This is a genomic window from Ectopseudomonas khazarica (assembly GCF_004521985.1).
GTDB classification, from domain to species: domain Bacteria; phylum Pseudomonadota; class Gammaproteobacteria; order Pseudomonadales; family Pseudomonadaceae; genus Aquipseudomonas; species Aquipseudomonas khazarica.
On sequence record NZ_SBHZ01000017.1, the window covers coordinates 1 to 57,671 of the forward strand.

Here is a 57,671-nt window from a genome sequence, read left to right on the forward strand (position 1 = left end):
GCAGGGGAGTGGGCTCTTGGTAGGGGGGCGAAGATATTGCCCGCCGAGGGCGGGCGCCTACAGCTGCTGTGGCAAGCCCATTAGGTATTTTGACTCTGTTGGCATGTGGCTTTCATTGCCTGCCTGGATCCACTCTCTCTTTCTTTACTCTTGCGGCGCTCTTATCAGTTCCCGGCCCAAGCCGTGCTACCCGTTATCCTCGCTGGTGGCGACGGGCTCCATGTGTGCGCATCTGTCATTTCTCTCAATGCTCTGCTCTGCGATAGGAAGCGTTAGGCTCTGTCCACTGGTTGTTAGGTGGAGGGTGCTTCGGTGAAATGTGTCCAGTATTCCGTTGCAATCGGTTGCAATGTGAAAATGACAGGGAGCGCTATGAGATTTGGCCGTAGCTGCATACCATAGGCGGCTATTCTGCGCATGCAGGGAAAAAGTCCTGTTGGCGTTGTCTCTTGGGTGGCGCGCCGGTCGTCAGAGGTCTATGCCGTTGACTGAGGGGCTGATGTCAGGCGGTAATTTGCAAGGGCGCTGAAACGGTGCGATATCGCTTCCGGCAGCGCCCTAAAACTAGTAGTTCCGTGAGTTTTGGATGGGGTGTGATGGTGAAGACTGATTCACTGCAGGTATGTATCGATAAATTTAAGAACCGGAAAGCCTTGATCGGTATTGTCGGCCTCGGGTATGTCGGCTTGCCGTTGATGCTGCGTTACAACGCCATTGGTTTTCGCGTGCTTGGTATTGATATTGATGCGGCCAAGATTGAAAAGCTAAATGCTGGTCAGAGTTATATTGAGCATATTGCCAGCGAGCATATATCGAAAGCGCGTGCGAGTGGCTTTGAGGCGACCTGTGATTTTGAGCGGGCCAGTGAATGCGACGCATTGATTCTGTGCGTGCCTACCCCCCTCAACAAGTATCGCGAGCCGGATATGAGCTTCGTGATCAATACCACGGATGCAATCACCCCCTACCTGCGCGAAGGTCAGGTGGTATCGCTGGAAAGCACTACTTATCCAGGAACGACTGAAGAAGAATTGCTGCCCCGTGTGGAGTCGACGGGTCTGAAGGTTGGTGAGAACATTTTTCTGGTTTACTCGCCGGAGCGCGAAGATCCGGGCAATCCCAACTTCGAAACTCGCACTATTCCCAAGGTTATTGGTGGGCATACGCCGCGGTGCCTGGAGTTGGGCATTGCTCTTTACGAGCAGGCAATCGACCAAGTGGTGCCTGTCAGCTCAACCAAGGCCGCTGAATTGACCAAACTGCTGGAAAACATTCACCGGGCAGTAAATATCGGCCTGGTCAATGAAATGAAAGTGGTCGCCGATCGAATGGGGATCGATATCTTTGAAGTAGTCGACGCCGCAGCGACCAAGCCGTTTGGCTTCACGGCCTACTACCCGGGGCCTGGTCTAGGCGGTCACTGCATCCCAATCGACCCGTTCTATTTGACTTGGAAAGCACGGGAATATGGGCTCCATACGCGTTTTATCGAGCTCTCTGGTGAGGTCAACCAGGCAATGCCCGAGTACGTGGTCAACAAGTTGATGGATGGCTTGAACAATAAGGGCAAAGCACTCAAGGGCAGCAAGGTGCTGGTGCTGGGAATTGCCTACAAGAAGAACGTTGATGATATGCGTGAATCACCATCGGTAGAAATCATGGAACTCCTGGAGGCCAAAGGGTGCATGGTTGCCTACAGTGATCCTCATGTGCCTGTCTTCCCAAAGATGCGCGAGCACCACTTTGAACTTTCCAGTGTATCTCTGACTGCCGAAAATCTGGCTGGTTTCGATGCGGTGGTGCTAGCCACCGACCATGACAAGTTCGACTACGAGCTAATCAGCCGGCATGCCCAGTTGGTGGTCGATAGCCGCGGCAAGTATCGTGCCCATCAAGCCCACATCATCAAAGCCTGATTGCAGGAGTATTGCATTGAAACGTTTTGCCCTGGTCGGTGCTGCCGGCTATATCGCGCCACGCCACATGCGTGCAATTAAGGATACAGGTAATGAGTTGGTGTCGGCCTACGACATCAATGACTCGGTTGGTATCATCGATAGCCTGTCGCCGCAGAGCGAGTTCTTTACCGAGTTTGAGCGTTTCATCGAGCATGCCTGGCAGCTCAAGCGCGACAGTGCCACCGCGCTTGACTATTTTTCGGTGTGCTCGCCGAATTACCTGCACCATGCCCATATCGCTGCTGGCCTGCGTCTTGGCTGTGACGTGATCTGTGAGAAGCCTCTTGTTCCTACACCGGAGATTCTCGACGAACTGGCCCAGGTAGAGCGTGAAACCGGTAAGCGTGTGTACAACATCCTGCAGCTTCGCCACCACCAGGCCATTCTGGATCTGAAGGAAAAGGTTGCTGGTGAGCAGCGCGACGGCAAGTATGACGTAGAGCTGACCTATATCACCTCACGCGGTAAGTGGTATATGGAAAGCTGGAAAGGTGAGCCGCGCAAGTCGTTTGGGGTAGCCACCAATATTGGAGTGCACTTCTACGACATGTTGCACTTCGTTTTCGGCAGGTTGCAGCGCAATGTGGTTCATTTCGCTAATGAATTCAAAGCTGCTGGTTATCTTGAGTATGAAAAGGCCCGTGTCCGCTGGTTCTTGTCGATCGATGCGAGTGACCTTCCTGATTCGGTCAAGGGCAAGAAGCCAACCTATCGCTCCATTACCGTAGAAGGTGAGGAAATCGAGTTTTCCGAAGGGTTCACCGACCTGCATACCACCAGCTACCAGGAGATCCTGGCTGGCCGTGGTTATGGAATTGAGGATGCGCGTCACTGCGTGGAAACCGTCAATACCATCCGTTCGGCGAAGATTGAAGCGCCCGAAGATCACGAGGGTCATCCGTTCATCCATGCGCTGCTGCGCTGACCTGGCTGTCATGTACGGGTGACCGGGTTTGTGGGTCACCCAGCTTCTAGCTGTCTGCTTTCAGAGCCTGAATCAACGTGTCAATCCCCCTCCCAACAAAATCGAACCTCGGCTCCTCGATGCGTTCGCCGTCTCGCATCAGGCTGGATGTCCAGGGGTTGCGTGCTGTCGCCGTCCTGGCAGTACTTGTTTATCATGCCAATGCGGCCTGGCTTAAAGCTGGCTTTGTCGGCGTTGACGTGTTTTTCGTCATATCGGGTTTCATCATCACGGCACTGCTGACTGAGCGTAGTGCCAAGATTGAACTGTTCGCATTTTATGCGAGCCGCATCAAGCGTATCCTGCCGGCCTATCTGGTCATGTTGGCTATCGTATGCACAGCGTCTGCGATCTTGTTATTGCCTGCAGATTTTTCTTTGTTTTTCAAGAGCTTGAAGTCATCGGTGCTGTTTGCTAGCAACCGCTACTTCGCCGATTTTGGCAGCTACTTTGCCCCCTCGGCGGATGAGTTGCCCTTGCTGCATACATGGTCGCTGGCCATCGAGATGCAGTTCTATCTGTTCTTTCCAGTGTTGATTGCCTGCGTACCTGGGCGTCACCGGCTTGCAGTTTTTGCTGGATTGACTGCGGTGCTGTTTGCCTGGAGCGGTTACCGAGCTTTGTTTGGCGATGTTTCTGGGGCAGTTTATTTTTCATTGTCTGCGAGGGCTCCTGAGTTTTTGGTCGGGGCTCTGGTCGCGCTTACCCTGCATCAGGAGCTCCCATTACGTTTGGCGAACCTGGTTGGCTTGCTCGGGGCAGTACTACTTGCTTGCAGTTTCTGGTTGGTACAAAAGGCGCAATTCCCTGGCATCTGGTCGCTGATGCCGTGCTTCGGTACGGCGCTGCTGATCGCGGCCCGTCGTGGTATAGCGAGCAGCCTGCTGGCTTGTGGCCCGATGGTCTGGCTCGGTGGTATCTCCTACTCCCTGTATTTATGGCATTGGCCGGTTCTGGCGTTCATCCGTTACTACACAGGTCAATATGACCTGACAGTTTCTTGGCTGCTGGTGTTTCTATTGGCGTCCTTTCTGCTTGCATGGCTCTCGTATCGTTTTGTCGAGCAGCCAGTCCGTGGTTCTGGGCGTATCTCACTGCATTGGCGCAGCTGGGGTGTTGCAGTGTCGATCCTTGTGCTGCTGGCCGTGGGGGCTCGGTTTGTCAACAAGCACCTAGTGGACCCACTGCCGTTGGAAATGACGACCTATGCGCCAGATGAAGAGATCTGTCACGGTTCATTGGTCGGGGAGTGCAAGCGTGGGGTCTTGGACGCGCCAATCTCGGCACTGGTGATTGGCGATAGCCATGCGGCTCAGCTCAATTTCTTTTTCGATGAGGTGGGGCGTGAGTTGGGGGCAGCGTACCGGCTGATCAGTGCCAGCAACTGCGTGCCGATACCGGGTTTTGATGTGGAACGGTTGGCCGACTGGGCGAGGCCTGGTTGCAAAGCGCAGATGCAGGTGGTTGCCGAGGAGTTACCTCGTATGCACAACGTGGTAATCGCCGGCATGTGGCAGATGCAGGTGCAAAGCCCTGCGTTCGTTACCGCTCTGGAGCGTTTTCTGCGCGACAGTGCTGAGCAAGGCAAGCGCGTGGTGGTGTTGGCCCAGGTACCGATGTTGGTAGCCAATCCTGTGCGTATGCACCGCTTTGCTGCGGTTGGGATTCCGGTGCAAGTAGTGGAAAACGATAGCTGGCGAGCGGCCAATATGACCATCAGACAATTGGTCGATAGCGTACCAGGAGCCAGTTTCGTCGATATGTCCGGCTCTGTGTTGTTCAATGATGCGCCCTACTACAAGGGCGAGCTGATGTATCTGGACAGCCACCACCTCAACCAGCGGGGAGCACGTGCTTATGGCCACTTGGCAATAAGCAGGTTCAGGCATGTTTTCTCACAGTTACAAGCGGACAAGGGCTATCAGCCATGAACCATTATCAGCATATCAGCGCTATCGTCGATGACGGTGCGCAAATCGGGAAGGGCACACGAATCTGGCACTTCGTGCACGTGTGTGCAGGTGCCAGGATCGGTGCTGGTGTCTCTCTGGGGCAGAACGTGTTCGTGGGGAACAAAGTGGTCATCGGCGACCACTGCAAGATCCAGAACAACGTGTCGGTCTACGACAACGTCACCCTCGAAGAGGGGGTGTTCTGTGGCCCGAGCATGGTCTTCACCAATGTCTACAACCCCCGGTCGCTGATCGAACGCAAGAGTGAGTATCGCGACACACTGGTGCGGAGGGGGGCGAGTCTTGGTGCTAACTGCACCATCGTCTGTGGTGTCACCATAGGCGAGTATGCCTTTGTCGGTGCTGGCGCTGTGATCAATAAGGATGTGCCAGCGTACGCCTTGATGGTTGGTGTTCCTGCGCGTCAAATCGGTTGGATGAGTGAGTTCGGCGAGCAGTTGCAGCTTCCCTTGCAGGGTGAAGGGCAGGCGGTGTGCGCGCACAGCGGGGTAAAATACGTGTTGAATGGCAAGGTGCTCGCCAAGGAGAGCGGACAATGATCGAGTTCATCGATCTGAAGGCCCAGCAGGCCCTCATCAAAGAGAAGATCGACGCAGGCATCCAGGCGGTACTTGCTCACGGCCAGTATATTCTGGGGCCTGAAGTGGCTGATCTGGAAGAGAAGCTGGCCGCCTTCGTGGGGGCTAAGTACTGCATAAGTGTCGCCAATGGCACCGATGCACTGCAGATTGCGCAAATGGCTCTGGGCATCGGTCCGGGCGATGAGGTCATCACCCCTGGCTTCACTTATATAGCCACTGCTGAGACAGTTGCCCTGTTAGGTGCCAAGCCTGTGTATGTGGATATTGATCCGCGTACCTACAACCTGGATCCGCAGTTACTCGAAGCAGCGATCACGCCGCGTACCAAGGCGATAATCCCGGTTTCTCTGTATGGCCAGTGCGCCGACTTCGATGCGATCAATGCCATTGCGACTCGGCACGGTATCCCGGTAATTGAGGATGCTGCGCAGAGCTTCGGTGCCACGTACAAGGGCAAGCGCTCCTGCAACCTGACCACCATTGCCTGCACCAGCTTCTTCCCAAGTAAGCCCTTGGGTTGCTATGGCGACGGTGGAGCAATCTTCACCAGCGATGACGAGTTGGCCAAGGTAATGCGCCAGATCGCCCGCCATGGTCAGGATCGTCGCTACCACCATGTCCGTGTAGGTGTGAACAGTCGCCTGGATACCCTGCAAGCGGCCATTCTGCTGCCCAAGCTGGAGATCTTCGAAGCCGAAGTGACGCAGCGTCAGCAGGTTGCCGCAGGTTACGCGCAACAGCTTGAGCAACAAGGCATTGCTGCGCCCTTTATAGCGGCAGGCAATACCAGTGCTTGGGCTCAATACACCGTACAGGTGGATGCCCGCGAGAGCGTGCAGGCTCAGCTCAAGGAGGGTGGTATTCCTACCGCCGTGCACTATCCGATTCCGCTCAATCAGCAACCGGCGGTCAAGGACGAACATGCAAGCCTGCCTGTCGGTGATGCGATCGCACGCAAGGTCATGAGTCTGCCGATGCATCCTTACCTCGGCGAAACCGAACAAAAAGCGATCTGCGCCAAACTGGCCGCCGCCATCCGCAATTAATGGAGTACCCAACATGAAAGTCCAAGGTTCCAAGATTCTCGTCATCGGCGGTGCCGGTTTCATTGGCAGCTTCGTGGTTTCCGAGCTGCTCAAGGAGGGCGCCGAACAGGTCGTCATCTACGACAACCTGGCCCGCGGCAAGCTCAGCAACATTGCCGAGCAACTCAAGGATCCGCGTTGCACCATGTACCCGCACGGTGGTGATATTCGCGAGATCGACCTGCTCAATGACGCCATGAAAGGTATGGATGGGGTGATCCACCTGGCTGCCATGTGGCTGTTGCACTGCAAGGATTTCCCGCGTACTGCGTTCCACGTGAACATCGAAGGCACCTTCAACGTGCTCGAGGCTTGCGTGAACAACAACATCAAGCGCCTTGTGTACTCCTCCTCCGCATCGGTTTACGGCGATGCGGTGCAGGTTCCGATGACCGAAGAGCACCCCTTCAACAACCGCAACTTCTACGGCGCTACCAAGATCGCTGGCGAGGCCATGTGCCATGCCTACCATGATCGTTTCGGCCTCAGCTACGTCGGCCTGCGCTATATGAACGTCTACGGCCCGCACCAGGACCAGACCGCTGCCTACACTGGCGTAATCCCGATCATGCTGAACAAGATCGACGCCAACGAAGGCCCGGTCATCAACGGCGACGGTACCCAGGCTTACGACTTCATCTATGTTGAAGACGTCGCTCGCTGCAACGTCCGCGCCCTGGAATCGGAAGTCACCGACCAGTTCTACAACGTCGGTACCGGCGTGCAGACCAGCATCAAGGAGCTGTGCGACACCATCCTCGACCTCAAGCAGTCCGAACTGAAAGTGCAATACCGTCCTTACAGTGCCGATGATGCCCGCCGCATGGTGCAGAACCGCATCGGCTGCCCGAAAAAGGCCACCAATGACCTGGGCTTCACCTACAAGTACGAACTGCGTGAAGGCCTGCAGAAACTGATCGACTGGCGCGCCGAGAATGGGGCGGAGTGAGTTCGATGGAGAAGCGTAATATCGCCATCTCGCTGCCTAGTACTGGCGAAGAAGAATGGCAGGCCACTCGCGAGCCGCTGATGAGTGGCTGGCTGACTCAAGGACCGAAGGTTGCAGCGTTCGAGAAAGCGTTCGCCGAGCGTCACCAGGTGCCCCACGCCTTGGCGGTCACCTCCTGCACCACCGGCCTGCACCTGGCGCTGGCCGGCCTGGGCATTGGCCCGGGTGACGAGGTGATTGTCCCGGCGTTCACCTGGGTCGCCACCGCCAACGTCGTGCTGTACTGTGGTGCTACCCCGGTATTCATCGACGTCGACCCGCGGACCTTCAACCTCGACCTCGAGCAGGTCAAGGCCAAGGTCACCGACAAGACCCGCGCGGTGATTGCCGTGCACCTGTTCGGCCGTTGCCTGGATATCGACACCCTGCGCGCCGCGTTGCCGCAGTCGGTGGCCATCGTCGAAGACGCCGCTTGTGCCGCTGGCGCCAGCTGGAATGGCCGCCCGGCAGGTAGCCTCGGGGATGTGGCCGCGTTTTCGTTCCATCCACGCAAGTCGGTGACCACCGGCGAGGGTGGCATGGTCACCACGGCCAACGCCGAACTGGCCGAGACCATGAACCAGCTGCGCAACCACGGTGCTTCCCTTTCCGAGGAGCAGCGCCATCACGGCCCACGGCCTTACCTGCTGCCTGAGTTCAACCTGCTTGGCTTCAACTACCGCATGACCGACCTGCAAGGAGCAGTGGGCCTGGTACAGCTGGCCAAGCTCGATGGGTTCATCGATGAGCGCGAGCAGTGGGCTCGCTACTACTGTGAGCAACTGGCCGATATCGAATGGCTGCGCCTGCCTTCCAGTCCAGAGGGTGGCCGTCACGGCTGGCAGGCTTTCGTGATGTACGTCGAACCAGGCAAGGCACCCATGCCGCGTAATCAGATGATGGAGATCCTTCAGGAAAAGGGCATTTCCACGCGTCCTGGTACTCACGCGGTGCATATGCTGGCTTACTATCGTGAGCGTTTCGGCCTCGCCCCGGACGATTTTCCGGCGGCGCGCGACTGCAACGACCACAGCATGGCGATTCCGCTGCACAACCGCATGGTCGCTGAGGATTATGCGTACGTCGTCGAGGCGATTCGCCAGCTTCGTTGAGTATCACGGCAGAACACACCTCCAGTATTCATGACTGGGGGCGCATCCGAGGTGATGGGGCGTGCGCATAGTGCTCGCGGCCCATCACCTTTCGATTTTAGGAGCAGCAAAGCGCATGTGTGGTATTACCGGCCTCATTCATCTGGACAGCAACCCGGTATCGCCTGTAGTTCTACAGCGCATGACCGATGGCATTGCCCATCGCGGCCCGGATGGCGAAGGCCACTGGATCGAAGGTAACGTCGGCCTTGGGCATCGTCGTCTGGCGATCATTGACCTTTCGCCTGCAGGTCACCAACCCATGGCGTCGGTCTCCCAGCGTTACGTAATGGTTTACAACGGCGAGGTCTACAACTTTCGTGAGCTGCGCACCGAACTGGAGGCTCTGGGCTACCAGTTTCGCTCGCGGACTGACAGTGAGGTCGTGCTCAACGCCCTGATTGCTTGGGGGCCGAAAGCGCTCGAGCGTTTCAATGGCATGTTTGGCCTGGGTCTGTGGGATCGCCAGGAGCAGACCTTGCTGCTGGCTCGTGACCGTTATGGCATCAAGCCGCTTTATTATGCACGCCAGGGTAATACCCTGGCGTTTGGCTCCGAGCAGAAGGCGATTCTGGCCCTCCCGGAGTTTAAGCGCAGTCTCGACAAGGAAGCGTTGCTGGAATACTTCACCTTCCAGAACATCTTCACCGACAAGACACTGCTCAACGACATCAAGATGTTCCCGGCTGGGCACTATGCCGTGCTGGACATGAAGCGCAAGTCGCCAGCACTGCAACTTATCGAGTACTGGGACTACGATTTCCGTGAGCCGGAGCACAAGGCCAGCGACGAAGAGTACCGGGAGGAGCTGGACCGCTTGTTTCGACAGGCCGTCAATCGCCAACTGGTGACGGATGTGGAGCTGGGCAGCTACCTGAGCGGCGGCATGGACTCAGGCTCGATCACCGCAATCGCGTCGCAGTCGTTGCCCTACATGAAGACCTTCACCTGCGGTTTCGACCTGAACTCTGCCTCAGGCATCGAGATGGGGTACGACGAGCGCAGCAAGGCCGAGTACATGTCCTACCATTTCAAGACCGAGCATTACGAAATGGTCTTGAAGGCTGGCGACATGGAGCGGGTCTTGCCCAAACTGGCCTGGCACCTAGAAGAGCCGCGGGTGGGACAGAGCTACCCGAATTACTATGCCGCACAACTGGCTTCCAAATTCGTCAAGGTGGTGATGTCGGGCGCCGGCGGCGATGAGTTGTTCGGCGGCTACCCATGGCGCTACTACCGCGCGGTGGTCAATGATGATTTTGAGCATTACATTGACAAGTATTACCAGTTCTGGCAGCGCTTGATCCCAAATAGCCAGCTCAAGAATGTTTTTGCGCCTATCTGGGATGACGTGAAGCATGTGTGGACGCGCGATATCTTCCGCGATGTGTTCAAGCACCATGCCGACAATTTGTACACGCCAGAGGATTACATCAATCACTCGTTGTACTTCGAGGCGAAGACATTTCTTCATGGCCTGTTGGTGGTAGAGGACAAACTGAGCATGGCGCATGGTCTCGAAAGCCGGGTGCCGTTTCTCGACAATGACTTGGTCGATTTCGCCATGCGCTGTCCGGTACACCTCAAGCTGAATAACCTTGCCGATGTGGTTCGTCTTAACGAGAACGAGGCCGGTGGTAAGTCTGACAAGTACTTCCAGCGCACCAAGGATGGCAAGCAAATTTTGCGTGATGTCATGGGTAAATATATTCCTCAGGATATTGCCAAGGCAGAGAAACAAGGTTTCTCTGCGCCAGATGCCAGCTGGTTCAAGGGCGAAAGTATGGACTTCGTGAAGAAGGCTGTGCAAAACGAAAACTCGCCAATGTATGCGGTTCTGGATAGGGGGTGTATTAATAGTTTGATCGGCGAACATTTGGCTGGTGCCAGTAACAAGCGTCTTCTGATCTGGTCGGTGCTGAATTTCAATACTTGGCTGGGACAGCAGAATGTCAATTGAGATAATTGCTAACGAACACGCTGATGATACATTGCAGATATTCCTGAAGCGGTGTGATCGATCGTTCGTATATGCAACACCCGCATTCATGGCGATGATCGCAGCGCATCTGCGAGGCCGGGCGTACTGGTTAGTAATGCGCCGTTCTGGGGGAGTCGTAGGCCTTCTTCCTTTTATGGTGAAGGAGGGTGCGTTGGGTGCCGTTTATAACTCGCTTGCTTATTACGGCAGCAACGGAGGTGTGATTCAACTCACCTACGATAAGGACGATAAGAGGCAGTTGATCGAGTATTTCTATGAGGCGGCAGAGAAGGGGGGGGCTGTGACGGCAACTCTTATTTCCAACCCGCTCGAGGAGTGCGTCACCTATGAGCAGTTCTCAAAATACGACCTGCGTGATGAGCGCATCGGTCAAATAACTTGTCTGCCAGACAGTGAGAGTGGTGACTCGTTGATGAAGTTGTTTGATGACCCCCGCCCGCGCAATATCAGAAAAGCCCTTCGCGAAGGCGTAATTGTTACTGCTGAGACGGATAAGGGGGTTGTTGACTTTTTGTACGACACTCATCGGAAGAACATGGCGGCAATTGGTGGTTTGCCGAAACGAGAAAGTTTCTTTAGGGATATTTCTTGTTACATGGCGAATGATCAGTGGCAGATCTATGTGGGTCGGATTGGGCCGCAAGCTGTTGCGGCTTTATTGGTTTTTTACAACAACCAGACCGTAGAGTATTTTACCCCGGTAATTGTCGAGGAATATAGAGGCACGCAAGCGCTTGCCCTCGTAGTGTATGAGGCAATGCTCGACGCCGTGAGCAAGGGCTTTAAATACTGGAACTGGGGTGGTACCTGGCTTTCTCAGGGGGGGGTGTACGATTTCAAGAAAAAATGGGGTACCACGGATCATCCCTATTATTACTACACCCGAGTCTTCGATCCTAAGGTACGCAAGGCGCCGCGTGAGCAACTGCTCTCTGAGTACGAGGGTTTCTTTGTACTGCCATTCTCAGCTTTGGAGGTTTGATGAGTAGTAACCGAGGTCTGATCATCGTTGGTACTGGGCTTTTTGCCGAAGTTGCAGGTGCCTATTTTTCAGAGTATACCGACTATCAGGTTACTGGCTACGCATGCCACCGCAAGTATATTGTCGGTAAGGAAATCTATGGATTGCCTTTGAGCGCCATCGAAGATCTCCTTGATTCGTATCCTCCAGGATGTTTCGATGTGTTTGTCGCTATTGGTTACGCGCAAATGAATCGTATGCGGCAAAAGGTGTATGAAGAAATTCGCGCGAAGGGCTATACGTGTGCGACGTTTGTTCATCCCAACGTAAAGATTTGGCCTTCAACCCTGCTGGGGGATAACGTGTTCATCTTCGAAGATAACACGATACAGCCGTTTACCAAGATAGGCTCCAATACGATGCTGTGGAGTGGGAACCACATTGGTCACCATAGCAAGGTCGGCAATCACTGTTTCATCGCTTCTCACGTTGTCATTTCGGGTTCATGCAGCGTAGGTGATCGCGTTTTCATTGGTGTGAACGCTACCTTGAGAGACAGCATAGCAGTTGCCGATGAGACGCTGGTCGGTGCAGGAGCGCTGATCATGAAAGACACGAAGCCGCAGGAAGTTTATGTAGTCGAGCGTACACGTCCGCATAAACTCAATTCGGAAGAGGTTGGTTTTTGATGAAAGTCGATACGCAGTTAAAAAAAATCGAGTCGATGTACTCTGAGAACTTAAAAAAGACAGGTGTCGACTCTCGGTCTGTGGGCTGGAATACCGAAGCTTGTCAGAAACTTAGATTTAGCAAGCTGGCCGCGGTATTAGACTGCTCTGGGCCTTTTTCGGTCAATGATTTGGGTTGTGGCTATGGGGCGCTGCTTGAATTTTTGCAGCAGGACCTCGGAGCCAAAGTTTCTAAATATTATGGCTATGACATTAGCCAGGATATGCTGACGTTGGCGCGTGCGCGGTTGGCGAGTGCAGAGTGCGATGTTGTTGAGTTGTTGCAGGCGCCCAGCCTGGTAACTCGTGCGGATTATGCATTCGTTTCCGGTACTTTTAATGTGAAGTTTGATGCTGAACCGGAGGTCTGGAAGGAATATATTTCTTCTTGTTTGAAAAATCTGGATGAGTTTAGTGATAGGGGTTTCGCCTTCAATCTACTGACGTCCTATGTGGATTGGGAAGAGCCGCACCTCTTCTACGGTAATCCTGGTTACTGGTTTGATTATTGCAAAAAGAACTTTTCCAAAAGGGTTTCCCTCCTTCACGATTATGATCTGTGGGAATGGACCATCGTGGTGAAAAAGTGATGTGGGACAAGATTTTTTTCTTCCACACGCCATCTGGGTTGCCTGCCACTGCGGTTTCCCATGCTCAACTGCCCACGGTCCTGTGCTTTCAAGACTTTGTCAGGGTTTTTTTTGCTGTACGTGATGACCGCCAGTACTCCAGCATTTATTCGATCGATCTGGGGCTGGAGGGGAGGGAGGTCAAAGTACTTAGCGAATCACCGGTCTTGTGCCTTGAGCCCGGTGCTTTGGGCGGGTTCGACGAGCATGGTGTGTTTCCAGCATCGATCATTTCGATCGAGGGTCGATACCATCTCTATTATATTGGCTGGAACAAAGGTGCGACCCCTCCGCTTTTTTATGCGGCAATTGGTTTGGCGGTCAGCGAGGACGGACTGAATTTCAAGCGTACCTCGGTAGCCCCAATCATGAGCCGTAGTGAATATGATCCCTGTCTCGTCACTTCACCTCATGTATACAAGGACGGTGAGTTGTACAGGATGACTTATGTCTCTGGGGTAAAGTGGACCCGTGAAGTACACGGGTTGCAATCCCATTATCATATCAAGCATGCGACCTCGTTGGATGGTGTGAGTTGGCAACGTGAAGGCAGAGTCGCCATTGACTTTGCACCTGGCGAAACCAATATTGCTCGCTCTGCTGTGATGAAAAACGGCGAAGGATGCTACGAAATGTGGTTCTCGTTCGTGGGGCCAGAGAGTGGAAAGTATCGCATGGGGTATGCATCCTCCACTGACGGTTGGCAGTGGGTGCGTAATGATCGTAAAGCGGGTATAGATGCGGACTGCGAAGAGTGCAGCGATATGATTTGTTATCCCTGTGTCTTCGATTTCAAGGGTGAGCGATATATGCTTTTCAATGGCGATGGATTCGGTCGCAACGGTTTTGGCTTGGCTGTTCTTGATCGGCAGAGAGTTGTTTGATGAAGACCAGAGTTTATACGTTATTTTGTTGGGCTGCCTATCCGTTATTCTTCATCATTGCAATGCTTATAGCACTCTGTGCTCGCCTGTTCTGTCGGTCTGTACTGGATAGTCCGCGTTTGGTCTGGGGCGAAGCACCGATAATTAATAACTCTTATTGGGCGCGGGCCATGCGTGCGGCGGGCTGTAAGTCGCTGACATTCACCGATGGCTATTCCTACACGATCAATAAGCGGGAGGACTATGATCGAGTGGTTCAGGATCACTATGGACCTATTCCGGTTTTCCTGAAGTACTACCTTGCTTTTTTTGAAAGCCTTTTCAGGTTCGATGTTTTTTTTATATCGTTTAATGGCTTCTTTCTTGGGAAGACTCCATTTTGGCGCATGGAAGCCCTGCTGTTGAAGTTGGCGCGGAAGAAGGTGGTAGTTCTTCCATTTGGACTGGACGCGTTTGTTTATAATAGGGTGAAGTCTACCTCTATGCTGCAGGGACTATTGATGTCGGTCCCTGTTCCGTCACGGCAACAGCGGCGTATCGCTGCGCGCGTTGACTACTGGTGTGAGCATGCTGATGTGGTACTGCTTGGCTTTTTGGGTCCAGACGGGTTTGGTAGGTGGGACGTCATCATGCCGAATTTCCTGTTCATTGATTATGACGAGTGGGCTCAGTCGACCAGAGCTAGTGATGCAGATGGTGTCAGTGATGTGGTTTATATCGCACATGCGCCAAATCATCGTGGTTTCAAAGGGAGTGAATTTGTAATTGACGCAGTTGCCCAGCTAAAACATGAGGGTTTGAAAGTAGAGCTGGTTCTGGTCGAGGGTAAGCAAAATTCGGAAGTTAAGAGGATCTTCAAGGAAGATGTCGATATCCTGGTTGAGCAGCTTATAGCGGTTGGTCATGGGCTCAACGGTTTAGAGGGAATGGCGTCTGGTTTACCGGTCATCAGTAATCTCGAAGACGAAAACTATGTCGTGCCTCTTCGTCGATGGTCATATTTTTCTGAGTGTCCCATCGTGTCGGGGTCTCCAGAGAATCTTGTGGAGATTTTACGTAAGCTCGTTACTAGGCCTGGCTTACGCAGGGAGCTGGGGGCGGCCGGTAGAGCATATGTCGAGAAATACTATGGCTACGATTCGGCGCAATATCTGTTCGGTGAGATAATTCATTATCTTTACGGTCGTCGCGAACGCTTGATTGATTTGTATCATCCGCTTTTGAGCGATTACCCCAAGCGTGCCGCCAAGGTTATTAATCCTCTGAAAAACGGGCGGTTGCCTGATTGATGCTTTTACGTAAATTGGCCCGTGATAGCGTCATTTATGGCGGCGGCGACTTCCTGCTGAAACTTCTCGCGTTCTTCACTTTTCCCTTGCTAGCTTCAGCTTTGTCGGCCGAGGGGTTTGGGGTTATGGAGCTGGGACTGACCATTGCGACGCTTGGCGCTGTTTTTGTTCGTTGTGGTTTGAATAATGCGGTACAGCGCTACTATTGGGATGCCGGTGTTTCTGAGGTTGAGCGACCGGTATTGGTCTCGACTGGTTTCTGGTTGACGTTCGGTATCGGTGTGGTATGCGGGGTATGTTCATTCTTCACCGTACCGTTGATTTTCAAAGCTAGCAGTGGCGGAGCGGAGCAGCTGGCTCCAATGGGCGTTCTGGCTATCGCCGCTCTTCTGCCGCTTCTCCAATGGAGCCAATACTTACAGGATGTCCTAAGGCTCCATTTTGCGCCTTGGAAGTTCTTGGCATACACCTTCAGTAGTCGTGCACTTGGGGCTCTGGTTGCGCTCTTCCTAGTTTTATATTTTGGTGCGGGCGTTGAGGGCGTGTTACTGGCTCAGGCATCAGTACTGCTGTTGGCATTGCCGCTTGGGATCTGGTTTGTCAAGAAGGACTTCGTTGTAAAAGTTGATAGGCCTTTGGCAGGACGGCTTTTAGCTTTCGGTGCCCCTTTCATTTTCACGGAGGTTGCCTACTGGTTGTTGGCATCAATTGATCGATGGGTGTTGGCGGCAATGGCCGGAGTCTCCGAGGTTGGTATCTACTCAGTAGCATTCAGGTTCTCTACCTTGGCAGTCTTCGTCGCCACTGCATTTGGTATGGCCTGGAGTCCTTATGCGGTAAAAATCAGGGCGGATCATCCCCAGAGCTATAAGCACGTCTATGCTGAGGTGCTCTTGATTCTCTTGGTTGTGATGTTGTGTGTGGCCGGATTCATCGCTTTGTTTGCGGGCGAATTTATTGGGCAGATCATGTCACCCGACTATGCTGCCGCAGCTATTCCATTGACAGTACTATGTTTCACTGCAGTATTGCAGGCGAGCCAGCAAGTCACAGCCATCGGTATCTCTCTGGCAAATAGAACCAAGATTTTTGCTGGTCTTGTGTGGGTGGCGGCTATTCTGAATTTGGTCTTGAATTTTTGGTTGATTCCTCAGGCCGGTGCTGCTGGGGCTGCGATAGCTACATTAATATCCTATGTGTTTCTATCGGGTGCCTTCCTTTTCTTTACCCAGCGTCTCTATCCTTTGCCAATCAGCTGGGCACGCTTACTCTGGTTGTGCTTTCTAGGTGCGGTAATTCTGTTTTCAAGTATTCACTGGTCGTCACAAGAATTTGATTTGTCTACGTCAGCAGTGAAATTGTGCATTGCCTTGGTGTGCCTAGTGTTCGCCTTGCTGTCGCTTAATTTTAAAATTTTTCGTTCGCTTTAAATTAGACTGCCTGGGGGGGAGATGAGAACGGCGTATTATTTGTTTCGTGTGGGTGTGGAGTTACTGGCGTTATTTTTTTTGCTGTTGTTTTCCTTATGCTGCAAGTCTTTCCGGCAGCGGAAATTTGATATCGGCCTGGGCCCCTTCCCGCTGATCAACAACATTTACCACAAGCGCGCCCTGGAGCTGGCCGGCTATTCGGCGGAGACCTTCGTCAGTCAGGTCTGGCATATCACCAGTAACTTTGATGTGCGCTTTGATCAGCATTGGCTGTCGAGGAACATTCTAACCCGCAAGCTGCTGCTCAACTTGTACATCTTCTGCTGGTCGGCCCGACGTTATCGTTCGGTGATCATCTATTTCGATGGCGGTGCGTTGGGGCAGGGTACGGCGTTCCTTTGGCGCCTGGAACCTTATCTCTATCGTCTGGCAGGAGTCAAAACTGTCGTCCTGCCCTACGGTTCTGATGTGCAGGTCATGAGTCGTTCACCAAACCTGCAGTTCAAGCATTCCATGGCGGTCGACTACCCTCAGCACCGCACTCGGCATCGGCATATCCAGGCCATGGTCGATGTATGGAGTTCAGCTGGCAGTCATATCGTCGGTGGTTGTGAATGGGTCGACTATATGCACCACTGGGATAGTCTGATGATCGCGCATTTCTCGATTCAGTTACCCGATGTAGCCTGTGCTGCCGTCGATCAGCCTGTTGCCCATGGGCCGTTGAAGTTGCTGCATGCCCCTAACCACCGCGAGATCAAGGGCACCCGGCATGTCGTCAAGGCTGTCGAAGAGCTTCGTCGGGAAGGGCTCGATATCGAGCTGGTCATGGTCGAGCGGGTACCTAACGAAGAAGTCAGGCGACTGATTCTCGAAGCGGACGCGGTAGTCGATCAACTGGTCATCGGCTGGTACGCGATGTTCGCCATCGAAGCGATGGCTTCGGGAAAACCGGTGATCTGCTACCTGCGCCAGGATCTGGAGTCGCTATATGTGGCGACCGATTTGCTGCAGGACTTCGACGAGATCCCGATCATCCGTGCCGACGTCTTCAGTTTTAAAGAGGTCATACGCAAACTGCACGCTGATCGTACGCTGCTATCCATTGCCGGCAACCGCGGTCGCGGCTATGTAGAGCGACATCACTCGATCGAGGCAATTTCGCTTGCGTTTTCCAAAATTTTCGCCAAATTGATCGGCCCTTCTAAGGGGTGCGGGCGAACGAGCGCAGATAAGTAATAAAAAGTGGAGTTGTAACAGTGAATATTTTGATTACTGGCGCCAATGGATTGCTTGGCATCCACGCGGCATCCCGATTTGCGCGACAGCATCAAGTACATGCCGTGGTGCATTCCAAGCCGGCCCAGCCTGTTTCGGGGGTGACCTACCATGAGGTCGATCTTTCCAGCGACTGGGCTGTCACGGCACTGCCGGCCAGTATCGATGCAGTGATTCATCTTGCTCAGTCTTCACGCTTTCGGGAGTTCCCCGAGCAGGCGATGGATGTGTTTGGTGTCAATGTGGCCTCAACAGCGAGGTTGTTGGACTACGCCCGTAAAGCAGGTGCCAGTCATTTCATTCTCGCCTCTTCCGGAGGGGTATACGGTGCTGGTGACGAGGCGTTCAGGGAAAACTCGGCAATCCCTCACCATGGGCAGCTGGGTTACTACCTCGGGAGCAAGCTGTGCGCCGAAGTCCTCGCGCAGAACTATTCCTCTTTGATGAACGTTGGCATCCTGCGATTCTTCTTCATGTACGGCAAAGGCCAGAAGCGCCAGATGCTGGTGCCGCGCTTGGTAGACAACGTGCTGGCAGGCAACGCCATCACTTTGCAGGGGGAGGATGGGATCAAGATCAACCCTATTCACGTCAGCGATGCGGTCGCGGCATTGGAGGGTTGCCTCAAGCTTGAGGGCAGCCATACCTTCAACGTGGCCGGTACTCAGACCTTGTCGTTGCGCGAAATCTCCTGCGTCATTGGCAAGGCCGTGGGGGTTGAGCCGGTGTTCAAGGTCGACGCCAGCGAGCCTCGGCACCTGATTGCCGATATCGGTGCACTCAGTGACACCCTCGTGGTACCGAAGGTCACCTTCGAACAAGGGATCTTGGAACTCATTCCTTGATGAAAAGCTACAAAGTCTTGCATGCCCCCAGTTCGGTCGGGGGTAACCCTCAAGTGCTCAGTCGCGCACTGCAGGCGCTGGGGGTGGATAGCCGCTCGCTTGTGGTGTCCCAGAACTATCTAGCCTACAAGGCGGACAAGGTGCTGCAGCGCCCTGGTGAAAGCCTGGTAATGCGTGAGTTCAAGCGCATCTGGACCATTCTGTTCTACCTGCCACGTTTCGATGTCATTCATTACAACGCTGGGACTACATTGGCCAGCGCCTATGCATTTTCGCCACGACCTGGTCGGCGCGCGCACGATCTGGTGCGCTACTGCTATGCCGCGTATCTGCGCGCGCTGCAGCGCTTCGAACTCGCGTATGTTCGGCGGTTGGGCAAGAAGATTTTCGTCACCTACCAGGGCGATGATGCGCGCCAGGGCGATTACAGTCTGGAACATTTTCCAATCAATATCGCAAGTCAGGTCGACCAGGGCTATTACTGCGCGGCATCCGACGCTTTCAAGCGCCGCAGCATTAAGATGCTGTCCTCGGTGGCCAGCCAGCTCTACTCGGTGAATCCGGACTTGATGCACGTACTTCCGGCCAGCACGCGTTTTACGCCTTACTCCCATGTCTCCCTTGACGATTGGAAGCCTCTTTACAATCAATGCGAGAGTCGCCCGTTGCGCATTGTGCACGCGCCAAGCAATCGCAAGGTCAAGGGTTCCGAGTTGATCATTCGGGCACTGAATGCCTTGCGCGAACAAGGTTTCGAGTTCGAGCTCCTGCTGGTGGAGGGCATGAGCAATGCCGAGGCGCGAAAGGTCTACGAGTCCGCCGACGTGCTGGTGGACCAACTTTTCGCTGGCTGGTACGGCGGTTTGGCTGTGGAGCTCATGGCTCTCGGAAAACCGGTGTTGGTGTATATCCGTGATTGCGATTTGGACTTTATTCCTGAGCAGATGAAAATGGATTTGCCCTTTCTACGGATCACTCCTCACACGGTGGAGCAAGCGCTACGTGACCTGTTGGTGATGCCACGCCAGGAGTTGTTGGAGCTGGGGCGACGTAGCAGGGCGTTCGTCGAACGTTGGCACGATCCGTTAGATATTGCTCGCAGTATTCAACGTGACTATGAGCGTGCAATGCAAATTGCGCGAGAGGATATGGAATAGTGTGTGGTATTAGTGGCGGTTACTGGCGCTCGCCTCCAGTCCAGCTCAAGCAGCAGATGAACGAATCGCTATTGGCTATGCGTCGACGTGGCCCGGATCATCGCAGCTTTGAACTTATTTCCCAAATCACTGGGACGGTAGTTCTTGGGCACACGCGTCTGTCGATTATCGATCTGACAGCATCTGCTCAACAGCCAATGTACTCAGCCGATCTTCGTTATGCCTTGGTTTTTAATGGTGAGATATATAACTATCTGGAGTTACGTGAAGAGCTTGTGGGCATCGGAGCTATCTTTCGTACTAATTCCGATACGGAGGTGCTTCTGCAGGCCTGGCAACGGTGGGGGCTGCAAGCACTTAACCGGCTAAAAGGCATGTTCGCCTTCGTAGTGTATGACCGTCAGGAGCAGACATTGACGTGTGTACGCGACGCCTTTGGAATCAAGCCATTTTTTTATGCTATCAAAGAGTCACACTTCTGTTTTGCCTCCGAGTTGGCTGCGATTACACCTCTAATGGCGGAACGAGCCAGCCTGAACTGGCAACGTGCGTATGACTATCTAGTGCACGGCGAATATGACTTTGGTGAGGATTGTTTCGTTGAGGGCGTACGTACGCTCATGCCGGGTCATTTGTTGACGGTCGATCTGAACTCCGGGCGTGCAAGTGAGCCAGAGGCGTGGTGGAGGCCTTCGATTGTCCAGACCGCAGATATTTCGTTCGCGGAGGCCTCAGAGAGGCTGCGTGATCTGTTTTTGGATAGTGTGCGCTTACATTTGCGCAGCGACGTCCCGCTTGGTGCCGCATTGTCAGGTGGTGTGGACTCTTCGGCAATTGTCTGTGCCATGCGCTATCTGGAACCAGATGCCAATATTCATACGTTTAGCTACATCGCGCGCGGTAGCTTGGTCAGTGAAGAAGCATGGGTAGACAAGGTCAACGGCCATGTTGGTGCGTCGCCTAACAAGATTGTGGTTTCTGCGCAGGAGCTGCTCGCCGACTTGCCGGATCTCATCGCTGCGCAGGGTGAGCCGTTCGGTAGTACCAGCATCTACGCTCAGTACCGGGTCTTTCAGGAAGCAAAGGCTAAGGGCATTACAGTCACCCTAGAAGGGCAGGGGGCGGATGAACTGCACGGCGGCTACATTGGATATCCTGGTCAACGTATGCGCTCGATGCTCGATGAAGCCAGTGTGTTGCAAGCGTGGCGTTTTCTCACCGAGTGGAGCCAATGGCCTGGCCGGAATCGGCTAGAGGGACTTAAGCGCTTAGTAGGGGAGTTCAGTCATGGACGCGTGCATGACATGCTCAGGGCAGCCAATGGTATGCAGAGCTCGCCTGACTGGATTCGCGCAGATGTGCTGCGTGAAGGTGGCGTTCGCCTCGGGTATCCTGGCATACATGGGGCTTTAAACGTACGTGGTAGGCGCTTGATGTGTGCTTTGGCTTCATCGGTTAGCCAACGCGGCCTGCTCGGTCTGCTGCGCCATGGAGACCGTAACTCTATGCGGTTTTCTGTTGAGAGCCGAGTGCCTTTTCTGACCACGGATATGGCCGACTTTATGTTCTCTTTGCCTGAGCATTATTTGGTTTCTCCTTCTGGCGAGACTAAGCACCTGTTGCGTGCGTCGTTGCGTGGCATCGTGCCAGATGAAGTACTTTACAGGCGTGACAAGGTTGGTTTTGCCACGCCTGAGCAGCAATGGTTAGTGGGCATGGCTGACGTCGTGCGACCCTGGCTTAAGACTGACTTAGGGTTGCCGTTCCTTGATCAATCAAAGTTGCTGGCACAGTTCGAGGAGGTTGTTGCGGGTAGACGTCCTTACAGTTGGCAGGTGTGGCGATGGATCAATTTCGCCCTGTGGTACAGAAACCTGCTCTAGGGTGTAGTGAATGAACGCAAAAGTTGTACGTGTGCTGTACTTACATCCGGCCGCCGCATTCGGCGGTGCCTCCAAAAGCCTTATTGAACTCTTTACTTACTTGAGACGCGAGGGGGTAAGCGGTACGGTGGTGACCCCGGCGGGTCCTGTTTGTAAGGCGTTCCGCGATGCCGGTATGACTGTCAGGCCGGTGCGCGGCCTCAGTCAGTTTGATAACACTCGCTACGGCCACTACCGCGGCCTACGTTGGATCATTTTGCTGCGTGAAGTCCTACTGTTGCCATTTAGCATCTTGGCAATATGGCGCTTGCGTAAAGAGCATTTTGATGTGCTGCATGTGAATGAAATTACCTTGTTGCCACTTGGGTTGCTGGCCAAATCGCTGTTACGCGTTCCGATGGTGGTACATGTGCGTTCCTTACAGCGCAGCCCAGGCAGTGGGCTGCGTACGCGGCTGCTCAACCGTTGGCTGAGGACATACGCCGACGCGGTGGTGGCTATCGATCACACTGTTCGGCAGACGCTAGATGCACAGCTTGATGTGCACATTGTGCATAACGGTTTGGGTATCGATAACTCTCCGCTATGCCAGGCCAGTAGCCATCGGGGTGTGGTCAAGATTGGATTTCTGGGCGTGCTGATTGCGCTCAAGGGGGTCTATGAGTTAGTTGACGCGATGCGCATTCTCAAGGAGCGAGGTGTCTCGGTTCACTGTTTGATTGCCGGAGAAAACGCTCGGCAGTTATCGGGATTTAAGGCGTGGGTGCTAGCCCGGCTGGGCTTTGCACGCGACGTGCGAGCAGATCTTGAGACGTTTATTGCTGACCATGACCTGCATTCTCATGTCAGCATGCTAGGATTCGTCGGCGATGTGCGCACTTTGTATCCGCAGCTCGATATACTCTGCTTCCCGTCCCATCTGGACGCTGCCGGCCGACCTGTATTCGAGGCAGCGTTTTATGCCATTCCAAGCGTTGTAGCAGTTCAGGAGCCGGTGCCTGATGCGATCGTCCATGAGGTAACCGGGCTTGCGATCCCTCGTCCCGATCCAGTGTTGATAGCCGATGCTCTGCAGCGTCTAGCCGAGGACCCAGCATTGCGCCGGCAATTGGGTTGCCAGGCGCAAACATGGGCTCATGAGAATTTCGCGATAAGCTCCAATGCCAGTTCGATGCATGGTGTATATCTCGCTCAGCTCGCCGACAAATAGGGAAGCCCCGCACAATGATGGATGTCGATTGCCTGGTGGTGGGCGCTGGAGTTATTGGTTTGGCGTGTGCTGCGCAAATGGCCCGGGCCGGGAGCAGCGTCATACTGGTCGAGCAGGAGTGCCGGATTGGTGAGCACACCTCAAGCCGTAATTCCGAGGTTATACATGCTGGGATCTATTACCCGCCTGACTCGCTGAAAGCACGGCTGTGCGTTGAGGGGCGCGAGTTGTTGTACCGCTGGTGTCAAATGCATGGTGTGAACCATCGGCGTATTGGCAAGCTTCTGGTGGCTGTCACAGATGCAGAGGTCCCCGCATTGGAGGCGATACAGGCTAATGCCCGTCAGTCGGGTGTGGAAAGTCTCGAAGTTGTTTCGCAGAAGCGTTTGTACGAATTGGAGCCTGCTGTTGTCGGTGTGGCGGGGCTGCTTTCCCCGCAGACCGGCATCATCGATAGCCATGCCTACATGGAGTCCTTGCTCGCCGAGGCGCAACGCTATGGTGCTGATCTGGCGCTTGATACGCGTGTTGATCATGTTTTTCTCACTGCGCAAGGTTGGCGTGTAGAAGGGCTTAGTTGTGGTGAGCGCTTCTGTATTCATGCCCGTTCTGTGATAAATGCATCAGGTTTGTTTGCTAGTCAGTTTGCTGAGAAGGTCGAGGGGCTTGATGCAGCGTATGTGCCTGCTACGTATTGGTGCCAAGGCAGGTATTTCGGGTATGCTGGGCGGCCACCCTTCAAGCATTTGGTCTATCCGATGCCGGAGGCCAACACTGCCGGGTTGGGTATCCACGCGACGTTAGATCTGGGCGGGCAGGTGCGCTTTGGTCCGGATGTAGCCTGGACTGATGCGCTGGATTATCAAGTAGATGAGTCTCTTCGCGAATCTTTTGCGCGGGCTATTTTCAGATACTTCCCTTCGCTTAACACCGCTAGGTTGATAGCTGGCTACAGCGGGATAAGGCCAAAGCTTTCTGCTCCAGGTCACCCGGCAGCAGATTTCAGTATTCAAGGTCCGCAAGTTCATGGGTTGCCAGGGTTGGTCAATCTCTTCGGCATTGAATCTCCAGGGCTGACTGCCAGTCTCGCGATTGCCCGATACGTTTCTCTGCTTCTTGATTGAGTCATCTGATTTTCCATGAAGATTCTCGTAGTTTCACAGTATTTCTGGCCCGAAAGCTTCATTATCAACGAGATTGTACGTACGTTGGATGAGCAAGGGCATGAGGTGGTTGTTGCCACTGGTAAACCCAACTATCCAGACGGAAACATCTTTGAAGGGTATCGTGCGTGGGGAACTCAGCGGGAGCTTTATCTTGACCGTATTGAGATAGTACGGGTTCCTCTATGGCCCAGAGGGGGCGGTGGAGCTCGAAATTTAGTGCTAAATTACCTATCTTTTATTTTTTCAGGGCTGGTTTTTCTTCCTTGTTTGCTGCGTAAGCGACAGTTTGACTCGATACTGGTTTTCGCGCCATCGCCGATTTTGCAAGCAATACCTGCAATATTCCTGAAAATGCTCAAGCGTGCAAAGTTGACACTGTGGGTTCAGGATCTTTGGCCGGACAGTCTAGCTGCAACGGGATTTGTAAAGAATAGATTGGCGCTCCGTTTGGTTGGTCTTGTGGTTAAAGGTATCTATGCGTGCTGCGATACATTGCTTGTGCAGTCACGTGCTTTTTTTGAGCCCGTTTCCCGTTATGCCCCTGCAAGTAAGATTGTTTATTTCCCCAATTTAATGAGTTCTGATCCCGTGCCTGCTTTGCAGGAGGTTCCTAAAGAGTTGGGGGACTTGCTGAGGAAGTACTTCTGTGTGGTTTTTGCCGGTAATCTTGGCACTGTTCAGGCTCTTGATACTCTAATAGAGGCTGCCGTTGAATTGCAGGATGAGCCGAGCTTTCGCTTGGTCTTGATTGGTAGCGGAAGTCGTTTGGCGTGGCTAGAGGACCAGCGGCACTCTCGTGGCCTAGATAATGTGGTATTGCCAGGGCGTTTCCCTATGGACGTAATGCCATCGATATTCGAGTGCTCATCTGCCTTGCTCGTCTCGCTCAATGATGACGAAATATTTTCCCAGACAGTACCTAGTAAGGTTCAAGCTTATCTTGCGGCGGGTAAGCCTATTATCGCAAGCCTGAGTGGTGAGGGTGCTCGCGTGATACTTGAAGCTGGTGCAGGTCTTACTTCCGCCGCTGGGCAGGTGCAACCCTTGGTTGAAAATATCAGGCGGATGATGCACATGAGTCCAGATCAGCGAGAGGAAATCGGGGCGGCTGGTAGAATATTCTTCAATGAGAATTTCGAGATTCGTGAGCAAGTCTTAAAGCTTTCAGAGATTCTTTCCTGATTTTGTGGATTTGCTTATATGCGTAGGGTGGGCTGCTTGGTGAATGATTCTTTGTGGGTAAGGGCTTATCCGGTCTGTTTGGTGTTGTTGGTTTATCTTCCCGCAGCCTTGTTAGGGGTGTTGCTGTTTAGAGATGTTAGTTCGCTTGAGTTTCTCGTGTTGTTGGTTGTGTTTTCCGGTGTCTATATTTATACGTTTGGTTTCTTTGCTAGGGTTTATGCGTGCCTGGTTTCTGTCCTGGGCAAGTTTTTCCATGTGTCTAGGCGTTTATGGGTTTCTTTGGCTGTCACTGCTCTCCTGATTTACATGGCTACTATGGTGGTTGCTATTTGGATCAGTGAGTCGATTCCTTTGCTGGTTGCCCTGCAGGGCGGTAGTGTCATGGAAATAGCGCATGCGCGCAGCCAGTTTCTCGCGGGCCTGGTTGGGTGGGAGAGCTTGCTGCGCTATTCGGCTTTTATCATGGGGCGCTCTGTGATGCCGCTTATTCTGGTCGCGGCATTTGTTTTGCAGCTTCGTGGTCGGTATTTGCTAATGGCTCTATTGCTAGGGTTGTCGGTGCTTGCTATGGAGAAAGCAGCGCCAATATTTGTATTGCTTCCGCTAGTATTTAATTACGCCATGAAGCGTAACTGGGTTGCGTTGACAAGCTCGCTGTCTTTGATGCTTGTGGGTGTTTTGATGGTTTCGTTTCTCGCGATGGGGGGGAATGCGAAGTCGACGGATATGAATGCTGTTAACCTGTCATCGTCTTCGGTTGCGCCTGCTATGAGTGTGCCTGAGGGGATGCCAATTCAAGAGGCAATGGGTGATCCTGCGCGCTATCTATTGCCTTATTACCTACATAACTATTTCAATGACTCCCCGTATCACTTTAATCCTCATGTGCTCCCTGCTAAGGTCACGCTGTTGCTTAATCGAATTGGTTGGGTGCCTTACATAACCGCTTACGACTGGCTTGAGTTTCACCGTGTTGTTATGCACGGTAAATTAACAATGGGGCGATCAATTAGTTTTGTGCACTTGCTCTATGGGGAGCCAAAGATGCAGTTGGAGAAAATGGTTTATGTATATGAGTATGGCGCTTCTCCTGGTGGTGGGGGTGCCTCTAATACAATATTTTTTGTGGATGCAAAGTTGGCTTTCGGGTGGTTGGGGGTGGTTATTTATTGTTTGGTTTTTACATTCTGCGCGGCATGCATTTTCTCATCAGGTAGCCATGTTCTAGTTGTTTCGAGTGTCGTTTGCTTCTTTATTGCCTCCGTGAGCTCCTTGACTGCTACGCTTTTGAGTGGGGGGTTATTCATCTACGTGGTTCTGTCATTGTTATTGGGCTGCACGGTTCGAGAGAATACCCCTATATGAAGCAGGGGATGGCATTGTCGACCTTCAAAACAGCCAGTGGGCAATTTCTTGGTTTATTGTTTGGTGCCGCGGCGATGAAGATTCTCGCCGTTCTTGCAGGTCCTGCGGGTGTTGGCCTGTATTCAGTTCTCCGTCAATTACAGCAAATACTATCTTCAGTGGCATCGCTGGGGGGGCAAAACGCTATTGTGCAGGGCTTGAGTACTCTCTCTGGGCGGGATAGGGAACGTTTTTTTGTTTCGACTCTTTATATGTTTTTGATGACGAGTCTGCTTGTGGGCGGGCTTGTCATGATTTTTTCTGAAGTGATAGCAGGTTGGGTGCTCGCTGGTGAACACGTGGCGGCGATACGTTGGTTGGTGGTGCCTATTGTTCTAGGGGCGTTGTTGTTTTTCTTTCGAGGTGTTTTGACCTCTGATATGCAATACGGCGCTGTGGCGTTTATTAATATGCTTACAGGTCTAGGTGCTGCAGTTGTGGCGGTCCCTTCTGGTTTTGCATTTGTATACGGTTATCCTGAGTTTTTGGTGTTTATGTTGGGCGGGACTGTTATTCCGCCGTTGATGTTTGCATTTTTCTATGTGCGCCGCTTGGGATATCTCCGTAATCTGAGTTCGTTTGCTCCATCTGTGGTGAGTAGGTATTCGATTTCGAAATTTCTCGAGGTCGCACTGCCTCTATTGCTTTCGTTGGTGCTAACTCTAGGTTGTGTTTTGGTGGTCCGAGCTAAAGCTGTGCACCTGTACGGACTCGAGGGGGCGGGGTTGTTCGATGCTGCCTGGAGTGTCAGTGCCATGTACTTAGCTCTCTTTCTCGCTTCTTTGCAAAGCTATCTGCTACCCGAGCTTAGCAAGACTGAAAAGGGCCCTGCACTGCAGTCGGCCCTGTCAAGGGCGTTTCATTTTGCGTTGATTTTATCGTTGCCGCTTATTGTAGGTTTGGTTGTGCTCAAACCGTTGGTCATGAGCTTACTTTTCAGTGAGGCGTTTAGTCCTGCCCTCGATGTGCTGCGATGGGTGCTGCTAGGTGATTTCGTGCGTGTGCTCGGCTGGGTGATTTCTACTACGTTGATTGCGCGCGCTGATATGAAGGGTTTTGCTCTGGCCGAGGCATTATGGAGCATGATTTTTGTATCACTCGCTTGGGTGCTGTTGCCGTTGGGCATCGAATGGATTGGTGTTGCGTACCTTGTGGGGTATGTGGCTTACCTGGGCTTATTGAGTCATCGCTTGTGGCAGTTGCACGGCGTACGTTTGGAAGCGCGCCGTGTGGGGCAGTGGTTAGCCGGCTTGTCAATCGTTATCGTAACCTCTTGGTTGTGCTGGGATGGGCAGGCCGTCATGTCATGGACAATCATCCTGATCTTTCCTGCGTTCTTCTTTAGTTTCTACATCATGCAATCAGACGAGCGTCAGTTTGCGTTACACTTGGTTGGCCGCAGTTTTGGACTACTAAAACGGTATTTTGGCCAGCGCTGAGTGGCCTAGGTTTGAGGGGTGTAATGAGAATTTTGGTTCTGGGTGTCACGGGCATGCTGGGTAATGCGGTTTTTCGTGTGTTCAGCGCAGATCCTGCTTACGAGGCGTGGGGGACATTACGTAGCCATAGTGGCTTGCAGTACTTTCCGCCAGATAGCCATGCTTTCCTCGTTACTGGTGTGGATGTGCTTGATCAGGATGCCCTGGTGTCTGTTTTGGGCAAGGTTCGCCCGGACGTGGTGATCAATTGTGTGGGGCTGATTAAGCAGCTGGCAGACGCCAAGGATCCACTCACCGCTCTGCCTATCAACGCCATGTTGCCGCATCGCCTTGCCCGTCTGTGTGTTCTGATTGGTGCCCGATTGATTCATGTGAGCACTGACTGCGTTTTCTCAGGCCGTAAAGGGGGGTATAAGGAGAGCGACCTTTCCGATGCAGAGGATCTGTATGGTAAATCCAAGTACATCGGCGAAGTACATGATCTCGCCGGTACAATTACCTTGCGGACGTCGATTATTGGTCGCGAACTGAGCTCCAGCCACGCATTGGTCGATTGGTTCTTGTCGCAGGAAGGGCCGGTTCGCGGTTTCAGCAAGGCAGTATTTTCCGGTCTGCCTACCGTGGAGCTGGCCCGGGTGATGAAAGATTTCGTAATTCCCAACCCCGCCCTCAACGGGCTATATCACGTCGCAGCAGCGCCGATTACCAAGCTGGAGCTGCTTCGACTGGTTGCTCGCCAGTATTGTAAGCAGATCGAAATCAGGCCGGATGATGCGTTGGTTATTGATCGGTCTCTGGATGGTTCACGTTTTCGCGAAGCTACAGGCTATATAGCACCTGACTGGCCGCAGCTGGTCCATGGCATGCATGCCGATCATTAGTCTGTAGCTTCTATTCAGAGCCATGCTGGTAGCTACTCTGAGTCAAGCTCTATTCACAGTGTTTTTTATATGTAAGTGCAGGGCAGTGGCCGGCATGTATCACCAGGAATTTGCTATGTTTGATGACAAGGTATTGATGATTACCGGTGGCACCGGTTCCTTTGGGCATACGGTGTTGCGGCGCTTCCTCGATACCAATGTGCGCGAGATTCGCATCTTCTCCCGCGACGAGAAGAAGCAAGAGGATATGCGCATCGCCCTCGCCAATGACAAGGTCAAGTTCTACATCGGCGATGTTCGTGATTACGACAGCCTCAAGCAGGCCATGGTCGGCGTCGACTACATCTTCCATGCGGCGGCACTCAAGCAGGTACCGTCCTGCGAGTTCTACCCGATGGAAGCGGTGCGTACCAACGTCAACGGTACCGAGAACGTGCTCAATGCCGCTATCGTCAGCGGTGTGAGGCGCGTGGTGGTGCTTTCGACTGACAAGGCTGTGTACCCGATCAATGCCATGGGTATTTCAAAGGCTATGGCAGAGAAGCTGATGGTCGCCAAGTCGCGGATGATTCCCGAGGGCGGTACCGTGGTCTGTGCTACCCGTTACGGCAACGTGATGGCTTCGCGCGGTTCGGTAATCCCTCTGTTCATCGATCAATTGCGCGGCGGTGAGCCGCTGACTGTGACCGACCCGCAGATGACGCGTTTCCTGATGTCGCTGGAAGACTCGGTCGACCTGGTGCTGCATGCCTTCGAGCATGGCGAGCAGGGCGACTTGTTCGTGCAGAAGGCGCCCGCCTCAACCGTCGGAGATTTGGCCCAGGCGCTCAAGGAGCTGTTCGGTCATGACAATCCGGTGCGAGTCATCGGTACTCGGCACGGCGAGAAGCTTTACGAGTCGCTGGTATCGCGCGAGGAAATGGCCAAGGCCGAGGACATGGGGCGCTACTACCGTATCCCAGCCGATAACCGCGATCTGAACTACAAGAAATACTTCGTCGAGGGCGAGGAGAAGATCTCCGAGCTGGACGACTACACCTCGCACAATACCCATCGCCTGGACGTACCCGGCATCAAGGAGCTCCTGCTCAAGCTCGATTACATCAAGGAGCAGCTCGATGCTTAAGGTCATGACGCTGGTCGGGACCCGCCCGGAACTGATCAAGATGAGCCGGGTGATCGCCGAGATGGATCGCCAAGTCAACCACGTGCTGGTGCACTCGGGGCAGAATTACGACTACGAGCTCAATCAGGTCTTCTTTGACGATCTGGAGATCCGCAAGCCCGATCACTTTCTCGGTGCCGCTGGCGAGACCGCCGCGCAGACCATCGCCGAGGTGATTGCCAAGGCGGACGCCGTATTCGAACTGGAAAAGCCTGATGCGTTGCTTCTCTATGGTGATACCAATACCTGTCTGGCGGTAATCGCTGCCAAACGTCGTAAAATTCCGGTTTTCCACATGGAGGCGGGCAACCGCTGCTTCGATCAGCGGGTTCCGGAAGAGCTCAACCGCAAGGTGCTCGATCATCTCTCCGACATCAACCTGGTGCTTACCGAGCATGCCCGTCGCTATTTGATCGCCGAGGGCATTCGCCCTGAGACCATCATCAAGACTGGCTCGCATATGCACGAGGTGCTGGATTACTACCGTCCGAAGATCGAGGCCTCCGACGTGCTTGCCCGCGAGGGGCTTGAGGCCGGAAAGTTCTTCATCGTCAGCACTCATCGTGAAGAGAACGTCGACACGCCGGACAACCTGCGCGATCTGCTTGCCACCTTGCGAGCGCTGGCCGACGAGTATGGCTTCCCGCTGATTGTCTCGACCCATCCGCGTACACGTAAGCGACTGGAGGCGCTGGGAGAATCGCTGGATCACCCACTGATCCGCTTCTCCAAGCCATTCGGTCTGCTCGATTACATCAAGCTGCAGATGAACGCCTTCTGCGTGCTTTCCGACAGCGGCACCATCACCGAGGAAGCCTCTCTGCTCAACCTGCCAGCGGTGACGCTGCGCAATGCTCATGAACGCCCTGAGGGTATGGATCAGGGCACGTTGATCATGAGCGGGTTGAAGAAGGATTCGGTGTTGGCTGCGGTCAGGGTCATCACCAGTCAGCATCAGGCCAGTGAGCGAATGATCCCGCTGGTGCCGGACTACGAGGGCGGTCCAGTATCGCTGCAGGTGGTGCGGGTGGTGCTCAGTTATACCGACTACGTAAACCGTACTGTCTGGCGCAAGGACTGAGCATGCGTGTTCTGCTGACTGGCGCCAGCGGCTTCGTTGGCCGTGCTGTACAGGCGCGTCTGCTGGCCGACGGTTTGCATCGATTGCGCTGCGCCCAGCGCAAGGCACCGGTTGCTCCACTTGCCGGGGTGGAGTACTGCCTGGCTCCCTCGCTGGAGGCTGAGGCCGACTGGTCGCAGGCACTCGCGGATGTGGATGCGGTCATTCACTGTGCGGCGCGGGTGCATGTGATGCATGAGCAGGTCGCCGATCCACTGGCGGAGTTTCGTCGAGCCAACGTCGAGGGCACGCTACGTCTGGCTCAGCAGGCTGTTGCTGCGGGCGTGCGACGTTTCGTCTTCGTCAGTTCGATCAAGGTCAATGGTGAGCAGACTCTGCCGGGGCAGGCTTACAGAGCTGACGATGTTTCGGACGCGACGGACCCTTACGGCATCTCAAAACGAGAGGCTGAGGATGAATTGCTGGCTCTTGCTGCTGAAACAGGGCTGGAGGTGGTCATCGTTCGTCCGCCCTTGATCTATGGCCCTGGGGTCAAGGCCAACTTCTTGAGCATGATGCGCTGGCTGCAGCGGGGTGTACCGTTGCCGTTCGGTGCTATAGGTAACCGCCGCAGTCTGGTTGCATTGGATAACCTGGTGGATTTGCTGGTTGTGTGCCTTACCCATCCGGCGGCCAGCGGGCAGCGTTTTCTGGTTTGCGACGGTGAGGATCTATCTACTACCGAGTTGCTGCGACGTCTGAGCGCCGCTCTCGGGCGCTCTGCACGGCTCTTGCCGGTGCCGCAGGCGTTGATTGAGTGGGCTGCGATCTTGCTGGGGCGTCGCCAGCTTAATCAGCGCCTGTGCGGCTCCTTGCAGATCAACATGGACAAGACCCGCGAACGACTGGGGTGGGCTCCACCTCTTTCCGTTGATCAGGCTTTGGCCAAGACTGCTGCGCATTACTTAAAAGAAATATCTAAATGAAAGTTATGGTTCTGATGCTGGTCATCGCTGTCTTGGCGTGGGGGCTGACAGCGTTGCTGCGACGCTATGCGCTGGCCCGCAGTCTGATGGATATACCCAACGCGCGTAGCTCGCATAGCCAACCAACGCCTCGTGGAGGTGGAGTCGCCATTGTTGTGGCATTCCTCTTGGGGCTGTGCTCTGCGTCTGCTGCAGGTCTGGATCTACCCGTTGAGATTTATTGCTCGCTGATAGTCGCGGGTGCGGCAATTGCATTGCTTGGATTCCTGGATGACCACGGGCACATAGCTGCTCGCTGGCGTTTGCTTGGACATTTCGCTGCTGCTGCTTGGGCACTTTTCTGGCTCGGTGGGCTGCCGCCGTTGACAATACTTGGGCTCTCAGTTGATTTTGGTTGGTTGGGTTATTTGCTGGCCTCTTTGTATCTGGTTTGGTTACTCAACCTTTACAACTTCATGGATGGAATCGATGGTATTGCCAGCATCGAGGCGATCTGTGTTTGTGTAGGGGGCGCTTTGTTATATGTCCTCCAAGGGCATGCTGAGGCTGCAGTACTGCCGCTGTTGTTGTCATTTGCGGTGGCGGGATTTCTTTACTGGAATTTTCCCCCTGCAAAAATTTTCATGGGTGATGCGGGGAGTGGCTTTCTGGGTGTCGTGCTTGGCGTGCTTTCCTTACAGGCAGCGTGGATCGATCAGTCCCTGCTTTGGGGTTGGCTGATCTTGTTGGGTGTTTTTGTTGTGGACGCGACCTTTACTCTACTTCGGCGTTTGCTGCGAGGAGACAAGGTGTATGAGGCTCATCGAAGCCACGCGTATCAATACGCTGCGCGTCAGTTTGGTCGCCACCTGCCGGTTACTCTGGCGGTGGGCACGATCAATCTCTGCTGGTTATTGCCGGTAGCCATTTGGGTGGCTCAAGGCGGCGATGGTTTAGTCGGACTATTGTTGGCTTACGTACCTTTGATCGTGCTGGCTATCAAGTTCCGTGCTGGCGAACTGGAGCGCAGATGAGCCAGTTGCGTAAATTGCTTGTTCTTGGGGCCGGTGGTCACGGTAAGGCCGTCGCGGAGGCCGCGTTACTTTCTGGTGAGTGGCAGCAAGTAGTTTTCCTTGACGATAGATGGCCTGACCTGAAGATCGTTTGTGGGCTGCCTGTGGTTGGTGGTCTGCGCCACTTGGCTGAAAATGCAGGGACAACTGACGGAGCTATCGCGGCGGTTGGCAATAATGGCTTGCGTCGCACCTGGCAGCGAAAGATCACCGCTGCAGGTATCCCCTTGGTCAGCGTAGTTCACCCTCATGCTTGTGTAAGTCCTTCAGCTTCAATCGGCCCAGGTTCAGCCATCATGTCACTGGCAGTCGTGGGCACTGAGGCTCGCGTGGGGCAAGGGGTGATTGTCAACGCGGGAGCGGTGGTCGACCATGACGTGACGTTGGACGACTATGCGCATCTTGGCGTAGGTGTCTGCTTGGCTGGCGGAGTTACGGTCGGCGAGGCTGCTTGGCTTCAGGCTGGTTGCAGTGCCGGATATGGTGTCGTAATCGAGCCGGGTTCAGTTATTGAGCCTGGCAGGGCTCTGATTGCCAAGGATTGAGGTGTTGGGATGATTCGTCGACGAATAGAGTTGTTACGCCGATCTCTTCTGCATTTGTCCCGTCGGGAAAAGCGGGTTCTTCAGCTTGCTGTTGACGTAGTGCTTATTTGGCTCGCGCTGTGGTTGTCCTTTGCCGTTCGTATGGGAGATTGGGATGCTGCCAGACCTTTTTCTGGTCATGGCTGGCTGTTTCTGTTGGCGCCTGTTATAGCACTTCCCATTTTCATCAGGTTGGGTATGTATCGTGCGGTAATGCGTTATGTGGGCAATGATGCTCTTGTGACGATAGCCAAGGCAGTGACCTTGTCTGCATTGGTACTATCTCTGGCTGTTTATTGGTATCGCGGGCCGACAGCCCTCGTTCCAAGGTCCATGGTTTTCAATTACTGGTGGCTGAGCCTGCTGCTGCTGGGCGGTTTGCGCTTGACCATGCGCCAGTTCTTTATCGGTGATTGGTTTGAGCCGTTTACCCGCAGGCGCGATATTGAGTCCTGCACGTCCAAAGTGGCCGTATATGGGGCTGGGGCGGCCGGTAATCAACTCGTAGCAGCGTTGCGTTTGGGTAAAGCGATGCGTCCAGTTGCGTTCATTGATGATGATTCCAGTATTGCTACTCGCACGATTGCGGGGCTGCGTGTTTACTCGCCCAAACACATTCAGCAAATGATCGGCGAGACGGGGGTGACAGAGGTTTTGCTGGCAATGCCCTCGATTCCTCGAGCGCGTAGGCGAGAAATACTCGAGGCACTGGAGCCGCACGCGCTTCATGTGCGCAGTATCCCTGGTTTCATGGATCTCGCCAGTGGACGAGTAAAGGTCGAAGATCTCCAGGAGGTCGACATCGCTGACCTTCTTGGTCGTGATGCGGTGCCGCCTCGCCAGGATCTGTTCGAGCGCTGCATCAAGGATCAGGTCGTGCTGGTAACGGGGGCGGGTGGCTCCATCGGTTCCGAACTGTGCCGGCAGATACTGGCCAGTGGTGCGCGCACCTTGCTGCTTTTCGAGCACAGCGAGTTCAATCTCTACAGTATTCACAGCGAGCTGCAGCAGCGGATCGAGCGGGAGTCGCTGTCTATCCGGCTGGTGCCGATTTTGGGGTCTATTCGTAACTTCGAGCGCTTGTTCGACATTCTGCAGACCTGGCGGGTGAACACCGTTTATCACGCTGCGGCTTACAAGCATGTGCCGATGGTCGAGCACAATGTTGCCGAGGGTGTGCTGAACAATCTGGTGGGTACCACCAATGCTGCGCAGGCCTCGATCAAGGCGGGTGTCGCCAACTTCGTGCTGATCTCCACGGACAAGGCCGTGCGTCCCACCAATGTCATGGGCAGCACCAAGCGCCTGGCCGAGATGGTGCTGCAGGCGCTGAGTCGTGAGTCGGCGCCGTTGCTCTTTGGCCAGGAGCAGGGCGTCCACCAGGTTAACAAGACGCGCTTTACCATGGTGCGCTTCGGTAACGTGCTGGGTTCTTCCGGTTCGGTCATTCCGCTGTTCAGGGAGCAGATCAAGCAGGGCGGGCCGGTGACGGTGACGCATCCGAACATCACGCGCTATTTCATGACCATTCCCGAGGCGGCGCAGTTGGTGATCCAGGCGGGGTCGATGGGGCAGGGCGGCGACGTGTTCGTGCTCGACATGGGCTCGCCGGTGAAGATTGCCGATCTGGCGGAGAAGATGATTCGCCTCTCCGGACTTTCCGTTCGCGACGAGAGCACGCCGCATGGCGACATCGCCATCGAGTTTACGGGCTTGCGTCCCGGCGAGAAGCTTTATGAGGAGCTGCTGATTGGCGAGGATGTGAAGCCGACCGAGCATCCGATGATCATGCGTGCCGAGGAGGACATGCTGCCCTGGGAGGAGCTCAAGGTGCGTCTTCAGGCGCTGCTGGCAGCCGTCGACGAGGATGACTACGCGCGCGTGCGCATGTTGCTGCGCGAAACGGTGCATGGCTACGTGCCTGAGGGTGAGATCGTCGACTGGATCCACCTGCGGAACCGGGAGCGCTGAGGCGAGGATTTGACAGCCGGGGGATAAGGTGTAGTTTGGAGGGCGAGGCCAAGAAGGCTTCGCTTTTTCATTTACAAGGAGTGTTTCCCATGTTGAAAGTCCGTCTTTCTTCACTGCTTTTGGCTGTCCTCGTTTCCCTTCCCCTGGCTGCGACTGCAGCTGAAACCCCAAAGGCCGAGCCCGCGAAAGCGGCAGCCGCTCAGGTGGCGCAAACCGGTCTGGTCAATCTGAATACCGCTGATGTGGCAACGCTGCAACGTGAGTTGGCCGGCATCGGTGCGACCAAGGCTCAGGCGATTGTCGCGTACCGTGAGGAGCACGGTGATTTCGCCACGGTCGATGAGTTGCTGGAGGTGAAGGGAATTGGCGAGGCGACGCTGGAGAAGAATCGCGACAAGCTGAGTGTGAAATGACGCTTGCGGGCGTCCCTGCCCAGGCCGGTCCTTGACCGGCCTTTTGCGTTTTTGTGGGTGCTGACCGGGGCCAGTTCTGGGGCAGGAAGCGGGAAGGCACCAACCAGGTGGCGATTCACGTGCCCCTCGAGGCTTTTGAACTTGGCTCAGCAGCTAAGCTGAACGCGCTTCAGCGCGGCCCCGAAGGGGTGAGCGAAGCGAATAACCTGGGACGTAGTCCCTGGTGAGAGTCCGGCAGGCAATAAAAAACCCAGCGCTAGGCTGGGTTCTTGAATTTAGCTCCGCGACCTGGACTCGACAGCGTAGCTGAACGCGCTTCAGCGCGGCCCCGAAGGGGTGAGCGAAGCGAATAACCTGGGACGCAGTCCCTGGTGAGAGTCCGGCAGGCACAAAAAAGCCCCGGATCAACCGAGGCTTTTGAATTTGGCTCCGCGACCTGGACTCGAACCAGGGACCCAATGATTAACAGTCATTTGCTCTACCGACTGAGCTATCGCGGAACAACGGTGCGTATGTTACTGATTAAAAAGGGGAAGTCAACACTTTGCTCTGGCTTCGGCTTCACTGCGATGTAGCCTGTACCGCGCTGGTTCCGTGGGAGGGGCTTTAGCCGCGATGGCAGCCGATCGCGGCTGGAGCCGCTCCTGCAGATGTGGCTGTGGTGCATACAAAAACGCCGGCTTGCAAGCCGGCGTTTTTGCAGGTTACTGCCGAGGCTTAGAGTACGGCGTGAATCGCGCGGGTCACGCTGTCCAGGTTGCCGTGGTTCAGCGCAGCGACGCAGATGCGGCCGGTGCCGACGGCGTAGATGCCGAACTCGTTCTTCAGGCGTTCTACCTGCTCCACGGTCAGGCCGGAGTAGGAGAACATGCCGCGCTGCTCGGCGACGAAGCCGAAGTCACGTTTGGCGCCCAGCGCCGCCAGCTGCTCGACCATAGCCAGGCGCATGCTGCGGATGCGATCACGCATTTCGCCCAGTTCGGCTTCCCACATGGCGCGCAGCTCAGGGCTGTTGAGCACGTTGGCGACCACGGTGGCGCCGTGGGTCGGCGGGTTGGAGTAGTTGGTGCGGATCACGCGCTTGAGCTGCGACAGCACGCGAGTCGATTCTTCACGGCTGCTGGTGACCAGCGACAGGGCGCCGACGCGCTCGCCATACAGCGAGAACGACTTGGAGAAGGAGCTGGAGACGAAGAACTCCAGGCCCGACTCGGCGAACAGGCGCACGGCCTCGGCGTCCTGCTCGATACCGTCACCGAAGCCCTGGTAGGCGATATCGAGGAAGGGTACGTGCTCGCGCTCGCGCAGTACGTCCAGCACGGCTTTCCAGTCTTCCAGCTGCAGGTCGACGCCGGTCGGGTTGTGGCAGCAGGCGTGCAGTACGACGATGGAGCGGGCCGGCAGGTTGCGCAGGTCTTCGAGCATGCCGCCACGGTTCACGCCATTGCTGAACGGATCGTAGTAGCGGTAGTTCTGCACCGGGAACCCGGCGGACTCGAACAGCGCGCGGTGGTTTTCCCAGCTCGGATCACTGATGGCAACGGTGGCGTCCGGCAGCAGACGCTTGAGGAAGTCGGCGCCGATCTTCAGTGCGCCGGTGCCGCCCAGGGCCTGGGTGGTGATGACGCGGCCGTCCTCGATCAGGGCTGCGCCCTTGCCGAACAGCAGTTCCTGTACCGCCTTGTCGTAGGCTGCGATGCCTTCGATCGGCAGGTAGCCACGCGGTGCGTGGGCCTCGATGCGCGCCTTTTCGGCTTCTGCGACGGCGCGCAGCAGCGGAATTCGCCCCTCCTCGTTGTAGTAGACGCCTACGCCAAGGTTGACCTTGGTGGTGCGGGTGTCTGCGTTGAATGCTTCGTTGAGGCCCAGGATGGGATCGCGCGGAGCCATTTCGACGGCGGAGAAGAGACTCATGATGGGTGCGGCAGCTCGAGTGAGGGGTGGGTGGCCAGGCGTCCCCAACGAAAGCGCTAGGGAGCGCGTAAACGGGGCGTTAGTATAACGACCCTGAATCCAGGGGGCGACAGCGCAAAGCCCTGAATTAAGGCCTTTTGCCAGGTAATTCGACTCTACTTGGCGCTATTGCCAACTCGCCCCGCAATTCATGGCTTTTGACGCCGTCCGACGGGATGCGTCACAGCTAATTTGTCGAGGTGCTGCATGTCCGATTTTCAATTGGTGACCCGCTTCAAGCCGGCCGGTGATCAGCCCGAGGCGATTCGGCAGATGGTCGAGGGGCTGGAGGCCGGCCTGTCGCACCAGACGCTGCTGGGGGTGACCGGTTCGGGCAAGACCTTCTCCGTCGCCAACGTGATCGCCCAGGTGCAGCGGCCGACCCTGGTCCTGGCGCCGAACAAGACGCTGGCCGCGCAGCTCTATGGCGAGTTCAAGGCGTTCTTCCCGAACAATGCGGTGGAGTACTTCGTTTCCTATTACGACTACTACCAGCCGGAAGCCTATGTGCCGTCGTCGGACACCTTCATCGAGAAGGACGCCTCGATCAACGACCATATCGAACAGATGCGCCTGTCGGCGACCAAGGCGCTGATCGAGCGCCAGGACGTCATCGTGGTCTGCACCGTGTCCTCGATCTACGGCCTGGGCAGCCCCGAGGAATACCTGAAGATGGTGCTGCACCTCGACCGGGGCGACAAGATGGACCAGCGCGCCCTGTTGCGCCGGCTGGCCGAGCTGCAGTACACGCGCAACGACATGGATTTTGCCCGCGCCACCTTCCGGGTGCGTGGCGATGTGATCGACATCTTCCCGGCCGAATCGGATCTCGAGGCTATTCGCGTCGAGCTGTTCGACGATGAGGTGGAGAGCATCAGTGCCTTCGATCCGCTAACCGGCGAGGTGATCCAGAAGCTGCCGCGCTTCACCTTCTACCCCAAGAGCCACTACGTCACCCCGCGCGAAACGCTGCTGGAGGCCGTGGAGCACATCAAGGTCGAGTTGCAGCAGCGCCTGGAGTACCTGCGCGGCGCGAACAAGCTGGTCGAGGCGCAGCGCCTGGAGCAGCGCACCCGCTTCGACCTGGAGATGATCCTGGAACTGGGCTACTGCAACGGCATCGAGAACTACTCGCGCTACCTGTCGGGGCGCCCGGCGGGTGCACCGCCGCCGACCCTGTACGACTACCTGCCGGACGAGGCGCTGCTGGTGATCGACGAATCCCACGTCTCGGTGCCGCAGGTCGGCGCCATGTACAAGGGCGACCGCTCGCGCAAGGAAACGCTGGTGGAGTACGGTTTCCGCCTGCCGTCGGCGCTGGACAACCGGCCGATGCGCTTCGAGGAGTGGGAGTCGGCCTGCCCGCAGACCATCTTCGTTTCCGCGACGCCCGGCCCCTACGAAGGCGAGCATGCCGGGCGCGTGGTGGAGCAGGTGGTGAGGCCGACCGGGCTGGTCGACCCCGAAGTGGAAGTGCGGCCGGCGCGTACCCAGGTCGACGACCTGCTGTCGGAGATTCGTCTGCGTGTGGCGACGGGCGATCGTGTGCTGGTCACCACCCTGACCAAGCGCATGGCGGAAGACCTGACCGACTACCTGGGCGATCACGACGTCAAGGTGCGCTACCTGCACTCGGACATCGACACGGTGGAGCGGGTGGAGATCATCCGTGACCTGCGCCTGGGCACCTTCGACGTGCTGGTGGGCATCAACCTGCTGCGCGAGGGCCTGGACATGCCCGAGGTGTCGCTGGTGGCGATTCTCGATGCGGACAAGGAGGGCTTCCTGCGCAGCGAGCGCTCGCTGATCCAGACCATCGGCCGTGCGGCGCGTAACCTCAACGGCAAGGCCATTCTCTATGCCGACAACATGACGGGCTCGATGCAGCGCGCCATCGGCGAGACCGAGCGACGTCGCGCCAAGCAGATCGCCTTCAACGAGGCCAACGGCATCGTGCCCAGGGGCGTGCAGAAGGACGTCAAGGACATCCTCGAAGGCGCGGTGGTGCCGGGGGCGCGCAGCAACAAGCGCAAGGGCATGGCCAAGGCGGCGGAGGAGAGCGCGCGTTACGAGGCCGAGCTGCGCTCGCCGAGCGAGATCACCAAGCGCATTCGCCAGCTGGAAGAGAAGATGTACGCCCTGGCACGCGACCTGGAGTTCGAGGCCGCGGCGCAGCTGCGTGACGAGATTCAGAAGCTGCGGGATCGGCTGTTGCAGGTCTGATCTCGGGCGGTCGCCCCCGGATTGCATCCGGGCTACGCCTCTGCGTGTCCCGTAGGGTGGATGACGCTCCTCTCATCCACCGTTGCGTGCGCAGGCGGTGGACGGATGGAGCGTCGTCCACCCTACGGCTGGGATTCGCGGCTGAAGCCGCTCCTACGGGTGAGGCGTCGGCGTAGGGTGGATCGCGCTTCATCGATCCACCGTCCCCTGGTGGATGCAAAAGGCGGCATCCACCCTACGGTTGGGTTCGCGGCTGAAGCCGCTCCTACGGGTGAGGCGTCTGCGTAGGGTGGATCGCGCTTCATCGATCCACCGTCCCCTGGTGGATGCAAAAGGCGGCATCCACCCTACGGTTGGGTTCGCGGCTGAAGCCGCTCCTACGGGCGAGGTGTTGGCGTAGGGTGGATCGCGCTTTATCGATCCACCGTGCCTGGTGGATGCGGAAAGCGGCATCCACCCTACGACGGGCGGGGCTCAATGTGCTGCGCCAGCGCCTGCCATGTTCTGCGGCAGTTTTCGGGTCAGCAGAATTGCCAGCATGCTCACGGCGAGGGCAATGCCGATGAAGTGGAAGGCGTCGTTGTAGGCCATGATCGTCGCCTGTTCGTGGACGATCTGACTCAGCCTGGCCAGCGCGGCCTGCTCGCTGCCCAGCGTCTGCGTCAGCAGTTGCAGGCGCTGTTCCACCTGCGGGTTGGTCGGCACGATGGATTCGCGCAGGTAATCGAAGTAGACCTTGGCGCGTGCGTCGAGCAGGGTGGCGAGCAGGGCGATGCCGATGGCGCCGCCGAGGTTGCGCAGGATGTTGAACAGGCTCGAGGCCGAGCCGGCGTCCTGCGGCATGATGTAGGCCGTGGCGATCAGCGAGACGGTGACCATCACCAGTGGCTGGCCAAGCGCGCGCACGATCTGGATATGGTTGAACTGCGGGCCGGCGAAGTCCGGGTTGAGCACGCCGGAAAAGAAGCTCGCCGCACCGAACAGGGCGAAGCCCAGGGCGCACAGCCATTTCGGCGAGATGATCTTCATCAGCTTGGGCACCAGCGGGATCAGGAACAGCTGCGGCACGCCCATCCACATGATCACTTCGCCGATCTGCATGGCGTTGTAGCCCTGGATCTGCGCCAGGTACAGCGGTAGCACGTAGATCGAACCATACAGCCCCACGCCAAGCCCCACGCTGGAGATGCTCGCCAGGCCGAAGTTGCGCTCGCGCAGGACGCCGAGGTTGATCAGCGGATTGGGGCGTGAGATCTGCAGGATGACGAACAGAATCAGGCTGACCAGCGCCACACTGCCGAGGCCGACGATCAGCTGCGATTCCAGCCAGTCCTTGCGATGACCTTCTTCGAGGAACACCTGCAGGCAGCCCAGGCCCATGCCCAGGGTGACGATGCCGGCGTAGTCCGTGGTCTTCAGCAGTTCCCAGTGCGGCGCCTTCTTCTCCAGGCCGTAGAGCAGGCCGGCGATCATGATCAGGCCGGGCGGCACGTTGATGTAGAAGATGTATTCCCAGCCCCAGTTCTCGGTCAGCCAGCCGCCAAGCGTGGGGCCGATGGAGGGCGCGAAGGTGGCGGTGATGGCGAACAGCGCCATGCCCTTGGCGCGGTGATGCTCGGGCAGCTTGATCAGCGTCATGGTGAACGCCAGCGGGATCAGTGCGCCACCGGTGAAGCCCTGCAGCGCGCGGAACACGATCATGCTCTCCAGGCTCCAGGCCATGGAGCAGAGCAGCGAGGCGATCAGGAATCCGACCGAGACCCAGACGGCCAGGCGTCGTGCCGACAGCAGCTGCACCAGCCAGGCCGTCAGCGGGATCATGATGATCTCGGCCACCAGGTAGGAGGTGGAGATCCACGAGCCTTCCTCCAGGGTGGCGGACAGCGCGCCCTGGATGTCCTTCAGCGAGGAGTTGGTGATCTGGATGTCCAGCACCGCCATGAAGGCGCCGAGCATCGCGCTCATCACCGCGATCCAGTCGCGGCGACTGGGCTCCTCGGTGGGGCGGATCAGTGCATCACCCGCCATGGTGTTCGTCGCTGCGCAGGTCGATGGTGACTTCCACCGACATGCCGGGGCGGATCAGGCCGTGCAACGGGTTGTCGGCGGAGAAGGTCAGTTTGACCGGGATGCGCTGCACCACCTTGGTGAAGTTGCCGGTGGCGTTGTCGGGCGGCAGCAGGCTGAACTGGGCGCCGGAGGCGGCGAACAGGCTGTCGATGTGGCCCTCGACGGGAGTGTCGGGATAGCTGTCGAACAGCAGCTCGGCCTTCTGCCCCGGACGCATGCGGCCGATCTGGGTTTCCTTGAAGTTGGCCTGCACCCAGATGTCCTGATCGGGTACCAGCGAGAGCAGGTAGGCACCGTTCTGTACCACCTGGCCTTCGCGGGCCGAGCGCTGGCCGACCATGCCGCTGATCGGCGCATGGATCTGTGTACGCGAAAGGTTGAGGTCGGCCTGTTCCAGATCGGCCTGGGCGGAAAGGATCAGGGCATCCAGGCGCTTGAGTTCGGCTTCGAGGCTGGCCACCTGCTGGCGCTGGGCCTGCAGGTCCGCCTGGGCCTTGGCCAGTTGCGAGCGGGCCACGCGGTTGTCGGCGGCCAGCGTGGTCACGCGTTCTTCGGAGACGTAGCCCGGCTTGCGCAGCGTCTGGGCGCGGCCAAGGTCGATCTGTGCGCGTTCCAGGGTGGCCTGGCTGGCGGCGACGTCGGCCTGGCTGGCGGCGATCAGGCTGCCTTGCTGGTCGAGCTTGCTCTGTGCCTGGGCGCGTTCGGCCTGGTGGGTCTCCAGGGCGGCGAGGGCGCGCTGGCGGGCCAGGCGGAAATCGCTGTTCTCCAGCTCGACCAGCAACTGGCCGGCCTCCACATGCTGGTTGTCGCGCACCAGCACCTTTTCGATGCGCGCATTGAGCTGGCTGGAGACGCGGGTGATCTCGCCCTGCACATAGGCGTTGTCAGTGCTTTCCTGGTAGCGGCCGATCAACAGCCACTGAATGAGCAGGGCGCCGGCGATCAGCACCAGCAGGGTCACGAAGACGAGAAGACGGCGTTGCAGTTTGGCGGGCATGCGTGAGGCTCGGGAAGCGGTGGCGAATTGTAAGCGAATTTAACAGTGTTCCCTTTGCGCTAGTAGACTCTAGACTTGGCATGCTTTGTTGCTTATGAGGAACAATCATGGGGCTTGATGACGCACTGATCTTTACCCGAGTGGTGGAGTGCCACAGTTTCACCCAGGCGGCGACCAGCCTGGGCATGCAGAAGTCCACCGTGAGCCGGCGCATCGCCTTGCTCGAGGAGCGCCTCGGTGTGCGCCTGCTCAATCGCACTACGCGCAAGCTGCGCCTGACCGAGGTGGGACAGGCCTACTACGAGCGCTGCCGGCAGATCATGCTCGACTTCGCCGAGGCCGAGCAGGCCGTCATGCAGTTGCAGCGTGAGCCTTCCGGGCTGTTGCGTATCACCACGCCGATCGAGTTCGGCCAGTTGTTCCTCGGGCGAGTGCTGGGGGAGTTCATGCGCCAGTACCCGCAGATCAACGCCGAGGTGGAGCTGACCTCGCGCCTGGTCGACCCGCTGGAGGAGGGCGTGGACATCGCCATCCAGGTTGGGCAGCCGCAGGATTCGACCCTGATCGCGCGCAAACTGTTCGAGAGTGGCCGGCGCCTCTGTGCCAGTCCGTTCTATCTGGCCGCGCACGGTGTGCCGCGCGGCGTGGCCGAGCTGGAGGGGCATCGGGCGATCCTCCTGCAGCACGATGCGCCGCGCTACTGGCCACTGCTGGGCGAGAACCTGCCCTGCCAGCGGGTGATGACCTGCAACAACATCACCTTCGCGCGTGAGGCGGCACTGGCCGGCGCCGGGATCTGCGGGTTGCCGGTCATGATCAGCGAGGAGGCGGTGCGCAGTGGGCGCCTGGTCGAGCTGCTGCCGGAGGCGCGCCTGCCGGTGGGCGAGGTCTACGCCATCTACCCGTCACGACGCTTCCAGGCCATGAAGGTCAAGACCTTCCTCGACTTCCTCATCGCCAGCTTGCCGATCACCCGTGGCGGGTCGCTGGAGCCGGGGGCGGCAGGCCTGATAACATCGCCCGCTTGATCAATACACCTCGTGTCTTCCTTCCGAGAGCATTCATGACCACCGTTCGTACCCGTATCGCGCCATCGCCGACCGGCGACCCCCATGTCGGCACCGCCTACATCGCACTGTTCAACCTGTGCTTCGCTCGCCAGCACGGTGGCCAGTTCATCCTGCGTATCGAAGACACCGACCAGCTGCGTTCGACCCGCGAGTCCGAGCAGCAGATCTTCGACGCACTGCGCTGGCTGGGTATCGAGTGGGACGAGGGCCCGGACGTCGGTGGTCCGCACGGCCCGTACCGGCAGAGCGAGCGTGGCGAGATCTACAAGAAATATTCCGACGAGCTGGTCAGCAAGGGGCATGCCTTCCCGTGCTTCTGTTCCGCCGAGCGCCTCGATGAAGTGCGCGCGCAGCAGATGGCCAACAAGGAAACCCCGCGTTACGACGGCCACTGCATGCATCTGCAGCCCGCCGAGGCGCAAGCACGCATCGCCGCCGGCGAGTCGCACGTGGTGCGCATGAAGGTGCCCAGCGAGGGTGTCTGCGTGGTGCCGGACATGCTGCGTGGCGATGTCGAGATCCCCTGGGATCGCATGGACATGCAGGTGCTGATGAAGGCCGATGGCCTGCCGACCTATTTCCTGGCCAACGTGGTCGACGACCACCTGATGGGCATCACCCACGTGCTGCGTGGCGAGGAGTGGCTGCCGTCGGCGCCCAAGCTGATCAAGCTGTACGAATACTTCGGCTGGGAGCAGCCGGCGCTGTGCTACATGCCGCTGCTGCGCAATCCGGACAAGAGCAAGCTGTCCAAGCGCAAGAACCCCACCAGCATCACCTTCTACGAGCGCATGGGCTATCTGCCGCAGGCCATGCTCAACTACCTGGGGCGCATGGGCTGGTCGATGCCGGACGAGCGCGAGAAGTTCTCCCTGGCCGAGATGATCGAACATTTCGACATCAACCGGGTGTCGCTCGGCGGGCCGATCTTCGACCTGGAGAAGCTGTCCTGGCTCAACGGCCAGTGGCTGCGTGAGCTGCCGGTGGAAACCTTCGCCGCCGAAGTGCAGAAGTGGGCGCTCAATCCCGAGTACCTGATGAAGATCGCGCCGCACGTGCAGGGCAGGGTGGAAACCTTCAGCCAGATCGCACCGCTGGCCGGCTTCTTCTTCTCCGGTGGCCTGAACCTCGACGCCAAGCTGTTCGAGCACAAGAAGCTGTCGCCTGACCAGGTTCGCCAGCTGATGCAGCTGATCCTGTGGAAGCTGGAGTCGCTGCGGCAGTGGGAGAAGGAGCGCATCACCGGCTGCATCCAGGCCGTGGTCGAGCACCTCGAGCTGAAGCTGCGCGATGCCATGCCGTTGATGTTCGCCGCCATCACCGGCCAGGCCAGCTCGGTGTCGGTGCTCGACGCCATGGAGATTCTCGGCCCGGACCTGACCCGCTTCCGCCTGCGCCAGGCCCTGGAGCTGCTCGGTGGTACCTCGAAGAAAGAGACCAAGGAGTGGGAGAAGCTGCTGGCGGCCATCAACTGAGTTGTGGCGCGAGCCTGCCTGCTGCTGCCGTCGCCAAAGCGCCTGTCACGCTCGGTTTTACCCTGCGTGGGCTCTAAGTAGTTGTTCTAGTGGCAAAAACTTTGGGCCGGAAGGAAAAATGTTGTTGACAGGCAATCGGGGCGCTCTTAACATGCGCCCCGTCCTCGAGATGGGGCTATAGCTCAGCTGGGAGAGCGCTTGCATGGCATGCAAGAGGTCAACGGTTCGATCCCGTTTAGCTCCACCAATCTCGACTCCTTCGGGAGTGCCAGAATCGATGTGAGTCGATTCACGATCAGGGTCTTGCGTCCCCTTCGTCTAGTGGCCTAGGACACCGCCCTTTCACGGCGGTAACAGGGGTTCGAGTCCCCTAGGGGACGCCACTTATTCCAGCCGCAGCGCTCAGGCGTTGCAGCCAGACCGCAAGGTTTCGGGGCTATAGCTCAGCTGGGAGAGCGCTTGCATGGCATGCAAGAGGTCAACGGTTCGATCCCGTTTAGCTCCACCAAACACACGCAAGGCCAGCCAGGTGCTGGCCTTGTCGTTCGAAGGTTTTGTCCCCTTCGTCTAGTGGCCTAGGACACCGCCCTTTCACGGCGGTAACAGGGGTTCGAGTCCCCTAGGGGACGCCATTTTCCAGTCGCAACGCGCAGGTGTTGCGAGCCGACCGCAAGGTTTCGGGGCTATAGCTCAGCTGGGAGAGCGCTTGCATGGCATGCAAGAGGTCAACGGTTCGATCCCGTTTAGCTCCACCAAACACACTCAAGGCCAGCCTAGTGCTGGCCTTGTCGTTCGAAGGTTTCGTCCCCTTCGTCTAGTGGCCTAGGACACCGCCCTTTCACGGCGGTAACAGGGGTTCGAGTCCCCTAGGGGACGCCATTTTCTTGCCGCATTTGCGGAACCCAGGGGCTGCCTCTCACGAGGTGGCCCCTTTTTGTTTGCCTGCTCATTCCTGTCGCTGCCGCGAAGACGACCGATGGTCGTCGCGGCTGCTTGCAAGAAAAGATGATGACTGTAATATTGCGATCGTCATATAAAGGAGCGGCAGCCATGACCGAACGCAAGCACGAAACCCGCAAGCGCATTCTCGCGGCCGCTGGGCGAGTCCTTGCCGAGCGCGGCCCTGGCGACCCGGCCGTTGCCGAGGTGATGGCGGCGGCGGGGCTCACGGTGGGTGGCTTCTATGCGCATTTCAGCAGCAAGGATGCGCTGATGCTGGAGGCGTTCAGGCAGTTGCTCGGTGTGCGCAGGGAGCGCCTGGCTGGCGTCGATCAGCGCCTGGACGGCAGGGAGCGCAGGGCGCTGCTGGCAGCCTTCTACCTGTCGCGTCGGCATCGCGACGAGCCCGCTGATCGCTGCCCGCTGCCCAGCACGCTGGCGGAGATCGAACGCCTGCCGGACGGCTTCCGTCTGGCCCTGGTCGAGCACGTGGAGCAGATGGTGGCGCAGATGAGCGCCACGCCGGAGGAGGCGGATACGGCGCTGGCTGACCTGGCGCTGATGGTAGGTGGTCTGGCGCTTGCCCGGGCATTGGGCGCCGGTGAGCTGTCCGACCGCTTGTTGCGTGCCGCCAAAGCGGCGGTGCTGTGAGATCGGCTTTCGAGGAGACGATGATGAACCAGATGACATGGGTACGTGGCGTCAATGCAGCTCTGGGGCGAGTGGCCCCGCAACTGCTCGCCAGCCGACTGCGCGAACGTTTCATGACACCGCGCAACCTGCCGCCGCGCGACTGGGAGCTGCCGTTGCTGAACAGCGCCGAGCGCATCACGCTGCGTTTCGGTCTCTCGGCCTTGCGCTGGGGCAGCGGGCCAACGGTGTTGCTGATGCATGGCTGGGAGGGGCGGCCGACCCAGTTCGCGCTGCTGATCCGTGGCCTGGTCGATGCCGGCTATGGTGTCGTGGCGCTGGATGCGCCCGCCCATGGGCGCTCACCGGGGCGTGAGGCGAATGTCGTGCTGTTTGCCCGCGCCTTGCTCGAGGCGGCCAGCGAGCTGCCGCCGTTGCAGGCGGTCATCGGCCATTCGATGGGCGGGGCCAGCGCGCTGCTGGCCATCCAGATGGGCCTGCGCACCGACGCGCTGGTCAGCATCGCGGCGCCGAGCCGGATTCTCGGGGTGCTGCGGGGCTTCGCCCATTTCATGGGCTTGCCTGCGGCGGCTCGTGCGCATTTCGTGCGTCAGGTGGAAACCCATGCAGGCATTCCCGCTGCGCACCTCGACGTGCAGCGCTATCAGCTGAACGTTCCGGGGCTGGTCGTGCACGCCGAGGACGATGCCATGGTGCCGGTCAGCGAGGCCGAGTTGATCCACCAGGCCTGGTTCGACAGTCAGCTGCTGCGCTTGCCGGCGGGTGGGCACCAGCGGCTGCTGGGTGATCCGGCGATCGTGCGGGCCGTGCTCGACCTGCTCGGCGAGGTGCGTCAGGCGTCGCTGAAGGCCGTGGCGTCGTAGCTGACCACGCGATTGCGCCCGGCTGCCTTGGCGCGATACAGCGCGCGGTCGGCCAGGTCCAGCCAGTGTTCGGCGCAGCCCGGTTCGCTGGGCACGCCCGCGTAGAGGCCGATGCTCAGGCTCAGCGGGATGTCCTGCTGCTGGTAGGGGCAGGGGTGCTGGGCCAGGTCCTCGCGCAACTGCTCGGCCAGGTCCAGGGCGCCCGTCAGGTCGGTGTTGTCGAGCAGGGCGACGAACTCCTCGCCGCCGAAACGGGCCAGCAGGTCGCTGCTGCGCAGGCGCTGCTGGAAACGCTCGGCTGCATGACGCAGGCAGGCATCGCCGGCGAGATGGCCATAACGGTCATTGACCTGCTTGAAGTGATCCAGATCCAGCATCAACACGGCGATCGATTGCCGGCTGCGCTCGGCGCGGGCGTAGGCGCGCACCAGTTCTTCGTTCAGGGTCTGGCGATTGAACAGGCCGGTGAGGCCGTCGCGGCGATTCTGTTCGGCCAGGCGCAGGTTGGCCCTGGAGAGCTGCTGCAGGGTGTCCTGCAGGGTGGCGGTGCGCTCCTGCACGTGCTGATCCAGGCTCTCGCTGATCTTCGTCTGCAGCTCAAGGTGCTTGGCCTGCTCGTTGCGCAGGCGACGTTCCTGGTCGATCAGCCTGGCCTGGGCTGCGCGCTCGGCCTCCTGGGCCTGGCGAATGCGTGCGGCGAGGGCGACGGAGAATACCGTCATCTCGATCAGGCCGCCGATCTGCTGGATGTGCAGGGTGAGCAAGGAGTAGGGCAGCAGGCCGGTGCCGGTCAGAATGCTGGCGAGGCTGGCGCTGATCAGCACGAACCAGCCCAGGGCGAACAGGCGCGCCGCGGCAAAGCCGGCACGCCAGCGCAGCAGGGTGATCACGAAGGCCGCTATCGCGCAGGCGGCCACTATGACGAAGCTGCCCATCAGGGCCGGGGTGTAGGGGCCGAACAGGGCCATGCCCAGGACCAGCCAGGTGCAGGCCTTGAGGAGGCTGGTCGTCCGGCGATAGGCCTTTGGCGCCTTGTCCAGCTCCAGCACACCGTAGGTGAACTGGATGCCGAACAGCGTCGCCAGCGCGGAGGCGAATGGAAAGCTCAGCTGGTGCCAGGTCAGGGCATTGGGCCAGAGCCACTGCAGTGCGAAGCCCAGCTGGATGAACTGGTAGAAGCCGAAACTGGCGACGAACAGGCTGTACCAGAGGTAGTTGCGATCACGGGTGATGCCGAAGATGCTCAGGTTGTAGATGAACATCGCGATCAGTGCGCCGAAGAACAGGCCCTGCAGCAGCAGGCTGCGCTGTTCCTGGTGGTCGAAGGCGTCGCGGGTCATCAGGCTGGCGCTGAGGTTGGCCGAGCCCGCAGTCTGCATGCGCAGCCAGATGCGGCGCTGTTCGCCGGGGCCGACCTGCAGCGGCAGCAGCAGTTGGCGATGCTCGACCCAGCGCCAGTCGAACGGGCGCTGGTCGCCGGCACGGTAGATACGCTTGCCGTCCAGGCCGTAGGCATCCAGCTGATCGAGCAGGGGGTTGCCGACCAGCAGCACCCAGCCGAGCGAGCGCGGGTGGGGGTTGTGAACGTCCAGGCGCAGCCAGTAGGCGCTGCCGCCGTAACCGAAGCTGGCGTCGCGCCGGCCGACCTCCTGCCAGGCCGAGTCGGGCAGGTTGCGCACGTCGGTGAAGTCGGCGCTGCCGCTCGGGTCCTTCCAGTACTGCATGTAGGGGCCGGGCAGGACCTGCGCCTGGCCGATCGGCAGCGGCAGGCTGCCCGCCCAGGACAGGGCTGGCAGCAGCAGAAGCATCAGTAGGCGCAGGGCGGCAGTCAATTGCTCGTTCTCGGCTCTCGGGCACTTGCGCGGCATTATGGCGCTTTGAGATGACGCGATGAAAGCTCGGCCCTGCACGGATCGGCGTTGCGGCGTATCATGCGGGCGTCGAGTCGCGGCTGATGGCGTCGCCAGGCGTGCGAGCCGGCGCTCGGCATCAATCCCCGTCCGCAGCCTCTGCGGCAAGCCTGGAGACAAGACCATGACCTGGGACCTGCCCAGCCCCTTTCTGATCGATATCGATGTCACGGCTGACGATATCGATGGGCTCGGACATGCCAACAACGCGGTGTACGTCAGTTGGCTGGAGCGCTGTGCCTGGCGCCACTCGCAGTTCCTCGGGCTGGACCTGGTGGAGTACCGGCGTCTGGACCGCGCCATGGCGGTCGTCCGGCACGAGATCGACTACCTGGCCAGCGCCTATGAGGGGCAGCGTCTGCAGATGGCGACCTGGATCGTCGAATCCGATCAGCGCCTGAAGATGGATCGGCGTTTCCAGCTGCTGCGTCCCGAGGACGGTACGACGCTGCTGCGGGCCAAGACCACCTTCGTCTGCATCGAGCTGTCCAGTGGCCGCCCCAAGCGCATGCCGGTGGAGTTCGTCGAGGGCTATGGCCAGGCGCTGTTGCAGCCGTATCCGCTGGAGCTGTGACTCGCCCTCAGTTGAACAGCGGGGCGAGAAACACCTGCTCCGCTTTCACCACGATGGCGAAATGCCGGGTTTCACCCGGGCCCAGCACTATCGACTGGGCCGCTCCGGGGCCACGGCCGCCGCAGTAGCCATCGGGTGACATGGCCACGGCGATGCTCAGTTCGCCGCTGGGCAGGTCCAGGCTGGTGCGCTCGTCCGGGCCGACCTTCGCCACCACTTGCTGATTGATGTACAGCTCCACATTGCAGGCGTTCGGTGCGTTGTTGTCGCGACTGAAGATCAGGCGGGCCGGCGCACCGACGGCAGGGGCCGGGGGGCGATGTTCGACGCCGCGTGGCAGGGTGTCGCTGGCATGGGCCCCCAGGCACAGCAGGCCGAGCAGAACGAGTGCGGTATGACGCATGGCGGCAGCTCCGTGTGGCTATCCATGCAATTAGTGTCGCCCATCTTGCGCACGGCGCGCGACCCCTTAAACTGTGCGCCCCATTTTCCCCGGACAACTTCATGCAAATCGCCCTGGCACCCATGGAGGGGCTGGTCGACGAGATCCTGCGCGACGTACTGACCCGCATCGGCGGCATCGACTGGTGCGTCACCGAGTTCATTCGCGTCAGCGAACGGCTGCTGCCCGCCGCCACCTACCACAAGCTGGCCCCCGAGCTGTTCGGCGGTGCGCGCACCCGGGCCGGCACGCCGATGCGCGTGCAGTTTCTCGGCTCCGATCCTCAGTGCCTGGCCGATAACGCGGCATTCGCCTGCACCCTGGGCGCGCCGGTGATCGATCTCAACTTCGGTTGCCCGGCCAAGACCGTGAACAAGTCGCGGGGTGGGGCGGTGCTGCTCAAGGAGCCGGAGCTGCTGCATGCCATCGTCCGTGAGGTGCGGCGCACGGTGCCGGCCGAGATTCCGGTCACGGCCAAGATGCGCCTGGGGTTCGAGGGCAAGGAAGGTGCGCTCGATTGCGCGCGGGCGCTGGCCGAAGGCGGGGCGAGCCAGATCGTGGTGCATGCGCGGACCAAGGTCGAGGGCTACAAGCCGCCGGCGCACTGGGAGTGGGTAGCGCGGGTGCAGGAGGTGGTCGGCGTTCCGGTGTTCGCCAACGGCGAGGTGTGGACCCTGGATGACTGGCGGCGCTGCCGTGAGATCAGCGGGGTGGACGACATCATGCTGGGTCGTGGGCTGGTATCGCGGCCGGGCCTGGCGCGGCAGATCGCGGCGCTCAGGGCTGGTGAGGAACCGCAGGAAATGGGCTGGGCCGAACTGCAGCCGCTGCTGCTGGATTTCTGGCAGCAGGCCCGGCGCAAGCTGGCACCGCGTTACGCGCCGGGGCGCCTGAAGCAGTGGCTGGCGATGCTGACCCGCACCTACCCCGAGGCCGTCGCGCTGTTCGCCGAGGTCCGCCGCGAGCAGGACTGCGAGCGCATCGATCGCCTGCTCGGGGCTGCAGCAGTGGATGCGAACAGGGCTTGACAGGGAAAGCCTTGAAATTTTTCCGGGTGGCCTCAGATAAGTGACTGCGGGATGCCGAAGTCGGGTCCCGCGCTATGACACTTGCTGAATCATCAGGAGAATACTCATGAGCAACGTACTGTCCCTGGCCCCCCTGTTCCGCCAGTCCGTCGGTTTCGACCGTTTCAACGATCTTTTCGAATCTGCCCTGCGTAGCAACGACGCTGGCAGCTCCTACCCTCCCTACAACGTCGAGAAGCACGGCGAGGACCACTACCGCATCGTGGTCGCGGCTGCCGGTTTCGAGGAGGACGACCTGGAACTGCAGGTCGAGCGTGGCGTGCTGACCGTGGTTGGCAACAAGCGTGATCGCAGCGCGGAAAGCGTCAGCTATCTGCACCAGGGCATCGCCCAGCGCGCATTCAAGCTGTCGTTCCGCCTGGCCGATCATATAGAGGTCAAGGGCGCCAACCTGGTCAACGGCCTGCTCAACGTCGAGCTGGAGCGCATCGTGCCGGAAGAGGCCAAGGCCAAGCGCATCCCGATCGGCAGCCAGCGCCCGGCACTGGAAAGCTGATCCCCGTTCATGCTGCGAAAGGAAGGCGCCCACTGGGCGCCTTCTGCGTTTCGGGGGTCAGCGACCCTGTGCCTGCAAGAGCTGACGAAAGGCGTCCTGGGGCAGTGGCTTGCTGAACAGGTAGCCCTGATAGAGGTGGCAACCGAGGGCCTGGAGGAAGTCCAGCTGTTCCTGCTGTTCGACGCCCTCGGCGATCAGTTCCAGGTCCAGGCTGCGGGCCATGGCGATGATGGCGCGGATGATCTCGGCATCGTTGGGGTCGCTGGTGGCGTCGCGCACGAACGACTGGTCGATCTTCAGCATGTCCACCGGCAGGCGCTTGAGGTAGGTCAGCGAGCTGTAGCCGGTGCCGAAGTCGTCCATGGCGAAGCTGACGCCGTGCTTCTTCAGCCGCAGCATCTTGCCCACGGTATCGTCGATGTTCTGGATGACGATGCCCTCGGTCACCTCCAGCTTGAGCATGGCGTTCGGCAGCCGGCTGTCCTTCAGGCTCTTGGCGACCCGCTCGACGAACTCGTGCTGGCGGAACTGGCGCGGGCTGATGTTGACGCACAGGCTGAAGCGCTCGCTGTCGATCAGCCCGCCGACCAGCAGCTGGGAGCAGAAGTGGCAGGCCTCGGCGAGCACCCAGCTGCCGACCTCGATGATCAGGCCGCTCTCTTCCAGAACCTGGATGAACTGCGCCGGTGACTGCGGGCCCAGCTGCGGGTGCTGCCAGCGCAGCAGGGCTTCGGCGCCGACCACCTTGCCGTCGCGGGCATCGACCTGGGGCTGGAAGTGCAGCTCGAACTCCCCGCGCGCCAGGGCCAGGCGCAGATCGTTCTCCAGGCGCAGGCGGGCGCTGGCGGCTTCCTGCATGGTGGAGCGAAAGAGCTGGATGGCGTTGCGCCCGGAGTCCTTGGCGCGGTAGAGGGCGATGTCGGCGCGCTTGAGCAGGTCCGCCGGGGTGTTGCCATGGTCGGGAATCAGGGCGACGCCGATGCTCGGGGTCACCTGCAGGCGATGGCCGTCCAGCAGCATCGGCTCCGCCAGCAGTTGCCGCAGCTTTTCCGCGACCTGGCGCACCTGGCGGGTCACCTCCGAGCGTTTCCCTTCCAGACCCGAGAGCAGCACCACGAATTCGTCGCCGCCGAGCCGCGCCACGGTGTCTTCCAGGCGCACGCTGGCTTCCAGGCGCGCAGTGACCAGGCGCAGCACGGCGTCGCCCACCGGGTGGCCGAGCGAGTCGTTGATGTGCTTGAAGTGGTCGAGGTCGAGAAACAGCAGGGCACCGCGCAGATCGTGGCGCTTGAGCAGGGAAATCTGCTGGGTCAGGCGATCCATCAGCAGGGCGCGATTGGGCAGGTTGGTCAGCGCGTCGTGATACGCCAGGTGCTGGACCTGTGCCTGGGCCTGCTTGAGTTCGCTGATGTCGCGGGCGGTGAGCAGCAGGCAGGTCACGCCGTTGAGTTCGATGGTCTGCACGGACACGTCGACCAGGCGCACTTCGCCGTCGCGGTGGCGGCCATGCATTTCCATGTGCAGGACATGGCCATGCTGGGTCAGGTGCTCGATCATCCGCGCACGTTCATCGGGATAGGCCCAGATGTTCAGGTCGTGCGAGGTGCGGCCGATCACTTCCGCGTTCTGGTAGCCGGTGATGCGCGAGAAGCCCTCGTTGACCTCGATGTAGCGGCCGCTGTCGCGCTCGGTGATGGTGATGGCGTCCGGGCTGGAGTGGAAGGCCTTGGCGAACTTCTCCTCCGAGGCCCTGACGCGCTGCTCGTGCACGACCCGCTCGCTGATGTCCACCAGTGTGCCGACCATGCGCAGCGGCTGCCCTTGCTCGTCGAGTTGCAGCTTGGCCGTGCTCTCGAGGAAACGCAGGCCGCCATCTTTCAGTTGCACCCGGTAGGTGACCTGGTAGTGGTTGCGGCGTTCCTCGACCAGTTGCTGGTAGCTCTGCCGCAGGCTGTGCCGGTCGGCCATCGGTACCTGGCGGAAGAAGTCCAGGAAGGCGCCTTCGAACGGTGTCGCCGACAAGCCCTGCAGCTCCGCGGCCCTGGCGCTGGCGAACAGGCGGCTGCTGGGGATGTGCCAGTCCCAGGTGCCCAGATCGGCGGATTCCAGCGCCAGTTTCAGGCGCTGCTTGCTCTCCTGCAGCGCCTGCTCCTGGGCGCGCTGCCTGGTGATGTTGCGCACGGTGAGCACCAGGCATTCGACACCGTCCAGTTCGATGACGCCGCCGAACAGCAGGTTGATGCTGACGCTGCCGTCGCGGCTGAACAGGCGCACCTCCAGGTTGTTCAGGCTGCCGGCCTCGAGCGCTTCGAGCATCCGCAGGCGGTCACCGGGGTCGGCCCAGACACCCAGCTCCAGCGAGGTACGGCCCACCGCCTCGGTGCTGCTCCAGCCGAACTGCTGCTCGAAGCTGCGATTGACCTCGATGAAGCGGCCGGTCGCGCGCTCGGTGATGGCGACCGCGTCCGGCGTGTGCATGAAGGCCTTGGCGAATTTTTCCTCGCTGGCACGCAGGGCGTTCTCCGCGCGCTTGCGTTCGCTGGTGTCGAGGAAGGTGCAGAGCATCAGGCGCTCGCCCTGCAGTTCGATATACTGGCTCGAGAGGATGCCGTCGAGGATCTCGCCGCTGCGGGTACGCAGCTGCACTTCCTGGATCACGGGGTCCTGGCTGACAGGGGCCTGCTGGCGCAGGTGGTCGCGCTGTGCGTTATGCACCCAGATATCCAGGTCGGCGGTGGGGCGGCCGAGCACCTCGCTCGCGCCCCAGCCAAAGGCCTGGGTGAAGTGCTGGTTGACCTCGACGATCTCGCTGTCGTCGTAGCGCACCAGCATCATGATGTCGGGACTCAGGCGGAACAGGCTGGCGAAGCGTTCTTCCGAGGCGCGCAGCGCTTCCGCGCGTTCCTGCTGGGCGCTGATGTCGCGGATCACGCCGAACATGCGCGGGCGGCCATCGGCCTCGTGTTGCAGGCTGCCGGTGATCTCCAGCCAGTGCAGGCTGCCATCGGGCCAGCGTATGCGGTGGCGCAGGGCCTTGCTGATCGGCTCGCCCTTGAGGATGTTGTGAAAGGTCGCCAGTACCTCGGCGCGCTCCTCCTCGGGGATCAGCTCGATGTAGCGCAGCTCGCGGGTGACCGGGCGGTTGGGGTCCAGGCCGAACAGGGCCTGTGCGCCACGCGACCAGTTCACCTGGCCGCTGCGGATGTCCCAGTACCAGGTGCCGAGGTGGGCGCCGTTCAACGCGGCCAGCAAGCGTTGCGCGTCCTGCCAGGCCTGCTCGAATTCGACGGGGTCCATCGCCGGAATGTGCGGCAGGGGCGGTGTCTGGTCAGTCGATCTGGCCATGGCCGAACCCTCCTCTGGTGCGCGTGAGAAGCATGGCGGGCGTCGAAGGCATTTGGCTTCCTGCGTAGGGGTCTATCGCCACGTTAGTCGCAGGTTGGCTGCCTATGCAAGGTCGTCGCGCTGACTGTCGAGCAGCGCCATGAAGGCCCTGGCCGCGTTCGACAGCGTGCGCTCGGTGTGCAGGATGTAGCCCAGCTGCCGCGTGAGCTGGATGCCGGGCAGCGGCAGGCGAGCGACCTGGTCGTCGAGCATGGTGCGCGGCAGCACGCTCCAGGCCAGGCCGATGGAGACCATCATCTTGATGGTTTCCAGGTAGTTGGTGCTCATGGCGATGTTGGGCGTCAGCCCCTGCGCTTCGAACAGGCGCTGGACGATGTGGTGGGTGAAGGTGTTGCCGCCGGGGAACACCGCAGGGTGCTGCGCGACGTCCGCCAGGCTGACGGCCTGGCTGCGTGCCAGCGGGTGTTCGGGTGCGGCGACGAAGTCGAGCGGGTCGTCCCAGACGGCCACGGCGCGGATGGGTTCGCGGGTTTCCGGGGCGAGGGTGATCACCGCCAGCTCGGCGCGGCCATGCAGCACTTCTTCATAGGCCACTTCCGAGTCGAGGAACTGGATGTCCAGCGCGACCTGCGGGTGCGCGCGGGTGAAGGCGCGCAGCAGGGCAGGGAGGCGGTGCAGGCCGATGTGGTGACTGGTGGCCAGGGTCAGGCGACCGCTGACTTCGCCCGACAGGTTGGTCAGGGCGCGGCGGGTGTCGTCCAGCACATTGAGGATCTGGTACGCGCGTGGCAGCAGGGCGCGACCGGCCTGGGTCAGGCCGATCTCGCGACCCAGGCGATCGAACAGGCGCACGCCCAGCTGTTGCTCCAGCCCGGCGATGCGCTTGCTGACCGCAGGCTGGGTCAGGTGCAGGCGCTCGCCGGCTTCGGAAAAGCTGCCGGTTTCGGCGATGGCGATGAAGGCGTTGAGGTTGGCCAGATCCATAACGGCAGCTCCTAGCGGCAGGCTGCAAGCGGCAGGTCGAGTCGCGCGGTATTGCTTGCGGCTTGTCGCTTGCAGCGTGCGGCGTGGACAGATTCCTTTGGGGAATCTCCTAGATGAAAAATATGAATTTGAGTTATTCGTGCCGCGATCATAGCATTTCACCCCATAAGCCAAAGGGCCTTTTCGCCCTGGCATAGAAACACGCTGATGAGGTAACGCTGATGGCCGGCAAGACGCTCTACGACAAGCTCTGGGAAATGCACGAAGTGAAACGTCGCGATGACGGTTCCTC

Annotated in this window: 47 protein-coding genes and 7 tRNA genes (1 of these 54 running past the window's edge); 46 read left to right on the plus strand and 8 right to left on the minus strand. The window is 58.3% G+C overall.

The features are described 5' to 3' along the window. The first annotated feature begins 596 nt into the window (after positions 1-596). The 31 genes from wbpA (at position 597) to EPK82_RS20010 (ending at position 36,299) form a co-directional block, all read left to right on the plus strand. Complete coding sequence (gene wbpA / locus EPK82_RS19860) at positions 597-1,916, plus strand: UDP-N-acetyl-D-glucosamine 6-dehydrogenase (protein WP_134677776.1); 1,320 nt, start codon at positions 597-599, stop codon at positions 1,914-1,916. 16 nt (positions 1,917-1,932) lie between these two features. After that, complete coding sequence (wbpB, locus tag EPK82_RS19865) at positions 1,933-2,883, plus strand: UDP-N-acetyl-2-amino-2-deoxy-D-glucuronate oxidase (protein WP_134677777.1); 951 nt, start codon at positions 1,933-1,935, stop codon at positions 2,881-2,883. A 77-nt stretch (positions 2,884-2,960) separates the two neighbouring features. Continuing rightward, on the plus strand, positions 2,961-4,853 hold the full coding sequence (locus EPK82_RS19870) for an acyltransferase family protein (protein WP_341870011.1): 1,893 nt from the start codon (positions 2,961-2,963) through the stop codon (positions 4,851-4,853). Next, on the plus strand, positions 4,850-5,434 hold the full coding sequence (wbpD, locus tag EPK82_RS19875; protein ID WP_134677778.1) for a UDP-2-acetamido-3-amino-2,3-dideoxy-D-glucuronate N-acetyltransferase: 585 nt from the start codon (positions 4,850-4,852) through the stop codon (positions 5,432-5,434). The genes EPK82_RS19870 and wbpD overlap by 4 nt, the downstream gene beginning before the upstream one ends. Then, the gene (locus EPK82_RS19880) at positions 5,431-6,522 is read left to right on the plus strand and encodes a DegT/DnrJ/EryC1/StrS family aminotransferase (protein ID WP_134677779.1); all 1,092 of its coding nucleotides are present in this window, start codon (positions 5,431-5,433) and stop codon (positions 6,520-6,522) included. The genes wbpD and EPK82_RS19880 overlap by 4 nt, the downstream gene beginning before the upstream one ends. Positions 6,523-6,535: 13 nt before the next feature. After that, positions 6,536-7,510 carry an SDR family NAD(P)-dependent oxidoreductase gene (locus tag EPK82_RS19885; protein WP_134677780.1) on the plus strand — a complete coding sequence of 325 codons (975 nt, stop codon included), beginning with the start codon at positions 6,536-6,538 and terminating at the stop codon, positions 7,508-7,510. Between the two features lie 5 nt (positions 7,511-7,515). Next, complete coding sequence (locus EPK82_RS19890; protein WP_134677781.1) at positions 7,516-8,661, plus strand: DegT/DnrJ/EryC1/StrS family aminotransferase; 1,146 nt, start codon at positions 7,516-7,518, stop codon at positions 8,659-8,661. Between the two features lie 61 nt (positions 8,662-8,722). Beyond that, entirely contained in the window at positions 8,723-10,660 is a 1,938-nt protein-coding gene (asnB, locus tag EPK82_RS19895; RefSeq protein WP_244230058.1) for an asparagine synthase (glutamine-hydrolyzing), read from the plus strand. Further along, on the plus strand, positions 10,650-11,684 hold the full coding sequence (locus EPK82_RS19900; RefSeq protein ID WP_134677782.1) for a GNAT family N-acetyltransferase: 1,035 nt from the start codon (positions 10,650-10,652) through the stop codon (positions 11,682-11,684). The genes asnB (EPK82_RS19895) and EPK82_RS19900 overlap by 11 nt, the downstream gene beginning before the upstream one ends. Next, on the plus strand, positions 11,684-12,352 hold the full coding sequence (locus tag EPK82_RS19905) for an acetyltransferase (RefSeq protein WP_134677783.1): 669 nt from the start codon (positions 11,684-11,686) through the stop codon (positions 12,350-12,352). The genes EPK82_RS19900 and EPK82_RS19905 overlap by 1 nt, the downstream gene beginning before the upstream one ends. After that, positions 12,352-12,981 carry a class I SAM-dependent methyltransferase gene (locus EPK82_RS19910; RefSeq protein ID WP_134677784.1) on the plus strand — a complete coding sequence of 210 codons (630 nt, stop codon included), beginning with the start codon at positions 12,352-12,354 and terminating at the stop codon, positions 12,979-12,981. Before EPK82_RS19905 ends, EPK82_RS19910 begins: the two co-directional genes overlap by 1 nt. Beyond that, positions 12,957-13,904, plus strand: a complete 948-nt coding sequence (locus EPK82_RS19915; protein WP_134677785.1) for a glycoside hydrolase family protein — start codon at positions 12,957-12,959, stop codon at positions 13,902-13,904. The genes EPK82_RS19910 and EPK82_RS19915 overlap by 25 nt, the downstream gene beginning before the upstream one ends. Continuing rightward, positions 13,904-15,193, plus strand: coding sequence for a glycosyltransferase family protein (locus tag EPK82_RS19920; RefSeq protein ID WP_134677786.1), 1,290 nt, complete (start codon positions 13,904-13,906; stop codon positions 15,191-15,193). Before EPK82_RS19915 ends, EPK82_RS19920 begins: the two co-directional genes overlap by 1 nt. Beyond that, positions 15,193-16,623 carry an oligosaccharide flippase family protein gene (locus tag EPK82_RS19925; RefSeq protein ID WP_134677787.1) on the plus strand — a complete coding sequence of 477 codons (1,431 nt, stop codon included), beginning with the start codon at positions 15,193-15,195 and terminating at the stop codon, positions 16,621-16,623. Before EPK82_RS19920 ends, EPK82_RS19925 begins: the two co-directional genes overlap by 1 nt. Before the next feature lie 21 nt (positions 16,624-16,644). Next, positions 16,645-17,862, plus strand: coding sequence for a glycosyltransferase family protein (locus tag EPK82_RS19930; RefSeq protein WP_134677788.1), 1,218 nt, complete (start codon positions 16,645-16,647; stop codon positions 17,860-17,862). Positions 17,863-17,882: 20 nt separating this feature from the next. Beyond that, positions 17,883-18,746: an NAD-dependent epimerase/dehydratase family protein gene (locus tag EPK82_RS19935; protein WP_134677789.1), complete on the plus strand. Its 864-nt coding sequence runs from the start codon at positions 17,883-17,885 to the stop codon at positions 18,744-18,746. Further along, positions 18,746-19,903 (plus strand): glycosyltransferase family protein, encoded by a 1,158-nt coding sequence (locus EPK82_RS19940; protein WP_244230060.1) that lies wholly within the window; start codon positions 18,746-18,748, stop codon positions 19,901-19,903. The genes EPK82_RS19935 and EPK82_RS19940 overlap by 1 nt, the downstream gene beginning before the upstream one ends. Next, positions 19,903-21,786 (plus strand): asparagine synthase (glutamine-hydrolyzing), encoded by a 1,884-nt coding sequence (gene asnB, locus EPK82_RS19945; RefSeq protein WP_134677790.1) that lies wholly within the window; start codon positions 19,903-19,905, stop codon positions 21,784-21,786. The genes EPK82_RS19940 and asnB (EPK82_RS19945) overlap by 1 nt, the downstream gene beginning before the upstream one ends. Positions 21,787-21,796: 10 nt before the next feature. Continuing rightward, positions 21,797-22,996, plus strand: coding sequence for a glycosyltransferase family 4 protein (locus EPK82_RS19950; RefSeq protein WP_134677791.1), 1,200 nt, complete (start codon positions 21,797-21,799; stop codon positions 22,994-22,996). Between the two features lie 14 nt (positions 22,997-23,010). Beyond that, positions 23,011-24,120, plus strand: a complete 1,110-nt coding sequence (locus tag EPK82_RS19955) for an NAD(P)/FAD-dependent oxidoreductase (protein WP_134677792.1) — start codon at positions 23,011-23,013, stop codon at positions 24,118-24,120. A gap of 15 nt (positions 24,121-24,135) precedes the next feature. Beyond that, positions 24,136-25,344, plus strand: coding sequence for a glycosyltransferase family 4 protein (locus EPK82_RS19960; protein WP_134677793.1), 1,209 nt, complete (start codon positions 24,136-24,138; stop codon positions 25,342-25,344). Positions 25,345-25,383: 39 nt separating this feature from the next. Then, entirely contained in the window at positions 25,384-26,709 is a 1,326-nt protein-coding gene (locus EPK82_RS19965) for a hypothetical protein (RefSeq protein WP_134677794.1), read from the plus strand. After that, positions 26,706-28,187 carry an oligosaccharide flippase family protein gene (locus tag EPK82_RS19970; RefSeq protein WP_134677795.1) on the plus strand — a complete coding sequence of 494 codons (1,482 nt, stop codon included), beginning with the start codon at positions 26,706-26,708 and terminating at the stop codon, positions 28,185-28,187. The genes EPK82_RS19965 and EPK82_RS19970 overlap by 4 nt, the downstream gene beginning before the upstream one ends. Before the next feature lie 23 nt (positions 28,188-28,210). Beyond that, positions 28,211-29,068 carry a dTDP-4-dehydrorhamnose reductase family protein gene (locus tag EPK82_RS19975; RefSeq protein WP_134677796.1) on the plus strand — a complete coding sequence of 286 codons (858 nt, stop codon included), beginning with the start codon at positions 28,211-28,213 and terminating at the stop codon, positions 29,066-29,068. 115 nt (positions 29,069-29,183) lie between these two features. Continuing rightward, positions 29,184-30,194: a polysaccharide biosynthesis protein gene (locus tag EPK82_RS19980; RefSeq protein ID WP_134677797.1), complete on the plus strand. Its 1,011-nt coding sequence runs from the start codon at positions 29,184-29,186 to the stop codon at positions 30,192-30,194. Further along, positions 30,187-31,314, plus strand: a complete 1,128-nt coding sequence (gene wecB, locus EPK82_RS19985; RefSeq protein WP_134677798.1) for a non-hydrolyzing UDP-N-acetylglucosamine 2-epimerase — start codon at positions 30,187-30,189, stop codon at positions 31,312-31,314. The genes EPK82_RS19980 and wecB overlap by 8 nt, the downstream gene beginning before the upstream one ends. 2 nt (positions 31,315-31,316) lie before the next feature. Then, entirely contained in the window at positions 31,317-32,279 is a 963-nt protein-coding gene (locus EPK82_RS19990) for a UDP-glucose 4-epimerase family protein (RefSeq protein ID WP_134677799.1), read from the plus strand. Next, positions 32,276-33,292, plus strand: coding sequence for an MraY family glycosyltransferase (locus EPK82_RS19995; RefSeq protein ID WP_134677800.1), 1,017 nt, complete (start codon positions 32,276-32,278; stop codon positions 33,290-33,292). The genes EPK82_RS19990 and EPK82_RS19995 overlap by 4 nt, the downstream gene beginning before the upstream one ends. Then, a complete protein-coding gene (locus tag EPK82_RS20000; RefSeq protein ID WP_134677801.1) occupies positions 33,289-33,876 on the plus strand; it encodes a PglD-related sugar-binding protein in 588 nt (195 codons plus the stop codon). The genes EPK82_RS19995 and EPK82_RS20000 overlap by 4 nt, the downstream gene beginning before the upstream one ends. A 9-nt stretch (positions 33,877-33,885) precedes the next feature. Further along, complete coding sequence (locus EPK82_RS20005) at positions 33,886-35,886, plus strand: polysaccharide biosynthesis protein (RefSeq protein WP_134677802.1); 2,001 nt, start codon at positions 33,886-33,888, stop codon at positions 35,884-35,886. An 89-nt stretch (positions 35,887-35,975) separates the two neighbouring features. After that, positions 35,976-36,299: a ComEA family DNA-binding protein gene (locus tag EPK82_RS20010; protein ID WP_037054099.1), complete on the plus strand. Its 324-nt coding sequence runs from the start codon at positions 35,976-35,978 to the stop codon at positions 36,297-36,299. A 424-nt stretch (positions 36,300-36,723) separates the two neighbouring features. Here the strand turns inward: EPK82_RS20010 and EPK82_RS20015 are convergent. After that, positions 36,724-36,799 (minus strand) — tRNA-Asn (locus EPK82_RS20015). Between the two features lie 217 nt (positions 36,800-37,016). After that, positions 37,017-38,213: an amino acid aminotransferase gene (locus EPK82_RS20020; protein ID WP_134677803.1), complete on the minus strand. Its 1,197-nt coding sequence runs from the start codon at positions 38,211-38,213 to the stop codon at positions 37,017-37,019. A 246-nt stretch (positions 38,214-38,459) separates the two neighbouring features. On the opposite strand from EPK82_RS20020, the gene uvrB reads away from it, so the two are divergent. Further along, positions 38,460-40,475: an excinuclease ABC subunit UvrB gene (uvrB, locus tag EPK82_RS20025; RefSeq protein ID WP_047584218.1), complete on the plus strand. Its 2,016-nt coding sequence runs from the start codon at positions 38,460-38,462 to the stop codon at positions 40,473-40,475. Positions 40,476-40,949: 474 nt separating this feature from the next. Here the strand turns inward: uvrB and EPK82_RS20030 are convergent, their stop codons facing one another. Together EPK82_RS20030 and EPK82_RS20035 are read right to left on the minus strand one after the other, a co-directional pair. Next, positions 40,950-42,503 carry an MDR family MFS transporter gene (locus EPK82_RS20030; RefSeq protein ID WP_134677804.1) on the minus strand — a complete coding sequence of 518 codons (1,554 nt, stop codon included), beginning with the start codon at positions 42,501-42,503 and terminating at the stop codon, positions 40,950-40,952. Then, the gene (locus tag EPK82_RS20035) at positions 42,493-43,542 is read right to left on the minus strand and encodes an HlyD family secretion protein (protein ID WP_037054086.1); all 1,050 of its coding nucleotides are present in this window, start codon (positions 43,540-43,542) and stop codon (positions 42,493-42,495) included. The genes EPK82_RS20030 and EPK82_RS20035 overlap by 11 nt, the downstream gene beginning before the upstream one ends. Before the next feature lie 107 nt (positions 43,543-43,649). On the opposite strand from EPK82_RS20035, the gene EPK82_RS20040 reads away from it, so the two are divergent. From EPK82_RS20040 to EPK82_RS20085, 10 genes are all read left to right on the plus strand, one after another. Next, the gene (locus tag EPK82_RS20040; protein ID WP_134677805.1) at positions 43,650-44,570 is read left to right on the plus strand and encodes a LysR family transcriptional regulator; all 921 of its coding nucleotides are present in this window, start codon (positions 43,650-43,652) and stop codon (positions 44,568-44,570) included. Positions 44,571-44,605: 35 nt separating this feature from the next. Then, the gene (gene gltX / locus EPK82_RS20045; RefSeq protein WP_047584214.1) at positions 44,606-46,087 is read left to right on the plus strand and encodes a glutamate--tRNA ligase; all 1,482 of its coding nucleotides are present in this window, start codon (positions 44,606-44,608) and stop codon (positions 46,085-46,087) included. Between the two features lie 171 nt (positions 46,088-46,258). Next, positions 46,259-46,334 (plus strand) — tRNA-Ala (locus tag EPK82_RS20050). 60 nt (positions 46,335-46,394) lie between these two features. Continuing rightward, a tRNA-Glu gene (locus EPK82_RS20055) sits at positions 46,395-46,470 on the plus strand. Between the two features lie 49 nt (positions 46,471-46,519). Continuing rightward, positions 46,520-46,595: transfer RNA gene (locus EPK82_RS20060), tRNA-Ala, on the plus strand. Positions 46,596-46,643: 48 nt separating this feature from the next. Next, positions 46,644-46,719: transfer RNA gene (locus EPK82_RS20065), tRNA-Glu, on the plus strand. A gap of 47 nt (positions 46,720-46,766) precedes the next feature. Further along, positions 46,767-46,842: transfer RNA gene (locus EPK82_RS20070), tRNA-Ala, on the plus strand. A 48-nt stretch (positions 46,843-46,890) separates the two neighbouring features. Next, a tRNA-Glu gene (locus EPK82_RS20075) sits at positions 46,891-46,966 on the plus strand. Between the two features lie 171 nt (positions 46,967-47,137). Next, complete coding sequence (locus tag EPK82_RS20080; RefSeq protein WP_047589491.1) at positions 47,138-47,677, plus strand: TetR/AcrR family transcriptional regulator; 540 nt, start codon at positions 47,138-47,140, stop codon at positions 47,675-47,677. Between the two features lie 23 nt (positions 47,678-47,700). Beyond that, positions 47,701-48,540 carry an alpha/beta fold hydrolase gene (locus EPK82_RS20085; protein ID WP_037054430.1) on the plus strand — a complete coding sequence of 280 codons (840 nt, stop codon included), beginning with the start codon at positions 47,701-47,703 and terminating at the stop codon, positions 48,538-48,540. Here EPK82_RS20085 and EPK82_RS20090 read toward each other — a convergent pair. Beyond that, positions 48,510-50,348, minus strand: a complete 1,839-nt coding sequence (locus tag EPK82_RS20090) for a sensor domain-containing diguanylate cyclase (RefSeq protein WP_134677806.1) — start codon at positions 50,346-50,348, stop codon at positions 48,510-48,512. The genes EPK82_RS20085 and EPK82_RS20090 overlap by 31 nt on opposite strands. Positions 50,349-50,574: 226 nt before the next feature. On the opposite strand from EPK82_RS20090, the gene EPK82_RS20095 reads away from it, so the two are divergent. Then, on the plus strand, positions 50,575-51,024 hold the full coding sequence (locus tag EPK82_RS20095) for an acyl-CoA thioesterase (protein ID WP_037054427.1): 450 nt from the start codon (positions 50,575-50,577) through the stop codon (positions 51,022-51,024). 7 nt (positions 51,025-51,031) lie between these two features. Here EPK82_RS20095 and EPK82_RS20100 read toward each other — a convergent pair whose 3' ends face one another. Beyond that, on the minus strand, positions 51,032-51,427 hold the full coding sequence (locus EPK82_RS20100; RefSeq protein ID WP_134677807.1) for a hypothetical protein: 396 nt from the start codon (positions 51,425-51,427) through the stop codon (positions 51,032-51,034). Positions 51,428-51,528: 101 nt separating this feature from the next. Here EPK82_RS20100 and EPK82_RS20105 point away from each other — a divergent pair, with 101 nt between their 5' ends. Together EPK82_RS20105 and EPK82_RS20110 are read left to right on the plus strand one after the other, a co-directional pair. Continuing rightward, positions 51,529-52,494: a tRNA dihydrouridine synthase gene (locus EPK82_RS20105; protein ID WP_037054424.1), complete on the plus strand. Its 966-nt coding sequence runs from the start codon at positions 51,529-51,531 to the stop codon at positions 52,492-52,494. Between the two features lie 106 nt (positions 52,495-52,600). Next, positions 52,601-53,050: an Hsp20 family protein gene (locus EPK82_RS20110; protein WP_047584376.1), complete on the plus strand. Its 450-nt coding sequence runs from the start codon at positions 52,601-52,603 to the stop codon at positions 53,048-53,050. A gap of 57 nt (positions 53,051-53,107) precedes the next feature. Here the strand turns inward: EPK82_RS20110 and EPK82_RS20115 are convergent, their stop codons facing one another. Together EPK82_RS20115 and EPK82_RS20120 are read right to left on the minus strand one after the other, a co-directional pair. Continuing rightward, positions 53,108-56,395, minus strand: a complete 3,288-nt coding sequence (locus EPK82_RS20115; protein WP_134677808.1) for a sensor domain-containing protein — start codon at positions 56,393-56,395, stop codon at positions 53,108-53,110. A 102-nt stretch (positions 56,396-56,497) separates the two neighbouring features. Further along, the gene (locus EPK82_RS20120; protein WP_037054419.1) at positions 56,498-57,379 is read right to left on the minus strand and encodes a LysR family transcriptional regulator; all 882 of its coding nucleotides are present in this window, start codon (positions 57,377-57,379) and stop codon (positions 56,498-56,500) included. 221 nt (positions 57,380-57,600) lie between these two features. Between EPK82_RS20120 and leuC the strand changes: the two genes are divergently transcribed. After that, positions 57,601-57,671 carry the 5' end (the start) of a 3-isopropylmalate dehydratase large subunit gene (gene leuC / locus EPK82_RS20125; RefSeq protein WP_047584379.1) on the plus strand. It continues 1,357 nt past the right edge of the window, so only the first 71 of its 1,428 coding nucleotides appear in the window; it begins with the start codon at positions 57,601-57,603; the stop codon falls past the right edge of the window.

Coding starts and splice junctions, on each gene's coding strand:
- EPK82_RS20005 (WP_134677802.1), top strand. CDS start 33,886: ATGATTCGTCGACGAATAGAGTTGTTACGCCGATCTCTTCTGCATTTG.
- EPK82_RS19975 (WP_134677796.1), top strand. CDS start 28,211: ATGAGAATTTTGGTTCTGGGTGTCACGGGCATGCTGGGTAATGCGGTT.
- wbpA (WP_134677776.1), top strand. CDS start 597: ATGGTGAAGACTGATTCACTGCAGGTATGTATCGATAAATTTAAGAAC.
- EPK82_RS20110 (WP_047584376.1), top strand. CDS start 52,601: ATGAGCAACGTACTGTCCCTGGCCCCCCTGTTCCGCCAGTCCGTCGGT.
- EPK82_RS19955 (WP_134677792.1), top strand. CDS start 23,011: ATGATGGATGTCGATTGCCTGGTGGTGGGCGCTGGAGTTATTGGTTTG.
- EPK82_RS19900 (WP_134677782.1), top strand. CDS start 10,650: ATGTCAATTGAGATAATTGCTAACGAACACGCTGATGATACATTGCAG.
- EPK82_RS20100 (WP_134677807.1), bottom strand. CDS start 51,427: ATGCGTCATACCGCACTCGTTCTGCTCGGCCTGCTGTGCCTGGGGGCC.
- uvrB (WP_047584218.1), top strand. CDS start 38,460: ATGTCCGATTTTCAATTGGTGACCCGCTTCAAGCCGGCCGGTGATCAG.
- EPK82_RS20030 (WP_134677804.1), bottom strand. CDS start 42,503: ATGGCGGGTGATGCACTGATCCGCCCCACCGAGGAGCCCAGTCGCCGC.
- EPK82_RS20085 (WP_037054430.1), top strand. CDS start 47,701: ATGAACCAGATGACATGGGTACGTGGCGTCAATGCAGCTCTGGGGCGA.
- EPK82_RS19915 (WP_134677785.1), top strand. CDS start 12,957: ATGGACCATCGTGGTGAAAAAGTGATGTGGGACAAGATTTTTTTCTTC.
- EPK82_RS19920 (WP_134677786.1), top strand. CDS start 13,904: ATGAAGACCAGAGTTTATACGTTATTTTGTTGGGCTGCCTATCCGTTA.
- EPK82_RS19970 (WP_134677795.1), top strand. CDS start 26,706: ATGAAGCAGGGGATGGCATTGTCGACCTTCAAAACAGCCAGTGGGCAA.
- EPK82_RS19880 (WP_134677779.1), top strand. CDS start 5,431: ATGATCGAGTTCATCGATCTGAAGGCCCAGCAGGCCCTCATCAAAGAG.
- EPK82_RS20020 (WP_134677803.1), bottom strand. CDS start 38,213: ATGAGTCTCTTCTCCGCCGTCGAAATGGCTCCGCGCGATCCCATCCTG.
- EPK82_RS19980 (WP_134677797.1), top strand. CDS start 29,184: ATGTTTGATGACAAGGTATTGATGATTACCGGTGGCACCGGTTCCTTT.
- EPK82_RS20090 (WP_134677806.1), bottom strand. CDS start 50,348: ATGCTTCTGCTGCTGCCAGCCCTGTCCTGGGCGGGCAGCCTGCCGCTG.
- EPK82_RS20080 (WP_047589491.1), top strand. CDS start 47,138: ATGACCGAACGCAAGCACGAAACCCGCAAGCGCATTCTCGCGGCCGCT.
- EPK82_RS20115 (WP_134677808.1), bottom strand. CDS start 56,395: ATGGCCAGATCGACTGACCAGACACCGCCCCTGCCGCACATTCCGGCG.
- EPK82_RS20120 (WP_037054419.1), bottom strand. CDS start 57,379: ATGGATCTGGCCAACCTCAACGCCTTCATCGCCATCGCCGAAACCGGC.
- EPK82_RS19925 (WP_134677787.1), top strand. CDS start 15,193: ATGCTTTTACGTAAATTGGCCCGTGATAGCGTCATTTATGGCGGCGGC.
- EPK82_RS20010 (WP_037054099.1), top strand. CDS start 35,976: ATGTTGAAAGTCCGTCTTTCTTCACTGCTTTTGGCTGTCCTCGTTTCC.
- EPK82_RS19940 (WP_244230060.1), top strand. CDS start 18,746: ATGAAAAGCTACAAAGTCTTGCATGCCCCCAGTTCGGTCGGGGGTAAC.
- wbpD (WP_134677778.1), top strand. CDS start 4,850: ATGAACCATTATCAGCATATCAGCGCTATCGTCGATGACGGTGCGCAA.
- EPK82_RS19885 (WP_134677780.1), top strand. CDS start 6,536: ATGAAAGTCCAAGGTTCCAAGATTCTCGTCATCGGCGGTGCCGGTTTC.
- EPK82_RS19950 (WP_134677791.1), top strand. CDS start 21,797: ATGAACGCAAAAGTTGTACGTGTGCTGTACTTACATCCGGCCGCCGCA.
- EPK82_RS19960 (WP_134677793.1), top strand. CDS start 24,136: ATGAAGATTCTCGTAGTTTCACAGTATTTCTGGCCCGAAAGCTTCATT.
- gltX (WP_047584214.1), top strand. CDS start 44,606: ATGACCACCGTTCGTACCCGTATCGCGCCATCGCCGACCGGCGACCCC.
- EPK82_RS20105 (WP_037054424.1), top strand. CDS start 51,529: ATGCAAATCGCCCTGGCACCCATGGAGGGGCTGGTCGACGAGATCCTG.
- wecB (WP_134677798.1), top strand. CDS start 30,187: ATGCTTAAGGTCATGACGCTGGTCGGGACCCGCCCGGAACTGATCAAG.
- EPK82_RS19890 (WP_134677781.1), top strand. CDS start 7,516: ATGGAGAAGCGTAATATCGCCATCTCGCTGCCTAGTACTGGCGAAGAA.
- EPK82_RS19905 (WP_134677783.1), top strand. CDS start 11,684: ATGAGTAGTAACCGAGGTCTGATCATCGTTGGTACTGGGCTTTTTGCC.
- EPK82_RS19995 (WP_134677800.1), top strand. CDS start 32,276: ATGAAAGTTATGGTTCTGATGCTGGTCATCGCTGTCTTGGCGTGGGGG.
- EPK82_RS20095 (WP_037054427.1), top strand. CDS start 50,575: ATGACCTGGGACCTGCCCAGCCCCTTTCTGATCGATATCGATGTCACG.
- EPK82_RS19990 (WP_134677799.1), top strand. CDS start 31,317: ATGCGTGTTCTGCTGACTGGCGCCAGCGGCTTCGTTGGCCGTGCTGTA.
- EPK82_RS20000 (WP_134677801.1), top strand. CDS start 33,289: ATGAGCCAGTTGCGTAAATTGCTTGTTCTTGGGGCCGGTGGTCACGGT.
- EPK82_RS20040 (WP_134677805.1), top strand. CDS start 43,650: ATGGGGCTTGATGACGCACTGATCTTTACCCGAGTGGTGGAGTGCCAC.
- EPK82_RS20035 (WP_037054086.1), bottom strand. CDS start 43,542: ATGCCCGCCAAACTGCAACGCCGTCTTCTCGTCTTCGTGACCCTGCTG.
- EPK82_RS19930 (WP_134677788.1), top strand. CDS start 16,645: ATGAGAACGGCGTATTATTTGTTTCGTGTGGGTGTGGAGTTACTGGCG.
- EPK82_RS19910 (WP_134677784.1), top strand. CDS start 12,352: ATGAAAGTCGATACGCAGTTAAAAAAAATCGAGTCGATGTACTCTGAG.